At 71.7% G+C, this 56046-nt stretch carries 53 protein-coding genes and 2 pseudogenes (1 of these 55 only partly in view); 30 read left to right on the top strand and 25 right to left on the bottom strand.

The features are described from left to right. Together ACIHCX_RS26025 and ACIHCX_RS26020 are read right to left on the bottom strand one after the other, a co-directional pair. On the bottom strand, positions 1–695 hold the 5' portion of the coding sequence (locus ACIHCX_RS26025; protein ID WP_400033422.1) for an FAD-dependent oxidoreductase. The gene continues 472 nt to the left of window position 1, outside the view; 695 of the gene's 1167 nt are visible here — the first part of the coding sequence; it begins with the start codon at positions 693–695; the stop codon falls past the left edge of the window. A 1-nt stretch (position 696) separates the two neighbouring features. Beyond that, positions 697–1167, bottom strand: coding sequence for a hypothetical protein (locus ACIHCX_RS26020; RefSeq protein WP_400033420.1), 471 nt, complete (start codon positions 1165–1167; stop codon positions 697–699). 72 nt (positions 1168–1239) lie between these two features. On the opposite strand from ACIHCX_RS26020, the gene ACIHCX_RS26015 reads away from it, so the two are divergent. Continuing rightward, the gene (locus ACIHCX_RS26015) at positions 1240–1833 is read left to right on the top strand and encodes a PadR family transcriptional regulator (protein WP_400033418.1); all 594 of its coding nucleotides are present in this window, start codon (positions 1240–1242) and stop codon (positions 1831–1833) included. Between the two features lie 280 nt (positions 1834–2113). Here ACIHCX_RS26015 and ACIHCX_RS26010 read toward each other — a convergent pair whose 3' ends face one another. After that, positions 2114–2488, bottom strand: a complete 375-nt coding sequence (locus ACIHCX_RS26010) for a cupin domain-containing protein (protein ID WP_400033416.1) — start codon at positions 2486–2488, stop codon at positions 2114–2116. Between the two features lie 73 nt (positions 2489–2561). Here ACIHCX_RS26010 and ACIHCX_RS26005 point away from each other — a divergent pair, with 73 nt between their 5' ends. The 4 genes from ACIHCX_RS26005 (at position 2562) to ACIHCX_RS25990 (ending at position 6542) form a co-directional block, all read left to right on the top strand. After that, on the top strand, positions 2562–3035 hold the full coding sequence (locus tag ACIHCX_RS26005) for a MarR family winged helix-turn-helix transcriptional regulator (RefSeq protein ID WP_400033414.1): 474 nt from the start codon (positions 2562–2564) through the stop codon (positions 3033–3035). Between the two features lie 201 nt (positions 3036–3236). Next, on the top strand, positions 3237–3662 hold the full coding sequence (locus ACIHCX_RS26000) for a hypothetical protein (protein WP_400033412.1): 426 nt from the start codon (positions 3237–3239) through the stop codon (positions 3660–3662). Next, positions 3659–5242, top strand: a complete 1584-nt coding sequence (locus tag ACIHCX_RS25995) for a multicopper oxidase family protein (RefSeq protein ID WP_400033410.1) — start codon at positions 3659–3661, stop codon at positions 5240–5242. Before ACIHCX_RS26000 ends, ACIHCX_RS25995 begins: the two co-directional genes overlap by 4 nt. A gap of 157 nt (positions 5243–5399) precedes the next feature. Continuing rightward, complete coding sequence (locus ACIHCX_RS25990) at positions 5400–6542, top strand: site-2 protease family protein (RefSeq protein WP_400033408.1); 1143 nt, start codon at positions 5400–5402, stop codon at positions 6540–6542. A gap of 57 nt (positions 6543–6599) precedes the next feature. On the opposite strand, the gene ACIHCX_RS25985 is transcribed toward ACIHCX_RS25990, so the two are convergent. The 3 genes from ACIHCX_RS25985 to mptB all read right to left on the bottom strand — a co-directional run bounded on the left by ACIHCX_RS25985 (position 6600) and on the right by mptB (position 10387). Next, the gene (locus tag ACIHCX_RS25985) at positions 6600–7622 is read right to left on the bottom strand and encodes a hypothetical protein (RefSeq protein ID WP_400033406.1); all 1023 of its coding nucleotides are present in this window, start codon (positions 7620–7622) and stop codon (positions 6600–6602) included. 129 nt (positions 7623–7751) lie between these two features. After that, positions 7752–9002, bottom strand: coding sequence for a glycosyltransferase family 87 protein (locus ACIHCX_RS25980; protein WP_400033404.1), 1251 nt, complete (start codon positions 9000–9002; stop codon positions 7752–7754). After that, positions 8999–10387, bottom strand: coding sequence for a polyprenol phosphomannose-dependent alpha 1,6 mannosyltransferase MptB (gene mptB, locus ACIHCX_RS25975; RefSeq protein WP_400033402.1), 1389 nt, complete (start codon positions 10385–10387; stop codon positions 8999–9001). Before mptB ends, ACIHCX_RS25980 begins: the two co-directional genes overlap by 4 nt. Before the next feature lie 275 nt (positions 10388–10662). On the opposite strand from mptB, the gene ACIHCX_RS25970 reads away from it, so the two are divergent. After that, positions 10663–11100, top strand: coding sequence for a glutaredoxin domain-containing protein (locus ACIHCX_RS25970; RefSeq protein ID WP_400033400.1), 438 nt, complete (start codon positions 10663–10665; stop codon positions 11098–11100). A 57-nt stretch (positions 11101–11157) separates the two neighbouring features. Here the strand turns inward: ACIHCX_RS25970 and aspA are convergent, their stop codons facing one another. From aspA to ACIHCX_RS25945, 5 genes are all read right to left on the bottom strand, one after another. Beyond that, the gene (gene aspA / locus ACIHCX_RS25965; protein WP_400033398.1) at positions 11158–12570 is read right to left on the bottom strand and encodes an aspartate ammonia-lyase; all 1413 of its coding nucleotides are present in this window, start codon (positions 12568–12570) and stop codon (positions 11158–11160) included. A 115-nt stretch (positions 12571–12685) separates the two neighbouring features. After that, positions 12686–13702 (bottom strand): asparaginase, encoded by a 1017-nt coding sequence (locus ACIHCX_RS25960; protein ID WP_400033918.1) that lies wholly within the window; start codon positions 13700–13702, stop codon positions 12686–12688. A gap of 11 nt (positions 13703–13713) precedes the next feature. After that, positions 13714–14445, bottom strand: coding sequence for a FadR/GntR family transcriptional regulator (locus ACIHCX_RS25955; protein ID WP_400033396.1), 732 nt, complete (start codon positions 14443–14445; stop codon positions 13714–13716). A 55-nt stretch (positions 14446–14500) separates the two neighbouring features. Continuing rightward, positions 14501–14848, bottom strand: a complete 348-nt coding sequence (locus ACIHCX_RS25950; protein WP_400033916.1) for a DUF1330 domain-containing protein — start codon at positions 14846–14848, stop codon at positions 14501–14503. Between the two features lie 101 nt (positions 14849–14949). Further along, positions 14950–16197, bottom strand: coding sequence for an RNA-guided endonuclease InsQ/TnpB family protein (locus ACIHCX_RS25945; RefSeq protein WP_400033394.1), 1248 nt, complete (start codon positions 16195–16197; stop codon positions 14950–14952). A gap of 75 nt (positions 16198–16272) precedes the next feature. Here ACIHCX_RS25945 and tnpA point away from each other — a divergent pair. Both tnpA and ACIHCX_RS25935 read left to right on the top strand, forming a co-directional pair. After that, positions 16273–16499, top strand: a pseudogene (gene tnpA, locus ACIHCX_RS25940) (IS200/IS605 family transposase); the annotation flags it as partial. Between the two features lie 355 nt (positions 16500–16854). Next, a complete protein-coding gene (locus tag ACIHCX_RS25935; protein WP_400033392.1) occupies positions 16855–17994 on the top strand; it encodes a glycoside hydrolase family 19 protein in 1140 nt (379 codons plus the stop codon). Between the two features lie 68 nt (positions 17995–18062). On the opposite strand, the gene ACIHCX_RS25930 is transcribed toward ACIHCX_RS25935, so the two are convergent. Further along, the gene (locus tag ACIHCX_RS25930) at positions 18063–19043 is read right to left on the bottom strand and encodes an ROK family protein (RefSeq protein WP_400033390.1); all 981 of its coding nucleotides are present in this window, start codon (positions 19041–19043) and stop codon (positions 18063–18065) included. Between the two features lie 32 nt (positions 19044–19075). Beyond that, on the bottom strand, positions 19076–19870 hold the full coding sequence (locus ACIHCX_RS25925; RefSeq protein WP_400033388.1) for a GntR family transcriptional regulator: 795 nt from the start codon (positions 19868–19870) through the stop codon (positions 19076–19078). Between the two features lie 292 nt (positions 19871–20162). Here ACIHCX_RS25925 and ACIHCX_RS25920 point away from each other — a divergent pair, with 292 nt between their 5' ends. From ACIHCX_RS25920 to iolD, 10 genes are all read left to right on the top strand, one after another. Then, positions 20163–21317 (top strand): Gfo/Idh/MocA family oxidoreductase, encoded by a 1155-nt coding sequence (locus ACIHCX_RS25920; protein WP_400033386.1) that lies wholly within the window; start codon positions 20163–20165, stop codon positions 21315–21317. Then, positions 21314–22291, top strand: coding sequence for a sugar phosphate isomerase/epimerase family protein (locus ACIHCX_RS25915; protein WP_400033384.1), 978 nt, complete (start codon positions 21314–21316; stop codon positions 22289–22291). The genes ACIHCX_RS25920 and ACIHCX_RS25915 overlap by 4 nt, the downstream gene beginning before the upstream one ends. Before the next feature lie 91 nt (positions 22292–22382). Continuing rightward, the gene (locus ACIHCX_RS25910; protein WP_400033382.1) at positions 22383–23777 is read left to right on the top strand and encodes an ABC transporter substrate-binding protein; all 1395 of its coding nucleotides are present in this window, start codon (positions 22383–22385) and stop codon (positions 23775–23777) included. Further along, positions 23774–24757: a carbohydrate ABC transporter permease gene (locus tag ACIHCX_RS25905; protein ID WP_400033379.1), complete on the top strand. Its 984-nt coding sequence runs from the start codon at positions 23774–23776 to the stop codon at positions 24755–24757. Before ACIHCX_RS25910 ends, ACIHCX_RS25905 begins: the two co-directional genes overlap by 4 nt. A gap of 3 nt (positions 24758–24760) precedes the next feature. Continuing rightward, positions 24761–25591 (top strand): carbohydrate ABC transporter permease, encoded by an 831-nt coding sequence (locus tag ACIHCX_RS25900; protein ID WP_400033377.1) that lies wholly within the window; start codon positions 24761–24763, stop codon positions 25589–25591. 5 nt (positions 25592–25596) lie between these two features. Then, positions 25597–26412, top strand: a complete 816-nt coding sequence (locus tag ACIHCX_RS25895) for a 6-phosphogluconolactonase (protein WP_400033375.1) — start codon at positions 25597–25599, stop codon at positions 26410–26412. After that, the gene (gene iolC / locus ACIHCX_RS25890; protein WP_400033373.1) at positions 26409–27386 is read left to right on the top strand and encodes a 5-dehydro-2-deoxygluconokinase; all 978 of its coding nucleotides are present in this window, start codon (positions 26409–26411) and stop codon (positions 27384–27386) included. The genes ACIHCX_RS25895 and iolC overlap by 4 nt, the downstream gene beginning before the upstream one ends. Further along, the gene (locus tag ACIHCX_RS25885; protein ID WP_400033371.1) at positions 27383–28291 is read left to right on the top strand and encodes a deoxyribose-phosphate aldolase; all 909 of its coding nucleotides are present in this window, start codon (positions 27383–27385) and stop codon (positions 28289–28291) included. The genes iolC and ACIHCX_RS25885 overlap by 4 nt, the downstream gene beginning before the upstream one ends. After that, a complete protein-coding gene (gene iolB / locus ACIHCX_RS25880; protein ID WP_400033369.1) occupies positions 28291–29175 on the top strand; it encodes a 5-deoxy-glucuronate isomerase in 885 nt (294 codons plus the stop codon). The genes ACIHCX_RS25885 and iolB overlap by 1 nt, the downstream gene beginning before the upstream one ends. Further along, positions 29172–31070 carry a 3D-(3,5/4)-trihydroxycyclohexane-1,2-dione acylhydrolase (decyclizing) gene (gene iolD / locus ACIHCX_RS25875; protein WP_400033367.1) on the top strand — a complete coding sequence of 633 codons (1899 nt, stop codon included), beginning with the start codon at positions 29172–29174 and terminating at the stop codon, positions 31068–31070. Before iolB ends, iolD begins: the two co-directional genes overlap by 4 nt. 73 nt (positions 31071–31143) lie before the next feature. Here the strand turns inward: iolD and ACIHCX_RS25870 are convergent, their stop codons facing one another. After that, positions 31144–32436, bottom strand: a complete 1293-nt coding sequence (locus tag ACIHCX_RS25870) for a helix-hairpin-helix domain-containing protein (RefSeq protein ID WP_400033365.1) — start codon at positions 32434–32436, stop codon at positions 31144–31146. A gap of 236 nt (positions 32437–32672) precedes the next feature. On the opposite strand from ACIHCX_RS25870, the gene ACIHCX_RS25865 reads away from it, so the two are divergent. The 4 genes from ACIHCX_RS25865 to ACIHCX_RS25850 all read left to right on the top strand — a co-directional run bounded on the left by ACIHCX_RS25865 (position 32673) and on the right by ACIHCX_RS25850 (position 38130). After that, positions 32673–33446 carry an IclR family transcriptional regulator gene (locus ACIHCX_RS25865; protein ID WP_400033363.1) on the top strand — a complete coding sequence of 258 codons (774 nt, stop codon included), beginning with the start codon at positions 32673–32675 and terminating at the stop codon, positions 33444–33446. A 227-nt stretch (positions 33447–33673) separates the two neighbouring features. Further along, positions 33674–34879, top strand: a complete 1206-nt coding sequence (locus ACIHCX_RS25860; protein WP_400033914.1) for a glycosyltransferase — start codon at positions 33674–33676, stop codon at positions 34877–34879. Positions 34880–35033: 154 nt separating this feature from the next. Further along, on the top strand, positions 35034–37205 hold the full coding sequence (helR, locus tag ACIHCX_RS25855; protein WP_400033361.1) for an RNA polymerase recycling motor ATPase HelR: 2172 nt from the start codon (positions 35034–35036) through the stop codon (positions 37203–37205). A 148-nt stretch (positions 37206–37353) separates the two neighbouring features. Further along, positions 37354–38130, top strand: coding sequence for an SAM-dependent methyltransferase (locus ACIHCX_RS25850; protein WP_400033359.1), 777 nt, complete (start codon positions 37354–37356; stop codon positions 38128–38130). Between the two features lie 84 nt (positions 38131–38214). Here ACIHCX_RS25850 and ACIHCX_RS25845 read toward each other — a convergent pair whose 3' ends face one another. Together ACIHCX_RS25845 and ACIHCX_RS25840 are read right to left on the bottom strand one after the other, a co-directional pair. Then, positions 38215–38619: a hypothetical protein gene (locus tag ACIHCX_RS25845; RefSeq protein WP_400033357.1), complete on the bottom strand. Its 405-nt coding sequence runs from the start codon at positions 38617–38619 to the stop codon at positions 38215–38217. A gap of 850 nt (positions 38620–39469) precedes the next feature. Beyond that, on the bottom strand, positions 39470–41122 hold the full coding sequence (locus ACIHCX_RS25840) for a cellulose binding domain-containing protein (protein WP_400033355.1): 1653 nt from the start codon (positions 41120–41122) through the stop codon (positions 39470–39472). A gap of 483 nt (positions 41123–41605) precedes the next feature. Between ACIHCX_RS25840 and ACIHCX_RS25835 the strand changes: the two genes are divergently transcribed. From ACIHCX_RS25835 to ACIHCX_RS25825, 3 genes are all read left to right on the top strand, one after another. After that, positions 41606–42901 (top strand): PP2C family protein-serine/threonine phosphatase, encoded by a 1296-nt coding sequence (locus tag ACIHCX_RS25835; protein WP_400033353.1) that lies wholly within the window; start codon positions 41606–41608, stop codon positions 42899–42901. 191 nt (positions 42902–43092) lie between these two features. Further along, positions 43093–43467 (top strand): hypothetical protein, encoded by a 375-nt coding sequence (locus ACIHCX_RS25830; protein WP_400033351.1) that lies wholly within the window; start codon positions 43093–43095, stop codon positions 43465–43467. 196 nt (positions 43468–43663) lie between these two features. Further along, entirely contained in the window at positions 43664–44104 is a 441-nt protein-coding gene (locus ACIHCX_RS25825) for an ArsR/SmtB family transcription factor (protein WP_400033349.1), read from the top strand. A 63-nt stretch (positions 44105–44167) separates the two neighbouring features. On the opposite strand, the gene ACIHCX_RS25820 is transcribed toward ACIHCX_RS25825, so the two are convergent. Then, entirely contained in the window at positions 44168–45376 is a 1209-nt protein-coding gene (locus ACIHCX_RS25820; protein ID WP_400033347.1) for an acyltransferase family protein, read from the bottom strand. 240 nt (positions 45377–45616) lie between these two features. On the opposite strand from ACIHCX_RS25820, the gene ACIHCX_RS25815 reads away from it, so the two are divergent. Together ACIHCX_RS25815 and ACIHCX_RS25810 are read left to right on the top strand one after the other, a co-directional pair. Continuing rightward, positions 45617–46318: an alpha/beta fold hydrolase gene (locus ACIHCX_RS25815; RefSeq protein ID WP_400033345.1), complete on the top strand. Its 702-nt coding sequence runs from the start codon at positions 45617–45619 to the stop codon at positions 46316–46318. A gap of 41 nt (positions 46319–46359) precedes the next feature. Further along, the gene (locus ACIHCX_RS25810) at positions 46360–47148 is read left to right on the top strand and encodes an inositol monophosphatase family protein (protein WP_400033343.1); all 789 of its coding nucleotides are present in this window, start codon (positions 46360–46362) and stop codon (positions 47146–47148) included. A 38-nt stretch (positions 47149–47186) separates the two neighbouring features. On the opposite strand, the gene ACIHCX_RS25805 is transcribed toward ACIHCX_RS25810, so the two are convergent. The 3 genes from ACIHCX_RS25805 to ACIHCX_RS25795 all read right to left on the bottom strand — a co-directional run bounded on the left by ACIHCX_RS25805 (position 47187) and on the right by ACIHCX_RS25795 (position 49564). After that, positions 47187–47507 (bottom strand): hypothetical protein, encoded by a 321-nt coding sequence (locus ACIHCX_RS25805; RefSeq protein ID WP_400033912.1) that lies wholly within the window; start codon positions 47505–47507, stop codon positions 47187–47189. A gap of 138 nt (positions 47508–47645) precedes the next feature. Beyond that, positions 47646–48539 (bottom strand): ribokinase, encoded by an 894-nt coding sequence (rbsK, locus tag ACIHCX_RS25800; RefSeq protein ID WP_400033341.1) that lies wholly within the window; start codon positions 48537–48539, stop codon positions 47646–47648. Next, the gene (locus ACIHCX_RS25795; protein ID WP_400033339.1) at positions 48536–49564 is read right to left on the bottom strand and encodes a LacI family DNA-binding transcriptional regulator; all 1029 of its coding nucleotides are present in this window, start codon (positions 49562–49564) and stop codon (positions 48536–48538) included. The genes rbsK and ACIHCX_RS25795 overlap by 4 nt, the downstream gene beginning before the upstream one ends. 332 nt (positions 49565–49896) lie before the next feature. On the opposite strand from ACIHCX_RS25795, the gene ACIHCX_RS25790 reads away from it, so the two are divergent. Together ACIHCX_RS25790 and ACIHCX_RS25785 are read left to right on the top strand one after the other, a co-directional pair. Beyond that, a complete protein-coding gene (locus tag ACIHCX_RS25790) occupies positions 49897–50844 on the top strand; it encodes a nucleoside hydrolase (protein ID WP_400033337.1) in 948 nt (315 codons plus the stop codon). Further along, the gene (locus ACIHCX_RS25785; RefSeq protein ID WP_400033335.1) at positions 50841–52283 is read left to right on the top strand and encodes an MFS transporter; all 1443 of its coding nucleotides are present in this window, start codon (positions 50841–50843) and stop codon (positions 52281–52283) included. The genes ACIHCX_RS25790 and ACIHCX_RS25785 overlap by 4 nt, the downstream gene beginning before the upstream one ends. 430 nt (positions 52284–52713) lie before the next feature. Here the strand turns inward: ACIHCX_RS25785 and istB are convergent, their stop codons facing one another. The 5 genes from istB to ACIHCX_RS25760 all read right to left on the bottom strand — a co-directional run bounded on the left by istB (position 52714) and on the right by ACIHCX_RS25760 (position 55590). Further along, positions 52714–53526, bottom strand: coding sequence for an IS21-like element helper ATPase IstB (istB, locus tag ACIHCX_RS25780; RefSeq protein WP_400033333.1), 813 nt, complete (start codon positions 53524–53526; stop codon positions 52714–52716). Beyond that, the gene (locus tag ACIHCX_RS25775) at positions 53526–53777 is read right to left on the bottom strand and encodes a hypothetical protein (RefSeq protein ID WP_400033331.1); all 252 of its coding nucleotides are present in this window, start codon (positions 53775–53777) and stop codon (positions 53526–53528) included. The genes istB and ACIHCX_RS25775 overlap by 1 nt, the downstream gene beginning before the upstream one ends. 78 nt (positions 53778–53855) lie before the next feature. Beyond that, positions 53856–54383 (bottom strand): hypothetical protein, encoded by a 528-nt coding sequence (locus ACIHCX_RS25770; RefSeq protein ID WP_400033329.1) that lies wholly within the window; start codon positions 54381–54383, stop codon positions 53856–53858. Between the two features lie 199 nt (positions 54384–54582). Continuing rightward, positions 54583–54921, bottom strand: coding sequence for a hypothetical protein (locus ACIHCX_RS25765; protein ID WP_400033327.1), 339 nt, complete (start codon positions 54919–54921; stop codon positions 54583–54585). A 138-nt stretch (positions 54922–55059) separates the two neighbouring features. Beyond that, positions 55060–55590: an HAD domain-containing protein gene (locus ACIHCX_RS25760; protein WP_400033325.1), complete on the bottom strand. Its 531-nt coding sequence runs from the start codon at positions 55588–55590 to the stop codon at positions 55060–55062. 67 nt (positions 55591–55657) lie between these two features. On the opposite strand from ACIHCX_RS25760, the pseudogene ACIHCX_RS25755 reads away from it, so the two are divergent. Further along, positions 55658–55924 (top strand): annotated as a pseudogene (locus ACIHCX_RS25755) (transposase); the annotation flags it as partial. Between the last annotated feature and the right edge of the window lie 122 nt (positions 55925–56046).

The following is a 56046-nucleotide window of genomic DNA, read 5'->3' as shown; positions in this document are numbered from 1 at the left end:
TCCTCGTTCGGGGTCTTCCGCACCTGCTGCCACGTCGCGTACGGGTGAGGGAGGTTGGCGAACCAGACGCCGGTGCCGTCGTCGAACGTCTGGTACCCGAAGAAGGCCCGGCGCCCGAAGGCCATGTACATCCGGTCGCCGGTGGGCGGCAGTCCGGCGCCGTCGACGCGGGCGCCGAAGCCGAGCAGTCCGGAGTAGCGCGGCCGGGGAGCCCGGGGGTCGATCAGCCGGCGGACGGTGGAGCGCAGCCCGTCCGCACCGATCAGGACGTCGGCCTCCTCGCTGGTGGTGCCGTCGGCGAAGACCGCCCTGATGCCGGTGCCGCTGTCGCGGACGTCGACGAGTTCGTGGCCGTGGTGGACCGGGACGCCCTGACGCAGGGCCAGGTCGTAGAGCCGCCGGTAGAGGTCGGCGCGCCAGGTGAACTGCATGGGCTGGCGGATCTCGGTGATGACCCGGCCCCTGTGGTTCTGGAGCACGACGGCGTTCATCGGGACGCCGACCCGGTCGAGTCCGACCAGGCCGAGAGCGGCCCGGCCGTTGGGGGCGACGCTCAGGGCGCCACCGATGCCGTCGGCGGTCGTGGGGTGGGACTCGTGCACGGTGGCCTCGATCCCGGCCCGGCGCAGCGCGAGGGCTGCCACCGGGCCGGCGATGCCGCCCCCCACGACGATGGCGGTGCGGGTGCGGGTCATGTCAGCGGGTCCTCTCCCGGGTGGGGTCGTCGACGGTGGGCAGGCCGCCTTCGCGGTGGGCGCGGCGCAGGTCGTCCAGGTAGCCGCGGGAGCACATGGCGGTGAGCTGGGCGCTCCCGCCGCGGCGGATCCGGATCTCGCCGTCGCAGACCGTTCCGACCAGCCGCAGCCGGGCCGGCCCGGCGCCGGGCTGCGCGTCCTTCACCCGGCCGCGGCGGGCGAACGCGAGGTCGCGGCGGTCCACGGCGACCTCGTCGGACAGCAGCAGGGTGATCGCGCCACGGACGAGTTCCAGATCCATGGTCAGCGGCTCGTCCCAGGCGATGTACGGGGAGCGCAGGTCCAGCACGACCGTGGCGTGACGGGCGTGCACGTCGAACTCGGTGGCCTCGGTCCAGTGGCCCAGGTGCTTCACGGTGGTGTGGTCCGCGTGGATGCGCTCGGCGGACGCGAGTCGGGTCGGCGTCGTCATGCCTTGATAGTTGCAGTGAAACTAGTATCGCGTCAACTAGTTTCCCTGAGATCATTCCGCTAGGCTCGGAACATGCGCAGTTCCCCCCTCGGCCTCACCGTCCTCTCGCTGCTGCACATGCAGCCGCTGCACCCGTACGGCATCCAGCGGCTGATCAAGCAGTGGGGAAAGGACCAGGTCGTCAACGTCAGCCAGCGGGCGAGCCTGTACCGGACCATCGACCGGCTGCTCGGCGCCGGACTGATCGCGGTGCGCGAGACCAGCCGGGACCAGCAGTACCCCGAACGCACCGTCTACGAGGTGACCGAGGCGGGCCGCGCGGCGACGCGTGCGTGGCTGCGGGAGATGCTGGCCGCTCCTCGGGCGGAGTACCCGGAGTTCCCCGCCGCGCTCTCGTTCACGATGATGCTGCTGCCGCAGGAGGTGCAGGCCGACCTGACCGCCCGCGCCGCACAGGTGCGGGCCCGGCTCGCCGAACTGGACACCGCCGCCGAGGCGGCACGGCGGATGGCGCTGCCGCGGATCACCATGCTGGAGGACGAGTACTGCCGCGCCGTACTGACCGCGGAGCTCGACTGGCTCGACACGGTCACGTCCGACCTCCGCTCCGGCACCCTCACCTGGGACCACGAGACCCTGGCCGCCCTGGCCCGGGACTCGTCCTGACCCCGGCCCGTACCTGTGTGAGCGGCGGCACACTGGTACGGGTCTTCCGATCCGGCCGGTGGAGGCGTACGTTCCGCTTACCCCGCGTAGGTGCCTTCGAGGCACCGGCCCGCCGAACCTGGGCGGCGGGCCACGCGGGGGCCAACCGAACCCGCCCACGGCGAGCCCGAGTCGGCCTACGGCCGGCCCGCGCGGCATCCGCCCCCAGCGCCCGCAGCACCGCCCCCGAAGGGAGCCGGGGCCTCGACGACCACTGGTCCTCGGCTTGTGTTCGGGGAGGTCACTCGGCCCACGGAAGCGGGACCTTCTCCTCACTGCCCGGCATCATCGCCTTGCCGCCGACGCCCATGGCGACCAGCGCCTGAGCGGGGCCGCCCACGGCCTTGAGCTGCCGCACCACGCCGGCGGGAAGGATGATCGCCTGGCCGGCCTTGGCCTGCTCGGTCACGCCGTCCACCTCGACCAGGAACTCCCCCGACAGCGGCATCCACACCTGTTCGCGATCGATCACGTGAACAGGTGTGGCCGAGTCGGCGCCGAGCTCCACCCGCCAGGTGCTGACCTCACTGCTGCCCTGACTGGGGCCCGCCAGGCCGAACACCGAGCCCGCGGGCGTCCGGGTCGTCCGCTGCTCGCTCTCACTGATCACCTGCATGACGCCTCCTAGGTAAAGTTGCTTTACTCGCATTGAGTAAAGGGGCTTTACACAGGTGTGTCAAGATGAACCGATGGAGACCCACGACCCCCTCGAGCGGACCGAGCTCACCTTCCTGCTCGGTATGGCCTTCCAGCTGGTCCTCTCGGAGTTCGTCAGCCGTCTGGAAGCCGCCGACCCCACCGACCTGCGCCCCGTCCACGGCATGGTCTTCCAGGTGCTCCAGGGGGCCGGTGCGACAAGCAGCGAACTGGCCGAGCAACTCGGCGTCACCAAGCAGGCCGCCGGCCAGATCGTCGACGACCTCGAGGCACGGGGGTATGTCCGGCGTCAACCGCACCCAGCCGGCGGACGGCGCAAACTCGTCGTGCTGACCGGCAGGGCACAGGAGCACCTGGCCGTGGCCGGGCGGGTGCTGCACGAGCTGGAGGCGCAGCTGGCCAAGCGGCTCCAGGAAACCGGGCTCCAGGTGCCCCGAGCCGAACTCGTAGCCGTCATCCGGGCGTTGGCCGGCGACTCGATCCCGCCGCTGCGCCCCGTGTGGTGACCGCGGGTGCGGGCAGGATGCGGCTCGCCCACATCGACGGACCGCAGGACGGATCGCAAAGGCGCCACTCAGGACTCGGCATTGGGGTTGCGCCCCGCAGTCCCCAGACGGTTCGATGACCCGGGTTCTACGCCTGTGTACGCCTGTGTGCCCTTCCGGTGCCGCACATCCCATAAGTCGAGACCGAGCTGAGGTATCCGTATGCTCTTACGTCGCTCCCTGCTCGCCGTCCGTACCCTCGCCCTGCTCCAGTGTGTGCTGCTCCTCGTCCAAGTCGCCCTGGCCGGAGGCTTTCTGGGTGGGCACTTCGACATGCTGGCGATGCACGGCATGCTGGCTCGCGGAATCGTGGGCGTGGCCATGGTGATGGCCGTGGCCGCCTTCCTGGTGCGCCGGGCGGGCGGGCCGTCCTCCTTCCTCCTCCCCTCGGTCCTGCTGCTGATCGCGCTCCTCGGACAGGTGGTGCTCGGCGTGAAGCACAGCGTGCCCGCGCACGTCGTGCTCGGCGTGGCCGTCGTCGTGGCCGCGGCCATGCTCACCCAGCGCGTGATGCTCACCCCGCTGCCACCTGGTGACTCCCCCGGTACGCCGGATACGCCGAACCATGATCCGGAGCTGGTCGCGTGAGACGGCGTACCTTCCTGAGCGCGGGTGGCGCCGCCCTGGGCGTGGGAGCCGTGACCCTGGCGGGCTGGCCCCTGCTGCGCTCCTACTTCAGCGAGGGCAAGCCCGGCGAACTGCTCGCCAGCACGGCGAAACTGCCCCGGCCCTACCAGGTGCCCCTGCCCGTGCCGCCGGTGCTGGAGCCCGCCTCCAGCAGCGGCACCACGGACACCTACGACATCACCCAGCGCGTGGCCGAGCTGGAGATCCTGCCCGGTCTGAGGACGAAGGCCTGGACGTACGGCGGAACGTTCCCGGGGCCCACCCTCGTCTCCCGTTCCGGGCGGCGCACCGTGGTCCGGCACCGCAACGAGCTGGACCAGCCCGTCGTCGTGCACCTGCACGGCGGGCACACCCCGGCGGCGAGCGACGGCTACCCGACCTCGCTCATCCTGCCCGCCGACGGCTCCTACGACGCCCACCGCGCCGCCCAGGACATGGCGGGCGGCAAGCACGGCATGCCCATGGACCACGGGGCGATGGACCTGGCCGAGGGGGCGCGGAGCTACACCTACCCGTTCGAGCAGCGCGCGGCGACGCTCTGGTACCACGATCACCGCATGGGCTACACCGGCGCGAGCGTGTGGAGGGGGCTGGCCGGCTTCCATCTCGTCCACGACGACGAGGAGGAGCGGCTGCCGCTGCCGAGCGGCGAGCGTGACGTTCCGCTGATGATCACGGACCGGTCCTTCGCGGAGGACGGATCGTTCCGTTACCCCATGCTGGATCCGGGATTTCACGCGCCGGGCGTCACCGACGCCTATATGAACGGCGTGCTGGGTGATGTGGTGCTGGTCAACGGAGCACCCTGGCCGGTGCACCAGGTGGAGCGGCTGCGCTATCGGCTGCGGTTCCTCAACGCCTCCAACGCCCGGGTGTACAAGCTGGAGTTGGACCCCCAGCCCGAGGGCGGGGGCGCCTTCGTACAGATCGGCGGCGACGGCGGGCTGCTGCCCGGACCCCGTCGCCACGACGCGTTGGAGATCGCACCCGCCGAACGCTTCGACGTCGTCACCGACTTCTCCCGGTACCGCGCGGGCACCGAGGTGCGCCTGCTGAACCGCTTCGGAGACGGCAGGACCGCCGAGGTCATGCGCTTCGACGTGGGGTCCGGCTCACCCAAGGACGACACCAGGCTGCCGGAGAAGCTCAGCGAAGTGGTCGCGCTGAACCCCGCCCGGGCCGCGGTCACCCGGGACTTCCACTTCCGCGGCTCGGTCGAGGGGTGGACCATCAACGGCCTGGAGTACCGGCCGGGCCGGGCCCTGGCCAGGCCCAAGCTGGGACAGACCGAGGTGTGGCGGTTCACCACCAACTTCCACCACCCGGTCCACCTCCACCTCAACCACTTCCAGGTGGTCTCACGGAACAACCACGACCTCGGGGCCTACGACCACGGCTGGAAGGACACCGTGGCCCTCCGCCCGGCCGAGGCCGTCGAGGTGGTCGTCCGCTTCACCGACTACACCGGCCCCTTCATGCTCCACTGCCACAACCTGGAGCACGAGGACATGGCCATGATGGGCGACTTCGTGACCGAGTAGTCCCGTGCGCGCAGCGGCCGGCCGCCGGCGTCCGGGTCGCCGGCGCGCGTTCTCCTCCGGCCGGGAATCGGATGTTTCCTTTCGTCGGTCCGGGGCGGACCCTGGAGAGAGGGCGGCGGATACGGCCGGAGGGCGTGACCTGTCGGCGGTGATGGGAATGAAGGGTTCGATCCGGATCGGAAGCATCCGAGGGCTGGCGATTCAGGCTCACTGGAGCGTGCCGCTGGTCATGCTCTTCTTCGCGTACGGTCTGGCCAGCTGGACGCTGCCCAGCTACGAGGCGGGCCGGGCGCCTGTGGTATACGCGGCGGGCGGGGTCGTCGGTGCCTCGCTGTTGCTGGTGAGTCTGGTGGTGCACGAGGTGGCGCACGCGCTGACGGCCCGCCGGGCGGGGATAACCGTGCGGGACGTGACGCTGTGGGCGCTCGGTGGGCTGACCCGGATGGACCGGCCGACGACTGCCCGCACGGCGTTCTCGGTCGCCGTCAGCGGGCCGGTCGCCAGCCTGCTGCTCGGCGGTGTCTGGCTGGGCGCGGCGGCCGGGGTGGACGCGACGTTGAGATGGCGGATCCCGGTCGCCGTGCTGGGCTGGCTGGGTGGCACGAACCTGCTGTTGGGTGTCTTCAACCTGCTGCCCGCCGCGCCTCTGGACGGAGGCCGGCTGGTCCAGGCGGCGGTGTGGTGGCGCACGGGGGACCGCGAGCGGGCCCAGCGGGCCGCCGGCCGCAGCGGACAGGTCGTGGGCATGGCGCTGGCCGCCGCCGGTTGGGTGGTGCTCCTTCGGGGCATGACGGGCGGCTTGTGGCTGATGGCCATCGGTCTGTTCGTGGCCGGTACCGCCGCGGCCGAGCGGCGGTGGGCGGAGCTGGTCACCGCCCTGCGCGGCGTACGGGTGGGTCAGACGATGTCCTCTCCGGTGGTCACCGGACCCGACTGGCTGACCGTGGGCCGCTTCCTGTCCGAGGTGGCCACCCACACAGGACACTCGGTGGTGCCCCTGCTGGACTTCAACGGTCATCCCAGTGGCCTCCTCCAGCTGCGCCGGCTGGCCTCCGTACCGCCCGGCCGGCGGGAGGTGCTGCGGGCACGGGACCTCGCGACCCCGTTGTCCCGGTGCACCCTCGCCGCGCCGGACGAGCTGCTGAACTCCGTCCTGGAGCGCCTGGGCAACGCGGGCGGCGGACTGCCCATCCTGGTCATGGACGACGGCCGGCTCGACGGGATCATCACCGCGCACGACATCGACCGGTCCCGCCGGCGCTACCGGGATCCGTCGGCCCGCAGGGAGCACCCGGTGTGAGAGGCCGGATGCTCCCCGCGTGGTGTCTCCCGAAGGGAGGTCACTTCCGGAGGGAGGTCACTTCGCGTGGGTGAAGGGCACCCGGGTCCAGCTGAGGACCTGCTTGCTGCCCGGATCGATCGTCACCTTCAGCCAGTTGCCGACGTTGGTCGAGCCGTCGATGGTGACCCGGCTGAGGTTGGGGACGACGGTGTCGACGCCGTAGAAGGAGCGCCACTTGGAACCGGCGTCCAGCGGCTTGTCACTGTGGTAGACGTGGCTGTCGCCGTTGAAGAGGTACACCGGGCCACGGAACTTGGCCGACTCCTCGGCGATCGCCCTGACGATCGGCTGGAAGGCGTAGTAGTCCGCGAAGGTCGCGTCGGTGACCGTCGGGTCGAACATGTCGGCCTGGGTGAGCAGCACCACGGCCTTGTTGTTGGTGCGCCGGGCGTCCGCGAAGGTGTCGCGGATCTCCTGCACCACGGCGGCCGTACGGCCGAGCACCTCGGCCGCCTGCTCCGGTGTGGCCGAGGTGTTGCCGGTCCACGGGGCCATGCTGTTGTTGCTGCCGACGATGTGCAGGGCGGCGAAGGCGACGTTCGCCCGGGTGTACCGGACGTTCTCGGGGTAGCCCTGGTCGGCCTGCGAGGTCACTTTGACGCTGTTGCGGCCGAGCGTGTGGTCCGCCTTGGGGAAGAAGACCTTGCGGATGGCGGCCAGGCGCTCCAGCGGGTCGTAGCCTCCGTTGTTGGCGCGGTGGCAGTCGGTCCACTCGTTGTCGCCCACCGTGTAGACCAGCGGGTCCTCGAACATGTCGAAGTCCGACTTGACCATCTGGAAGTAGTCGTCGCTGCAGACGGTGGAGCCGTCCTTGATGTCGCCGATGTGGGCGACGACCTGTACGTCACGGTCGGCGTTGATCTGGCCGACGACGTGGGGGAAGTCGGCGATCTGGGAGTCGCCGTAGGGAATGTCGCCGATCACCGCGAAGCTGAAGCGGTTGTGTCCGGGGTCGGCCGTCGCCGACTGGTTCGTCAGCGCGAGGGCGAGGGCGCTCAGGGCCAATACGACGGATGCTGCGCGACGCCACGATCTCATCGAAACCTCCTGGTGGGATGCGGCAGCACTGTTCTGCCCAGCCCTTAACTCCGCCTCGAACCGGCATGAGGGAGGGATGAACAGGAGCCGTACACCAAGATCGTCCGGGATCCGCGCCGCGGTCCGCGGTCATGGCCCGGGGGCTGTCGTCACCTTCCCGTCCACCCCGGCGGGCGCAGGGGGCGGTCCCGAGGTGCCGGAGCCGGGGACGGTCGCCGGCGCGGGTGCTCCGGTGCCGCCGCTGAGGGGCGGGCTCGTGACCTGGGGCCGGCCGCTCGGCAGGGTCACCAGCAGGACCAGGGTGATCCACACGTAGGTGTTGCTGCCGAGGAAGCCGTCGAGTCCGGAGGCGTCGTCGAACCACAGCCAGACCACGCTGGTGCACAGCAGCCCGTACAGGACGGCCGCGGTCCGCAGGCGGCGTGCGCGCACCAGGACCGCGAACGACGGCAGCAGCCAGACGAGATGGTGCACCCAGGTGATCGGGCTGATCAGGCAGGGGACCAGTCCCGTGAGGGCGAAGGCGGCCCGCCAGTCGTCGGCGCGCAGCGCCCGGCGGGTGCGCCACGCCCACACCGCCAGGACGAGCACGACGGTCAGGGCCCAGGCGGCGCGGCTGGGTTCGCCGGGCGCCGCGAGCCGGGCGAGGACGCCCTGGAGGGACTGGTTGGAGACGTAGTCGAGGCGGCCGACGCGGGTGGTGTCCCAGACGGCGTGCGTCCAGTAGAAGCGGGACGCGTCCGGTGCCACCCAGGCCGCGAGGGCGGTGGCGGCGGCGGTGACGGCGGTCGCGACGGCGGCGGCCCGCCGGCGCCCGGCGAGCAGCAGCAGGCCGATGAAGACCGCGGGAGTGAGCTTGACGGCCGCCGCGAGCCCGATGCCCACCCCCGCCCAGCGGCCGCGCCCGCTGGACAGCAGCCAGCCGTCGGCGAGCACGAGCGCCAGCAGCAGGAGGTTGACCTGCCCGAAACTGACGGTGTCCCGCACGGGTTCGAGCAGCGCCAGCGCGCAGGCCGCCAGGGCCCAGCCGAACCAGCCGTGGCGGCGCAGTTCCTGGCCGGCGAGCATCCACAGCACGGCGGCGACGGCGGCGAGGTTGAGCAGCAGCGCGCCCGCGATCGCCGTGTTCGGGCCGACGAGTGCCATCGGCAGCATGGTCAGGGCGGCGAACGGCGGGTAGGTGAACCCGTAGGCGGTCCCCGGCACCTGGTAGTCGTAGACGCGGCCGCCGTGGTGCACCCAGTCGTTCACGGCACCGTAGTAGACCCGCAGGTCGAACCAGCCGCGCAGCAGCGGCACCGTGGCAGTGAAGACCGTCACGGCCACGGCGAGGCACAGGACGAGGACGAGCCGTCCCCGCTCGGTACGCGGCAGTCTCACGCGGTCCCTCCCAGCACCGGCGCCTGGGCCGTCTGGTGCGCCTGCCACAGGACGACCAGGGCGAGCGCGCCTCCGCAGCCCGCCAGGACCACCTGGGCGAGGTCGGGCGGGCCGCCGCTCGGCAGTACGGCGAGCGCGAGGACGGCGGTCGCGGCGGCCACCCGGTGGCGGACGGAGGAGCTGGGCGCGGCGGCGGCGATGAGGAACAGTCCCCACAGGGCGTACCAGGGCCGGATCGCCGGTCCGAGCACGGCCACGGCGGCCAGGCTCAGGCCGAGCGCGTAGATCGGGCCGGGGCGCAGCCGGAGCCAGATGAACAGCACCGCGGCCGTGGTCGCGAGCAGGCCCGCCGCGTGCCAGAGCGGGGTGGCGAGCGGCGCGAGGCCGCTGCCCAGCTGTGCGAGGACGTCGCCCGTGACCCGGCCGAGGACGCTGGTGGGCGACCAGTTGTGCGGCGAGACGGGTGTCCGCAGGGCCGCGACCCAGCCGTATCCCGTGCCCGCGAGGGCGGTTGCCACGACCGTGGTGGCGAGCGCGACCGCGGTGGTCGTCACGACCGCACGCACCACTCCGGTGTGCCGGCGCAGCGCGATCACGGCCAGCAGGCCGAGCGCGGCCGGCGCCTTCACCAGCGCGGCGAGCGTGATCAGGACGATCCCGAGGACGTACAGGCGGCCGCGGGCGGCGAGCAGACCGATGCCGAGCAGCCCCAGCATGATGGCGTCGTTGTGGGCGCCGGCGACCAGGTGCAGCAGCACCAGCGGGTTGAGGGCGCCGAGCCACAGCGCGGCGGCGGGATCGGCTCCGCACTGGCGGGCGAGCCGCGGCAGCGCGACGGCCATGAGGGCCACGCCGAGCAGGGCGACCAGCCGCATGCCGAGCAGGCCGGCCGGGAGTTCCCCGCGGGTCAGGCCGGACAGGGCGGAGGCCACGACGAGGAAGACCGGACCGTACGGGGCCGCGGTGTCCCGCCACACCGGCGCGACCTCGGCCGCGAGCGGTCCGCCGAGTTGCGCCGGCCCGTGCGCGTACACGTCGAGGTGGGCGTCGACCATGGCGCCCTGCGCGAGATAGCTGTACACGTCCCGGCTGAACAGCGGCGGCGCCAGCAGCAGCGGTGCCGCCCACATGGCCAGGACGAGCAGCAGGGCGCGGGGCGTGGGCGGCTCGGGGCCGCGGATCAACCGGCCGAGCAGCGCCCACGCGGCGATCAGCAGAACGACCCCGAAGTACACCCCCACCAGTCCGAGGGCGGCGCGTCCGGACTCGGGAGAGACCAGATCCGCGACCGGCAGGGCCCCGGCGGTCTGACCGCCCAACGCGAGGAAGGCGGTACCGGCCAGTCCGAGGGCCTGGCAGCGGCGGAGATCGACGGGGAAAGCCATGGCCAACACTCGGGAAGCGTGTCAACGCCTGGTGGCCGGAAGGCGACGCACGCCCCTCGACCGGGCGGCGTGCGCATGACCGCCGTGTGCGCTGCGTGCACATGACAGATGACGTGCAGGGAAATCCCTGCGCGGCACGGCGCCGGTGGCACTCAAGGCGGCCAAGAGCGCGGAGGCGGCGGCTGCCCGCGAGGCGGCGAGCGCGTACCCACCGCCGGTCCAGGCCGCAGGGGTCCCTGGCCAGGGACTGTCGGCAGCGGCTAGCCTGCGTCACCATGACACGCGCCTGGATCTTGCCGTTGACCTTCGCGCTCAGTGGCTCAGCCGCTGCCACCACGCTGGCCTTCACGGGAAGTCTCGGCGCAGCCACAGCACTCGTGCTGGTGTTCGTCCTGCTCGCGGGCCTGAACTCGCCTCTGGTGTTCCCGCGGTCGATCGGTGCGCTGGAGGCGCGACGCCGCAGCGCGGTCGACGGGCGCCCGGTCGTCTTCTGGCGTCCGGGCTGCACGTACTGTCTGCGACTGCGTCTCCGGTTGGGCCGCAGCGCCCGCCGGGCGCACTGGGTCAACATCTGGCGTGACCCGGCCGGAGCCGCTGCGGTGAGGGCGGTCAACGACGGCAACGAGACCGTGCCGACCGTCTTCGTGGCGGACCGGCCGCACACCAACCCCGATCCTGAATGGGTGCGCGAACAGCTTTCCCCTTCCGTGTGATCAGGAGCAGTGCCCGCCCGGAGAGGACGACTGCCGGCTCCCCGGGCGGCTGACGGCTCAGACCTTCGGCGAACCGCTGCCCGCGAGTACCTCGGGCCGCAGCAGCGCCTCGAGGCGCTCGGCCGGCAGCAGCCCCTTCTCCAGGACGAGTTCGGCGACGCCACGGCCGGTGGCCAGGGCCTCCTTGGCGATGCCGGTGGCCGCCTCGTACCCGATGTGCGGGTTGAGGGCGGTGACCAGACCGATGGAGTTCTCCACCGCGGCACGCAGCTGCGCCGTGTTGGCCGTGATGCCGGACACGCACCGCTCGGCGAGGGTCAGGCAGGCGCGCTCCAGGTGCGTGATGCTCTCGGAGAGGGAGTGCAGGATGACCGGTTCGAAGGCGTTCAGCTGGAGCTGACCGGCCTCGGCGGCCATGGTGATGGTCACGTCGTTGCCTATCACCTCGAAGGCGACCTGGTTGACGACCTCGGGGATCACCGGGTTGACCTTGCCGGGCATGATGCTCGAACCGGCCTGCACCGGCGGCAGGTTGATCTCGTTGAGTCCCGCGCGCGGACCGGAGGACAGCAGACGCAGGTCGTTGCAGCTCTTGGAGAGCTTGACGGCGATCCGCTTGAGCACGCCGGACATCTGCACGAAGGCACCGCAGTCCTGGGTGGCCTCCACCAGGTTGGCGGCCGTCACCAGCGGCAGACCGGTGATCCGGGCGAGGTGGCGGCGGGCCGACTCGGCGTATCCGGCGGGGGCGTTGAGGCCGGTGCCGATCGCCGTGGCGCCGAGGTTGATCTCGTGGATCAGTTCGACGGCCTCCGCGAGCCGGAGGCGGTCCTCGTCGAGCATGACCGCGAACGTGGAGAACTCCTGCCCCAGCGTCATCGGCACCGCGTCCTGGAGCTGGGTGCGCCCCATCTTGAGCACATCGCGGAACTCGACGGCCTTGCCGGCGAAGGCGTCCTGGAGTACGGCCATCGCCTTGAGCAGGCCGCGCACGGCGAACACCGTGGCGATCTTGACGGCGGTCGGGTAGACGTCGTTGGTGGACTGGCCGAGGTTGACGTCCTCGTTGGGGTGCAGATGCTGGTACTCGCCCTTGGCGTGGCCGAGCAGTTCCAGCGCGCGGTTGGCGACGACCTCGTTGGCGTTCATGTTGGTGGAGGTGCCGGCGCCGCCCTGGATGACGTCGACGACGAACTCGTCGTGCAGCTTGCCGTCGCGGATCTCACGGCAGGCCTCGACGATCGCGGCGGCCTTCCGCGGCTCCAGCAGGCCGAGTTCCTCGTTGGCGAGGGCGGCGGCCTCCTTGACGGCGGCGAGGGCGTCGATCAGGTGCGGGTAGGCGGAGATCGGCGTCCCCGTGATGGGGAAGTTCTCCCGGGCGCGCAGGGAGTGGATGCCCCAGTAGGCCTCGGCGGGTACGTCGCGGTGGCCGAGCAGGTCGTGCTCACTGCGGTGGGCGGCGGCGGTCATGGCGGTGCGGGTCCTCTTTCGGAGGTGGACGGTTGAGTCGGGCAGGCGTCCGGGCGTGGAGCTCGATACAGCCCTAGGGCCTGTCGCGGGGCAGGCGGTACTTTCGCAACAGGCCCTAGCGGGGCCCGGAGCCCGGTGCGGGGTCGAGCGCGCGGGTGGGCCGGACGCTGCCGACCGGTTCGCCGCCGCCGAGCAGGGGCTCCCCCGCGAACCCGGCGAGCGCGGCCGGGTCGACCCCGGCCCGGGCGAGGGCCGCGGCGGCGACCGGGACGCGTGCCCGGTTCGCTCCGTCGGCGATCTTCACGGCGACGGCCCGGCCGTCCGGCAGCGCGGCGACCTGGACACCCTCGAAGCCGTCCTTGGCGAGCAGCCCGGGCACGGCGCGCATCAGCGCGGCGACGTCCCGCCCGGAGCCGGAGGCCGTCTCGGCGTGCTCGCGCATGGCGTCCGCCACCCGCGCCTCGGGGGTGCCGGCCGGCGCGGTGGTGATCCGGGCCGCGGCGCGCGCGAGCCCGTGCAGCGAGACGGCGAACAGGGGCGCTCCGCAGCCGTCGACGGTCACCCGGGCGATCGCCTGCCCGGTGAGGTCCTCGACGGTCTCGGCGACGGCCCGCTGCAACGGGTGGCCCGGTGCGAGGTAGTCCGCAAGCGGCCAGCCGTTGAGCTTGCAGGTGTAGAGCATGGCCGCGTGCTTGCCGGAACAGTTCTGCGCGAGCCGGGACGGCAGGCGGCCCTCGCGCACCCAGGCGTCGCGGACGACCGGGTCGTACGGCAGGTCGGGGACGTTGCGCAGGTCGTCCTCGGTGACGTCGGCCAGCTCCAGGATGCGCCGGGTGCCGGCCAGGTGCCGCTCCTCCCCGGAGTGGCTGGCCGCGGTCAGCGAGAGCAGTTCCCCGTCGAGCGGCAGCCCGGCCCGGAGCATCGCCACCGCCTGCACCGGCTTGATCGCCGAACGCGGGTAGAAGGCGGCCTCGATGTCGCCGAGTCGCAGCTCCACGGCTCCGTCGGCGCCGAGGACCACGACCGAGCCGTAGTGGACGCCTTCGACGACCCCGCCGCGGACGAGGTGCGCGACGGGGACGTGCCGGGGCTCCCGGACCGCGGGGGCCCCGGCCACCGCGCTTGTGTCCATCACTGCCTGGTTCACGCCTCGGGTCCGTTCTCCGTGAGGGCGTCCGCGCGCGGCGGCCGCATGATGTCGGTCAGGGTCATCTCGACGCGGTCGAGGTGGTGGGTCATGGCCCGCACCGCGTCGCGCTCGGCACCGTCGGCCAGCGCCTCGACGATCGCCCGGTGCTCGCGGTTGGACTGCTCGCGCCGGCCGCCGAGTTCGTTGAGGAAGGCGGACTGGCGGGCCAGCGCGTCCCGGATCTCCTCGATCACCCGGCGGAAGACCGGGTTCTGGGCGGCCTCGGCCACAGCCAGGTGGAAGACGGTGTCCATCGCGACCCAGGCGGTGGTGTCCGTCTCCTGCTCCATCCGCTCCAGGAGGTGGGCCAGGTGGTCGAGGTCCTCCGCGGTGCGGCGCTGCGCCGCGTACCCGGCGACCGGGATCTCGACGTGGCGGCGCACCTCCAGCAGGTCGCTGGCCGCGTAGTCGCCGAAGGTGGGGTCCTCGACGGCGTTGGCCACGACGAAGGTGCCCTTGCCGGTCCTGGAGACCGTGAGTCCCATCGTCTGCAGGGCCCGCAGGGCCTCCCGCAGCACGGGCCGGCTGATCTCCAGGGTGCGGCACAGCTCGGCTTCCGACGGGAGCTTGTCGCCGATGGCGTAGTCGCCGCGCTCGATGGCACCGCGAAGGTGGCTGAGTACCGCTTCCATGGCGCTGACGCGGCGCGGTCCCAGGCCACCTGTCTGGCTGTCTGACAGGTTCACTAGGCGATCCTGCGCGTGACGAGGCCCGACTGTCAAGTGGCGCCGGATCCGAGCACTACCCGGCGGGCAGCGCCTCCCGCATCGCCTTCGCGGCGGCGGTCGGGTCGTAGCCCTCGGCAACGCCCGGGACCAGAACGATGTCGCCCTCGATGTGCCGCGAGCGCAGGGGCGCGATCTCCTGGTACGCGGGCGAGTCCCACCAGGCCCGCGCCTCGGCCATGCCGGGGAAGGAGATCACCACGACGTGCCCGGGCCAGCTGCCCTCCTTCACCTCGTGCCGCGCGGCGTGCACGAGGAAACGGCCGCCGTAGGGCTCGAAGGTGGCGCTGATGCGCTCGATGTACTCGGCGATCTCCGGGTGCGGAGCGGCCTCCTGCAGGTGGGCTATGGCGTAGGCGGGCATGTCGTCCTTCCGGCCGGTCGGGCTTGTGTACACCGGCGATCCTGGCAGGGGGGTGCGGCGGGGCGGGGCGCGATGACCTGACAGTTGACGTGCTCCCTGGCCTAAAGTCCAGGGATCCCGGCCTGGGCCGGCTGGCCCTTCCGGGGGCTTCCTGCTTCAACGCGCTGTGCCGGGACTTTCGTCCTGGTCTTACCGGCGCTCCACGAGGCGTTTGGCGTCTCCACCCGTCCGGCGGCGACGATACGGCGTCCTTCGATGAGGACATTGCGTGCTGCGTTGTGGTCGCGGTCATGCGCGGTGCCACACTGGCCGCACGTCCACTGCCGGACGTGCAGGGGCTTGGGGCCGTCCCGGAATCCGCAGGCCGAGCAGACCTGGGAGGACGGGAAGGCCCGGCCCACCTTGGCGAAGGTGCGGCCGTGCCTGACCGCCTTGTACTCCAACATGCCGACGAACGCGGACCATCCCGCGTCGTGCACGGACTTGGCGAGCCGGGTACGGCCGAGGCCGGACACCGCGAGGTCTTCCACGTACACCGCTTGGTTATCGCGAATGACCTGCGTGGAAACCTTGTGGTGCCAGTCCCGGCGCCGGTCCGCCACCCTGGCATGCTGGCGAGCGACCTTGACACGGGCCTTCGCCCGGTTCTTCGACCCCTTGACCTTGCGGGACAACTCCCGCTGGAGACTCTTGAGTTTCTTCTCCGCCCGGCGCAGGAAGCGGGGGCTGGCGATCTTCCGGCCGTCGGACAGGACCGCGAAGACGGACAGGCCCAGGTCGATACCGGACTCCGTCTCCAGCTCGGGGAGGATGTCCGGCTCGGCGTCCACGACGAAGCTGAGGAAGTACCGGCCACAGCCGTCCTCGGTGACGGTCAGGGACGTGGGTGCGGCCGGAAGCCGGCGGGACCACTTGACCTTGAGATGGCCGACCTTGGCCACGTACACCGTGCCGTCGTCCTGGAGGGAGAAGGCGTTGGTGTTGAGGCGGATCGACTGCCGGGTGTCCTTCTTCGACTTGTACCGGGGAGCGCCGACCTTGCGTCCCTGCCGCTTGCCCTTGACCGAGTCGAAGAAGTTCTTGTAGGCGGTGTCCAGGTCCCGTAAAGACTGCTGCAGGACGACCGCCGACACGTCGGCGAGCCAGGCTCGTTCCTCGGTGTGCTTGGCCTGGGTGATGCGCAGTCGGGACAGATCCGCTGATTTCACGTACGGCAGCCCGGCCGCGTGTGCTTCCTTGCGGTCGCGAAGGCAGTCGTTCCACACGACGCGGGCGCACCCGAACGCCCTGGCCAGCGCACGGCGCTGGGCGGCATCCGGGTAGGCCCGGTAGTTGTAGCGGAGCTGCATGACCAGGACCCTACTGCGATTGATCTCGTAAATCAGGAGAACGACTACAGGCGTGGCAGACAAGTTGTCTCGGCGATGCATGTGCACTTGGTCTTTGTGACGAAGTACCGGCGCGGAGTCTTCAACGACGAGATGCTGACGCGCTGCGAAGAGATCACGCGCAAGGTGTGCGAGGACTTCGAGGCGGAGCTGAAGAATTCAACGGCGAACGCGATCACGTCCACCTCCTGGTGCACTATCCGCCCAAGGTCGCCGTCTCCAAGCTGGTCAACAGCCTCAAGGGCGTTTCCGCCCGCCGGATAGCATAAACGCCCGCTCCAAGGCGCAGGTCAGAGCAGTCCTGAGATGCATTCATCCCCGGCGTGAACGCCGGGGCTTTCTGCAAGAGTCCCGGTAAGCGCCCGCGCACAGGCGACGAGGCCGTCGGCCCCCGATTGTCGGCCAAATGTCATGTCCACCTCTTGACCGCATTGGTTTAGACCTTTAGATTCCAGGCCGTCAGGCTCCCCCGTGCCGGGTCGAGTCGGATCCCCGTGTCGCAACGACGCCCGGCGCCGGCTCACCCTCCCCCACCCTCGCGGCCTGCCCCCGCGCCCCCACCGGAGCCCGGAGGTCACGCCGTGACCCCACCGCCTCTCCCTCAGGAGCACACCCCAGATGCCGACCCCCCACCTCGGTACGAACCTCCACAGACGCGCCCCCCTGGCCAAGCTCACCGTCAGCGCCGTGCTCGCTCTCGCCCTCTCCGCCCTGTTCGCCGTCTCGCCCGCCTGGGCGGCGGACGGGCAGATCACCGGCCTCGCCGGCAAGTGCGTCGACGTCGCCGCGGCGAGCGACGCCAACGGCACGCCCGTCCAGCTCTACGAGTGCAACGGCACGAGCGCCCAGAAGTGGTCCGTCTCAGGCGACGGAACGCTGCGGGCGCTCGGCAAGTGCCTCGACGTCGTCGACCGCAGCACGGCCGACGGAGCCGCCGTCCAGCTGTGGGACTGCTCCGGCGGAGCGAACCAGCAGTGGGTCGTTACAGCCGCCCACGACATCGTCAACCCGGCCGCGGACAAGTGCCTCGACGTCCGGGACAACAACAGCGCCAACGGCACCCGCCTGCAGATCTGGACCTGCACCGGAGGCGCCAACCAGAAGTGGGACGCCCCCGCGAGCGGCGGCGGCACCCCGTCCGGATTCGTCGTCTCCGAAGCCCAGTTCAACCAGATGTTCCCGAACCGGAACCCCTTCTACACCTACAGCGGGCTCACCGCCGCCCTCGGCGCCTACCCCGGCTTCGCCGGCACGGGCAGTGACACGACGCGCAAGCAGGAGGCGGCCGCGTTCCTGGCCAACGTCAGTCACGAGACCGGCGGCCTGGTCTACGTCGTGGAGCAGAACACCGCCAACTACCCCCACTACTGCGACGGGAACCAGCCGTACGGCTGCCCCGCCGGACAGGCGGCCTACTACGGCCGCGGGCCCATCCAGCTGAGCTGGAACTTCAACTACAAGGCCGCGGGCGACGCACTCGGCATCGACCTGCTCAACAACCCCTGGCTGGTGGAGAACGACGCGTCCGTGGCCTGGAAGACCGGCCTGTGGTACTGGAACACCCAGTCGGGTCCCGGCACCATGACCCCGCACGCCGCCATGGTCAACGGCGCCGGCTTCGGGCAGACCATCCGCTCGATCAACGGCTCCCTGGAATGCGACGGCAGGAATCCCGCCCAGGTGCAGAGCCGCGTGGACGCCTACCAGCGCTTCGCCTCCGTCCTCGGCGTGAGCCCCGGTGCCAACCTGTACTGCTGAGCAGCGCATCCCCCCGGCGGGCGGGGCGTGGACCGGGGTTGCGGTCCACGCCCCGCCCGCTGTCGAGGTCAGGAGAGCAACGCGCCGAGCCCGCTCGGTGCCGGAAGGGCCGCGGCACCGATCAGGCCGGCGTCGGGGCCGAGGGCGGCGCGGCGGATGGGCGGGGGCGCCGGCCGGGTGCGGGTGGTGTGGGCGTAGGCCTCGCGCAGTGCGGCGTGCAGCGGCCCGTCACCGGTGCCGAGTCCGCCGCCGAGGACGATCGCCGAGGGGTCGAGGACCCGGACGAGGTGGCCGAGCACGGTGCCCAGCGCCCGTCCGGCGGTGTCCAGGACGCGGGCCGCGTCCGGATCACCGGACAGGGCAAGGGCGGTGACCTCCCGGGCGCCCGGCACGGGGGAGCCGCCGCAGGCGGTGCGGCGTTCGCCGATGCCGCGACCGGAGCAGTACTGCTCCAGGTTTCCCCGCCAGTCCCGGTCCACGGAGGCCGGGACCTCCCACTCCCCCAGCGCGATGGCCTCCCCGCGCCGTCCGGCGACGGGCCGCCCGTCGAGAACGACGGTGGAGGACAGTCCCGTGCCCAGGGACACGTAGAGGAAGTCGGGCAGGCCGCGGCCGACGCCGTGCCGCGCTTCGCCGAGGGCCCCGCAGCGCACGTCGGAGCCGACGGCCACCGGCAGGCCGGGCGCGGCCAGGGCGGCCAGTACGGCGGCCGGCTGCACGTCCCAGGCCAGTACCTCACGGCTGGTCAACTCGCCGTCGACGTCGACGTATTCGGGGAATCCGGCGCCCAGTGCGGTCACCGTGACGCCCAGCCGGGCGGCGTCGTCGAGGAGGGCACGGGCCGCCCGGGCGGTGCCGGTCAGGCCGGGATCGCGCAGTCCTCCCCCGGCGGCGGTGGCGGTGGCGGTGGGCAGTTCACGGCGGTGCAGCAGGGTGCCGTCGGCGGTGACGAGACCGGCGGCGATCTTGGTGCCGCCGACGTCCAGGGCCGCGACGGCGGTCCGGCCGGACGGTTCCCCGGTGGGCGCCGGGATCGAGCTCGTGTTCACGGGAGTTGGCCTTCGCCTGGGATGCGGTGGGTTCAGTCGGAGCTGCGGTGCAGGGTGGCTTCGAGGCGGTACGCGTCGCCGCGGTACACGGCCCGGCCGAGCAGTACCGGGGTGTCGGTCTGGTCGTAGGTGACCTCCTCGCCGACCAGGACCGGGGTGCCCGGCGGCACCCGCAGCAGCTCCGCCTCCAAGGGCTGGGCACCGTCGGCGCGCGCGGTGTACGTGCTGTGCATGACGCGCACCCCGGCCCTGGCCTCCAGTTCGGCGAAGAGCGAACGGTCCGTCAGGTCGACGTCCTCCAGCGCCTGGGCACGGGAGCGCACCAGCACCGTGGTGTCCAGGCACACCGGTACGTCGTCCAGGCCGCGCACCCGGACGACCTCCAGCACCTCGGCGGCGGGTGCGATGCGCAGCCGGGCCGACTCCTCGTAGCCGGCCGGGCGGACCTCGCGGCGCAGCACCCGTGCGGTGGCGGTCAGGCCGCGGTCGCGGGCGATGTCGGTGAAGCTCTTCAGCACGCTGGGCGGTTCGCTGACCACGTCGGTCGCGACGAACCAGCCGCGCTGCGGTGAGGAGTGCACCCGGCCCTCGGTCTCCAGCAGGGCCAGGGCCTGGCGCAGGCTGCTGCGGCTGACGCCGACGCGCTGGGCCAGGGCGCGTTCCCCGGGCAGTTGACTGCCCGGGGCCCATACCCGGCGGTCCAGCAGCTGTCCGAGTGCGCGGCGGGCGAGCTGGACGGCCGGGCCCGCGGTCGTGGTCGCGGTTGCGGCGAGTGCGGGGGCAGGGGCGGGGACGGAGGGTGAGGCCGGTGCGTCATGCGTGGTCACGGTCATGGACCGTACCAGAGCAACCAGTTCATGGACCAGATGAAAATCTGGTCCAAACACTGGACTGACTGGACTGAAGTGCGCCATGATCCCACCACGCCGACATTCGGAAGTTCCTCTTCCGTTCACCGACGTGTGCCCGCCTGGCGTTGTACGGGGCCACGGCCGACCCCTGCCTCCAACAGGCCGCAGGGCCCAGCCCGATGGCACGCCTCGACACCACCATGCGTGACACCACTCACCCGCGACCCGCGACAGCACACCGCGCCGCACCCGAGCCGAGGGAGCCTCGATGCCGTCACATCCACCGGTCCGTCTCGCCGTCATAGGCGCAGGAACGATTTCTCAGTCGGTCCACCTCCCCGCCGTCCAGCGCCTGGGCGCGCTGTTCCAGACCGCCGTCGTGTGCGATCTGTCCCCCTCCCGTGCGGCGGCGGTGGCCGCCCGCTGCGGCGTCGGCGTACGGGCCACGCACCGCTATGAGAGCGTGCTGGCCGACGACACCGTCGACGCCGTGCTGCTGGCCACCCCAGGCACCCACGCGCAGGCCGCACGCGCCGCGCTGGAGGCCGGAAAGCACGTCCTCGCCGAGAAGCCGCTGTGCCTGACCGTGGCCGAGGCCGAGGAGCTGGGCGCGCTCGCCGAGGCCAAGGGCCTGGTGCTCCAGGTCGGCTACATGAAGATGTACGACCCGCTCACCGAGGTCGCCGCGGCCGAGCTGGCCGAGCTGGACACCCCGCGCACCGTCCGGGTCACCGTGCTGCATCCCGCCGACGAACCCCAGGTGGAGCATCTGCGGCTGGACCCGCCGGCCGACGACGCGGACACCTCGGTGATCGCCGAGTCGCTCGCCTACGAGGACGCGCGCACCCTCGACGCCCTCGGCGAGGTGCCCGCCGAACTGGGCCGCTACTACCGCGACGTGCTCAACGGCTCGGTGATCCACGAGCTCTCTGTCCTGCGCGCGCTCGGCTTCACCCTGCCCACCGCCTTCGACACCGCCGAGCTGTGGCCGTGGCCGGTCGAGGGCGAACCGCCGTGCCTGCTGGCCACCGCGCCGCTCGGTGACGGCGCCCGGCTGGTGCTCAACTGGAACTGGCTTCCGGACCACCCCGAGTACGGCGAGGAGATCGCCGTGCTCGCCCGCGACGGCCGGCTCCGCCTGGACATGGCCGCGCCCTACCTGGTGGACGTGCGTTCCACGCTGCGCGTGGAACGCGCGGAGGGCGCGGTGCGCCGCGACACCACCGCACGCCACGGCTACGACACCGGGTTCGTCCGCCAGCTGGAGGAGTTCGCCGCGGCGGTCCACGGCGAGGCGAAGGTCCGCTCGGGTGCAGCCGGGGCGGCCGAGGACGTGCGCTGTCTCCAGGCCCTGGTCGCCACGCTCGCCGAGCGGGTGGGCGTCGAGATCGGCGGCGAGGCCGCGCACGGGGGTGCCGCATGACCGGCCGCACCACGAACCCCGGCGCCGGTGACGCGCTGCCCGACGGGATCCTGATCGGCAACGCGCCGGTGAGCTACGGCGTGTACGGCGAGGGCGCCGGCGGGCCCGGTTCCTCCCCGAGCGCCCTGCTGGCCTCCATGTCCGAGGCCGGCTACCAGGGCAGCGAACTCGGCCCGCCCGGCTTCTTCGGCACGCCCGAGCAGGCCGCCGCGCTCTTCACCGAGCACCGGCTGGCCGCCGTCGGCGCCTACATCCCCGTGCACTACGCGCTCGGCGACGACGTCGTGGAGCACGACCTGGCCCGGATGGAACAGACCTGCCGTGAACTGGCGGCGTGCGCCGAGGCGGCGGGCACCCCCGCCGACCAGGCGCCGCTGGCCATCCTCGCCGACGAGGGCAGCGAGACCCTGCTGCACCACCCCGCCAGGTCCTGGGACGACCGCTCGCTGGCCCTTGACGAGGCCGGCTGGGAACGCCTGGCCCGGCTGTCCGAGCGGGCGGTGGCGATGGCCCGCTCCTACGGACTGCGCCCCTCCTTCCACCCGCACATCAGCACCTTTGTGGAGTCGCCCTGGGAGGTCGAGCGGCTGCTGGAGCTGACCGAGGTCGGCCTCACCCTCGACATCGCGCACATCCAGCTGGCGGGTGGCGACCCCGTGGCGTGCCTGCGGGCCTGGCGCGAGCGGATCAACCACGTGCACGTCAAGGACGTACGCATGGCGGTGCTCGCCGAAGCCAAGGCCTCGGGCCGCACCGACTTCGACGAGTGGTGGGCCGACGTCTGTGTGCCGTTCGGCGCGGGCGACGTCGACATCGACGCCTTCCTGTCCGAGCTGCTGCGCGGCGGCTACCGGGGCTGGCTGCTCGTCGAGCAGGACCGGGCGCCGACCCCGGCCGAGGAATATCCGCAGGTCGCCGCCGAGCAGGCGGCCAACCATGCCTGGCTGGCCGCGAAGGTGGCCGCCCACTCCTGATCACCCCGGTGCCTGGGACGCACGGCCCGCCGGCCGTGCCTCCCGGCGCCGTTCCCGGTCCGCCCGTGCGCGGACCCGAAGTGGAGCAAGGATGAAGAAGCTGCGATGGACCGGGGCCGCGGGGGTCGCCCTGGCCGGGCTGCTGGTCTCCGGGTGCGGTGTCCCAGGGGCCGGTGGCACCACCGCCTCGTCCGGCGTCACCGGACCCCGGATCACCCAGCCGGTGACCGTCCAGGAGGTGGCCAAGTCCGGCCCCACCACCCTGCGGGTGCTCGCCGACTCGGGCGAGGACGCCACGCTCAAGGCGCTCGTGCCGATGTACGAGAAGAGGTACCCCAACGTCAAGGTCGACGTCGTCACCAAGGGCTTCGACGACCTGATGAAGACCGTCGTCAACTCGATGTCCGGCACCGACGCGCCCGACCTCGTGCAGGGCAACCAGGGCTACGGAACCGACGGCCCGCTGGTCAAGGCCGGACTGATCCGCCCGCTGGACGACGTGATGCGCGCCTACGGCTGGGAGAACACCTTCACCGACGGCGCCCTCAAGCAGTACCGCTGGACCCCGGACGGCGCCGTCTTCGGCTCCGGCAGCCTCTACGGCATCTCGCCGGCCACCGAGTACGTCGGGGTGTTCTACAACACCGACAAGCTGGCCAGGCTCGGCATCAAGCCGCCCACGACCTACGCCGAGTTCACCGCCGCGCTGGCCCGCGCCAAGGCCGCCGGAGAGCAGCCCATCATGCTGGGCAACGCCGAGAAGTACCCCGCCAGCCAGGTCATCGGCCTGGTCCAGGCGCAGAACGTGGCCAGCCGCGACATCCGCTCCTGGATCAGCGGAGTCCCCGGTGCCACCATCGCCGACCCGGGCACCGAGGCCGCGGCCGGCACCGTGCAGGACTGGGCGAAGCGCGGCTGGTTCGGCAAGGGCTACGACGGCATCAGCTCCGACGACGCGGTCGCCAAGTTCAGCCACGGCCAGGGCGTCTTCCTGGTCGCCGGCTCCTGGAACGCGCCCGCCCTCCAGCAGAGCATGAACGGCCATGTCGGCTTCACCCTGCCCACCCGGCCCGACGGCACCCGCGCCACGGTCGGTTCGCTCGGCCTGGGCTGGCACATCAGCTCCAAGACCCAGCACCTGCCCGCCGCGGTCGCCTTCCTCGACATGCTGATGAGCGACCGGTTCGCGCAGACCCTCGCCGACGTCGGCCGCACCCCGGTCACCGGCCAGGGCAAAGTCAAGGCCGACAGCAAGGTCGTCGACCAGGTCAACGGCATCGGGCTCAAACTGCTCGCCGACGACGGGCAGAACTTCTACCTCGACTGGGCCTCCACCACGATGCTCGACACCATCGGCTCCAAGACCCAGGACCTCCTGGCCGGCCGTATCTCGCCCCACGGCTTCACCGAGGGCCTGCAGAACAACTGGCAGGCGTTCCAGGACCAGCAGCGCCAGGACGCGGCAGCCGCCGGGGGCACCCCGTGACCGCGGCCCCGCTCTCCGGACGGGCCACCGCCACCGAGCCCGCACCCTCCCACGAGGACCGCACCGGCCAGGAACCCCGGGACCAGCGGCGACGGCACGGCCTGCGCGCCTGGGCCGGACGCCAGTACTGGCCCGCCGTCTGGTACCTGCTGCCCGCCGCCGTCTTCTACACGCTGTTCGTGCTGCGGCCGCTCGGCCAGACCGTCTGGATATCGCTGTTCCGCTGGGACGGCCTCACCGAGGGCCGCTGGGTGGGCCTCGGCAACTACCGCGCCCTGTTGTCCGACACCCGCATCCCCGCGGCGATCGGTCACTCGCTGGAGTTCGTGGTCTTCTACGCGCTGTTGCCGGTCGCCCTCGGCCTGTTCCTCGCCGCCCTGATGTCCCGCATCCGGATCCACGGGCTGAGCTTCTTCCGCGCGGTGCTGTTCCTGCCGCAGATCCTGGCCACCGTCGTGGTCGCCGTCTCCTGGCGCTGGATCTACGACATCGACGGGCCGCTCAACGCCGCCCTGCGCGCCGTCGGCCTCGGTTCCCTGGCCCGCGCCTGGCTGGGCGACTACCACACCGCCCTGCCCTCGGTCGGCCTGGTCGGCACCTGGGTGATGTACGGGCTGTGCATGGTGCTCTTCCTGGCCGGCACCCAGAAGATCCCCACCGAGCTGTACGAGTCCGCCCGCATCGACGGCTGCGGCGCGATCCGTGAGTTCTTCACCGTCACCCTGCCCGCGCTGCGCGGCGAGATGTCCATCGCCCTGGTCCTCACCATCACCTACGCCCTGCGCAACTTCGACCTGGTGTGGAACACCACCACCGGCGGCCCCGGCACCTCCACCACCGTGCCCAGCGTCTTCATCTACCAGGGCGCCTTCCTCACCCACGAGGTCGGCGGCGCCGCCGCGATCAGCGTCTGTCTGACCGCCGTGGTGCTGGTGGTGACCGGGGTCGTCATGCGCCTGGTGCGCGGAAAGGAGGGCTGACGGATGCTCACCAGCCGCCGCCAGACCGTCATCGGACACGCCGTCCTGGTGGTCGCCGCCATCGCCGCCCTGTACCCCTTCCTGTCCGTGGTGCTGCTTGCGCTCAGCAAGCCCGGCACCCGGCAGAGCGGCTTCACCCTGCCCACCTCGATCAGCTTCGCCAACTTCTCCCAGGCCTGGACCCGGGGACTGTTCTCCCAGGCCCTGCTCTCCAGCCTGATCGTGGCCGCCGCCGTGGTGGTGGGCACCATCGTCCTTGCGGTGCTGGCCGGTTACGCCTTCGCGGCCTTCCCCTTCCCGCTCAAGGGAGTTCTCCTCGGACTGCTCCTCGTCGGTCTGGTGATGCCCTACGAGGCCACCGTGATCCCGCTCTACTACCAGCTACGCGCCTGGCACCTCACCAACACCTACTGGGCGCTGATCCTGCCGCAGATCGGCCTGTCCCTGCCCTTCGCGGTCTTCTGGATGCGCACCTTCTTCGTCTCCACCCCGCCGGCACTGCGCGAGGCGGCCTCCGTCGACGGCGCCTCCAGGTTCCGCACCCTGCGGTCCATCCTGCTGCCGATGGCCGTACCCGCCATCGGCACCCTCGCCACCCTGCTCTTCCTCTTCGCGTGGAACGAGTTCCTGCTGGCGCTGGTCCTCGTCCCGGACGACCGCAGCGTGCAGACCGCACCGCTGGCCCTGTCGTTCTTCGCGGGCAACCGGCGCAACAGCGACCCGGGCGTCACGGCGGCCGCCGCCGTCATCGTCGCCCTGCCCGTACTCATCAGCTACATCGCCCTCCAGCGCCGCATGATCAGCGGCATGCTGGCGGGCGCCGTAAAGGAGTGACCCCCATGTCGGCCCCCCTTCCCCCGCGCGTCTTCGACAGCCCCGCCCTGCTCGGCGCGGAGCTGGCCCGCGAGATCGCGGACGGAATCGCGGAAGCAGCAGGCGCCGGCCGGCGCTATGTGCTGGGCTGCCCCGGCGGCCGCAGCCCCAAGCCGGTCTACGAGGCGCTCGCCGAACTGACCGCCGAGCGCCGGCTCGACCTGCGGCATGTCGTCATCGCCATGATGGACGAGTACGTCCTGCCCGACCCCGACGCGCCGGGCGGCTTCCACGACGTCGACCACGGCGCGCACAACAGCTGCCACCGCTTCGCCGCCGAGGAGATCGTCGCCCCCCTCGACGCCGCCGCAGGACCCGGCCGGGGCATCCCCGCCGACGCGATCTGGTTCCCCGACCCGGCCGACCCGGAGGCCCACGAACGGCGCCTCGTCGACTGCGGAGGCGTCGACCTGTTCCTCCTGGCCTGCGGCGCCTCGGACGGGCACATCGCCTTCAACCCGCCCGGCACCGACCGCCACAGCACCTGCCGGATCGTCGAACTCGCCGACACCACCCGCGTCGACAACATGGGCACCTTCCCCGGCTTCACCTCCCTGGACGAGGTGCCCCGGCACGGCGTCACCGTCGGCGTGGAGACCATCGTGGCCCACTCCCGGCGCGCGGTGATGATCGTGCACGGCGCCCACAAGCGCGAGGCCGTGCGCCGCCTGACCGCCGCCCACGGCTACGACCCGGCCTGGCCCGCCACCCTGGTCACCGAGTGCGCCGACGCCGCGCTGTACGTCGACCGGGCCTCGTCGGCCCTGGAGGACGCCGCATGACGTACGACCTGATCACCCTCGGCCGGGTCGGCGTCGACCTCTACCCGCAGCAGACCGGGGTCGGCCTGGCCGAGGTGAGCACCTTCGCCAAGTACCTCGGCGGCAGCGCCACCAATGTCGCCGTCGCCGCCGCCCGGCACGGACTGCGCAGCGCGGTCGTCACCGGCGTCGGCGACGACCCGCTGGGCGGCTTCGTCCGCGCCGCGCTGCGCGGCTTCGGCGTGGACGAACGGCATGTGGTGACCGTGCCCGGGGCCCAGACCCCGGTGGTGCTGTGCGAGATCTTCCCGCCGGACGACTTCCCGCTCTACTTCTACCGGCCCGACGCCCCCGACCTGCGGCTGCTGCCCGCACACCTGGACCTGCCCGCGCTGCGCGCCGCCCGGGTCGTGTGGGCCACCGGCAGCGGCCTGTGCGCCGAACCCTCGTACGGCACCACCCTGCGGGCGCTCGCCGAACGCGACGCCGGCACCGACACCGTGCTCGACCTGGACTGGCGCCCGATGTTCTGGGACCGGCCCGAGGACGCGCCCGCCCGCTACGCCCGCGCCCTGGAACACGCCACCGTCGCGGTCGGCAACCGCGACGAGGTCGAGGTCGCGGTGGGCACCCGTGACCCCGACCGGGCCGCGGACCTGCTGCTCGCCCGAGGAGTACGGCTGGCCGTGGTCAAACAGGGCCCGGACGGGGTCCTGGCCCGCACCGCGACCGAGGACGTACGGGTGCCGCCGATCCCCGTCGAGGTGGTCAACGGCCTCGGCGCGGGCGACGCCTTCGGCGGCGCCCTGGTCGCGGGCCTGCTGGCCGGACGTCCGCTGACCGACACCCTGGCCGCCGCCAACGCCGCCGGAGCGCTGGTCGCCTCCCGGCACTCCTGCGCCGACGCGATGCCCACCCCCGAAGAGATCGCCGAGCTGACCGGCCGCACCGCTCCGCGCGCCGCCACCACCCTCACCACCGGAGAACCCCGTTGAGCACCACCCTCGCCACCAGCCGCGCCGCCCGTGACCTCGCCGAGGTCACCCGGATCCGGCTCACCGACCCCGACGCGATCCGCCGGGCCGCCCTCGCCCGCCCGAAGTTCGACGCCGCGGGCCTCGCCCGGCCGCTGTTCATCCTGGCCGCCGACCACCCGGCGCGCGGCGCGGTGGCCGCCGGGGGCAACGCCACCGCCATGGGCGACCGCCACGAACTGCTGGCCCGCTGTGTCGAGGCGCTCTCCCGCCCCGGCGTGGACGGCTTCCTCGGCACCCCCGACCTGGTCGAGGACCTGACCCTGCTCGGCGCGCTCGACGGCAAGCTGGTGCTGGGCTCGATGAACCGGGGCGGCATCCCCGGCTCCTCCTTCGAACTCGACGACCGCTTCACCTGTTACGACGCCCGCGGCATCGAGGAGGGCGGGCTGGACGGCGGCAAGGTGCTGCTGCGCGTCGACCCCGCCGACCCGGGCACCGCCGAGACCCTCAGAGGGACCGCCGCCGCCGTCAACGAACTGGCGGAGCGCCGGCTGCTCGCCCTGATAGAACCCTTCAAGTCCGTGCGCGAGGGCGGCAGGGTGCGCAACATCCTGGAGCCCGACGCACAGATCTGGGTGAACAACATCGCCTCCGCGCTCGGCCGCACCTCCGCCTACACCTGGCTCAAGGTCCCGGTCGTCCCCGAGATGGAGCGCATGATGGCCTCCACCACCATGCCCACCCTGCTGCTCGGCGGCGAGGGCGGCGGCGACCCCGACGCCATGTACGCCTCCTGGCAGCGGGCGCTGCGCATCGAGCACGTCCGCGGGCTGATCATCGGCCGCACCATGCTCTTCCCCGCCGACGGCGATGTGGCCGGCGCCGTGGACACCGCCGTCTCGCTGCTCGGCCGGGAGTCCTGATGACCCGTCGGCTGCATCTGCCCGACGGCACCGCGGGGGCGGACGGCTTCCGGCTGGCGGTCACCCCGCAGGACGCCGGGTGGACCTACAGCTCCGTGCGCGTGCTCGACCTCGCACCGGGCGCCTCCCGGACCCTGGACACCGGGGACAGCGAGCTGATCGTGCTGCCGCTGTCCGGAAACTGCCGGGTGGAGATCGACGGCACCTCCTTCGACCTCGACGGCCGCGCCGACGTCTTCAGCCGGGTCACCGACTTCGCCTACGCCCCGCGCGACGCCCGGGTCACCGTCCACTCCACGGGCGGCGGCCGGTTCGCGCTGCCCGCGGCCCGCTGCGAGCGCCGGCTGGCACCCGCCTACGGGCCCGCCGAGGCGGTGCCGGTCGAGATCCGCGGCGCCGGCCCCGCCACCCGGCAGGTGAACAACTTCGCCTCCCCCGAGGGCTTCCCCTGCGACCGCCTGGTCGCCGTGGAAGTGCTCACCCCCGGCGGGAACTGGTCGTCCTATCCGCCGCACAAGCACGACGAGCGGCGCCCCGGAGAGGCCGTGCTGGAGGAGATCTACTACTTCGAGATCGGCGGCCCCGGCCCGCACGGCCTCGGCTACCAGCGGGTGTACGAGCCCGTGGCGGCCGGAGGCGACGGGGTGGACGTGCTGGCGGAGGTCCGGCAGGGCGATGTGGTGCTCGTCCCCCGGGGCTACCACGGCCCCTCGATGGCCGCGCCGGGACACCCCCTGTACTACCTCAATGTGCTCGCCGGGCCGCACCCGCAGCGCACCATGGCGTGCTGCGACGACCCGGCCCACCACTGGGTGCGCGCCTCATGGGACGGCCAGGCCGCCGACCCCCGGGTGCCGATCTGCGACGCCGGAGGGCCACGATGACCACGACCGGATCCCGTCCCACTCGCCGACTGACCACCGCCCAGGCGCTGGTGGCGTTCCTCGCGCAGCAGTACACCGAGCGGGACGGCGTCGAACAGCGGCTGGTCGAGGGCTGCTTCGGCATCTTCGGCCACGGCAACATCGCGGGGCTCGGCCAGGCCCTGCTGGAACGCCCGGACGACCTGACCTACCACCAGGCCCGCAACGAGCAGGCCATGGTGCACGCCGCGGTGGCCTACGCCCGCACCCGGCGCAGGCTGTCCACCCTGGCCTGCACCGCCTCGGTGGGGCCCGGTGCCACCAATATGGTCACCGGGGCGGCCCTGGCCACCGTCAACCGGCTGCCGGTGCTGCTGCTGCCCGGCGACACCTTCGCCTCCCGCGCCGCCTCGCCGCTGCTCCAGGAACTGGAGCAGCCGTACGCCGCCGACCTCACCGTCAATGACGTCTTCCGGCCCGTCTCCCGGTTCTTCGACCGGATCTGGCGGCCCGAGCAACTGCTCTCCTCGGCCGTGCAGGCGATGCGGGTGCTCACCGACCAGGCCGAGACCGGCGCCGTCACCCTGTGCCTGCCGCAGGACGTCCAGGCGGAGGCCTGGGACTTCCCCGAGGAGTTCTTCGCTCACCGGGTGTGGCACATCCGCCGCCCGGCCCCCGACGAGGCGTCACTGGCTGCCGCCGTACGGCTGCTGCGGGGCGCCCGGCGCCCGCTGATCGTGGCCGGCGGCGGGGTGATCCACTCCGACGCCACGACCGCACTCGCGGAGTTCGCCGCCGCCACCGGGGTGCCGGTCGCGGTCACCCAGGCCGGCAAGGCCGCGCTGCCGCACGGCCACCCGGCGGCCGTCGGCGCCATCGGTCACACCGGCAGCGCCGCGGCCAACGCCCTGGCCCGCGAGGCCGATGTGGTGATCGGCATCGGCACCCGCTGGCAGGACTTCACCACCGCCTCACGCACCCTGTTCGCCGACCCCGAGGTGGCCTTCGTCAACCTCAACATCGCCGCGTTCGACGCCGCCAAGCAGGCCGGGGTGTCCCTGGTCGCGGACTCCCGCGCGGGCCTCCAGGCGCTGGGCACCGCGCTGTCCGGCTGGTCGGCCGCCCCGGACTGGCGCGAGCGCGCGGCCCGGCTGGTGCGCGGCTGGGACGCGGTGGCGGACGCCGCCTTCACCGCGGGACACCAACCGCTGCCCGCCCAGAGCGAGATCATCGGCGCGCTGCGGGACGCCATGGGAGAGCGGGACGTGGTGGTGTGCGCCGCCGGTTCGATACCGGGCGATCTGCACAAGCTGTGGCGTCCCAGTGACCCGCTGGGCTACCACGTCGAGTACGGGTTCTCCTGCATGGGCTACGAGATCGCCGGAGGGCTCGGCGTGAAGATGGCCGCGCCCGACCGCGAGGTCGTGGTGCTGGTCGGCGACGGCTCCTATCTGATGATGGCTCAGGAGATCGCCACGGCCGTCGCCGAGGGGCTCAAGCTGGTCGTGGTACTGGTGCAGAACCACGGCTTCGCCTCGATCGGCGCGCTGTCGGAACAGGTCGGCGCCGACCGGTTCGGCACCCGCTACCGCTACCGCGACCCGGCCACCGGTCACCTGGACGGTGACATCCTGCCGGTCGACCTGGCCGCGAACGCCGCGAGCCTGGGCGCGGACGTGCTCCGCGCCCAGGGCCTGGACGGCTTCCGCGAGGCGCTCGCCACCGCCCTGGCGGCCGAGCGCACCACCGTCGTCCATGTGGAGACCGACCCCCTGGTACCGGCACCCGGCTCCGACGCCTGGTGGGACGTCCCGGTCGCCGAGGTCTCCGCACTGCCGTCGGCCACCGCGGCCCGCGCCGCCTACGAGCAGCACAAGAAGGCCCAGCGCCCGCTGCTCACCCCGCCCCCGGCCTGAACCGGCCGCCGGCCCGCGTCCACCGGGACTCCCGGAGCGGACGCGGGCCGGCGCACCGGTGCTGGGACAGTCGTCACCACCGACGGAGGCGGCCCAGGCCCACTGAGCCGTTCCTCGTCGTGGAGCGAGCGGGTCGGCCGGTCCGGCGAGGAGCGACCGCGGGGCGGCCTCGACCGACGGACCGAGCAAGCGCGCTGTAGTACTCCTTGGGCCGGGTCTCGAAGTCCACCCACGCGGACAGCCCCGCAGGACCGCTGTCCGGTCCCCGCAGCAGGTCGACGGAGGCCTGGGCGAACTGCTGCTGGACACCTTCCCGTTGGGCCTCGGCCAGCAGCGGGCGCAGCTCGGCCACGGCCTCCCGGGCGTCCTGGCGCTGCTCCTTTCCCGCGCCCAGCATCTGCTTCCAGCCGGCCGCCGGGGCCGCGTCGGCCAGCACCGGGTCCAGACGCGCGGTCAGTTCCCTGCCCGTCGCCGCGGCCTGCTCCATCCCCGGACCGGCCTCCACCAGCACCCGAAGAGCGACGACGAGTGCCGTGGTCCGCGGCTCGGGTCGCGCCGCGTCGATCCGGACCGCCAGGGCCTCGTCCGCCTCGTCGGCGATCCGCCGGGCGGCGGCCACCACCTGCCCGGCCGCGGTCCGTCCCACTCCGGGGATCTGCCCCAGACGCCACTCCCCCGCTTCGAGCACGTCCCGCACGGTTCGGACCCCAGCCTTCTCCAACTGCTTCGCGGTCGACCGGATTCCGGCCGTCTTCCAGAGCCGTGTGACCGGAATCCGGCTCAGCTCAGCGTCCACCAGTTCCCGATGGAGCGGGGCCCAGGCCGCCCGTACCGCTTCCACCGCCCGTCCATGGTCCTGGACCACCAGTGCTGCGGCCTCCCGCAGGCGCGTCGCCGCACGGACGACCTTGGGCTGCGCGCCGCGCCCGCGGTTCAGTGCGCTGATGTTCCCGCCGACGAGGGCGACGACCGTCAGCAGCAGCCCGACCGTCACCAGCACGTCGGAGACCCCGATCTGCTCACTGATCTCGTCGTCCTGCGCCAGTACGTACAGGTCGCCCCGGCCCGGGCCTTCGGCGATCACAAACCCGGTGTCCCAGCCGAGGTTCGAACCCGGTTCGTAGTTCGGTGCCTTCAGGATCTCGTCCCGGTCGGCATCGCATTGGTAGGGCGCTTCGCGTTCACGGTGTGCGAAGGGATCCGTCCAGCGGACCCTGCACTTCCCGTCGGGCTGCTCGTCCAGCACGGTCAGGTCGGTCCGCCGGAGTTCGGGGTAGTCCGGCGCGGCCCAGTACACGCCGATCGAGCACAGGATCAGCATCAGGCCGCACACCAGCATCCACCGGAAGAAACCCACGTGCCGCATCCGGAAACCTCCCCCCTGGGTCCGCCCCGCCGAACGAGCCGAACGCGCCGACCACGACCAGCCTGTACCGCGCGCGTCAGGTCGGCAAGGACCGGCGCAGGCAGCCGGGCGGCCCGATTTCCTGCCTGCTCCCGGCAATTCGGCGACCGGCGCAGCCGGGGTGCTGGAGGAGGGGCCTCGCTGGTGCGGCGGATACGCTGGACCTGCGAGGACGGGAGTGGAACAGGGAGACCGCGTTGGACAAGCCGCTGAAGAACCCCCCGCCGTACGCCATCGCCAGCGTCGATCACGCGCTGCGGGCGGCCACCATGCTTCAGCTGGAGGGCGGGCTGACCGTGTCGCAGGTCGCCGAGCGCCTCGGCGTGGCCCGGTCGACCGCGCACCGGCTGCTGGCGATGCTCGTGTACCGGGACTTCGCCGTGCAGGACGAGAACCGTGTGTACCGCGCGGGCCCGGTCCTGGAGCTGGCCGCCCACTCGCAGTCGCAGGTGTCCCGCCTGCGTACCGTCGCGCTGCCCCATCTGCACCGGTTGGTCGACCTGCTGGAGGAGACGGCCAACCTGACAATCCGCACCGGGGACACGGCCCGGTTCATCGCGAGCGTCGAGTGCGCGCAGGCGCTGCGCGTGGGTTCACGGGAGGGCATGGTCTTCCCGGCGCACCGCACGACGGCGGGGCTGCTGCTCCTCGCCGAGCTGGGCGGGGAGCAGCTCGAGGAGGTGTACGCCCTGGAGCGCTACCGCGACCGGCCCGGGGACCGGCCCGATCTGGCGGCGCTGCGGCAGGAGCTGGCGCGGGTGCGCCGGGGCGGATTCGCGGTGAACCAGGACCGCTCCGAGCGGGGGCTCGTCGCCGTCGGGGTGCCGGTGCGCGGCGCGGACGGGGTAGCGCTGGCGGGCGTGTCGGTGTCGCTGCCCGGGGTGCGCTACGCACCGGGTCGGTTGCAGTCGCTGGTGGCGACGCTGAACGCGGCCGCGCGGGCCATCGAGGCGGATCTGACCACACGCTGAGGAAGGCGGCCGCGGCCGCCTCGCGAGGCACTTCACGGGGGAATCGTCCGTCGGCGTCGGACGGCAAAAAGATCGGCGTCGGACGGCAAAAAGAAAGGGAAAGGAGGTCACCCGCTCCTTTCCACTCTCAACGTATAGCGCACTGGGGGGCTTGCGGCAAGGCCCCCGTCGTGCCGCAGAATCGCCGGCCGAAGCCGGAAATCGAGGGTGGGTGTCGCGAAGTGCGTGTGCTGTTGTCGACGTATGGATCGCGTGGGGACGTCGAACCGCTGGTGGCACTCGCGCTGCGGCTGCGGGAACTCGGCGCGCAGGTGCGGATGTGCGCGCCGCCGGACGAGGACTTCGCTCAGCGGTTGGCCGGTGTCGGCGTGCCTCTGGTGCCGGTCGGCCGGTCGGCGCGCGCGCTGACGACCGCGGCACCGTCGCCGTCGTCCCTGCCGCAGCGCGCGGCCGAGTTGATCGCCGGACAGCTCGACGCGGTCACCGCGGCGGCCGAGGGGTGCGACGCGCTGGTGGCGACCGGCATGATGCCGGCCGCGGCCGGCGCCCTGTCGGTGGCCGAGAGACTGGGCATCCGCTCCGTGTCGGTGACCTTCCAGCAGCTCGTCCTGCCGGCGCCGCACCGCGCGCCGCTGGCGTATCCAGGCCGGTCGTTCCCACCGGAGGTGACCGACAACGGGACGCTGTGGGACCTGGACGCCCAGAGCATCAACGCGCTGTTCGGTGAGGCGCTCGACACGAACCGCGCGTCGATCGGGCTGCCCCCGGTGGACGACGTCCGCGAGTACGTCATCGGCGGCCGGCCGTGGCTGGCGACGGACCCCGTCCTGGACCCGTGGCAGGGGACCCCGGACCTCGACGTCGTCCAGACCGGCGCGTGGATCGTCCCCGACGTGCGCGCACTCCCCGCGGAGCTGACGGCATTCCTGGACGCCGGTACGCCACCGGTGTACGTGGGCTTCGGCAGCATGCCCCTGCACACCTCGAAGGACGTCGCCCGGACGGCCGTCGCGGCGGTCCGGGCACAGGGCCGCCGCACGGTCGTGGCCCGCGGCTGGGCCGACCTGTCCCTCGTCGACGACCGTGCCGACTGCTTCGTCGTCGGCGAGGTCAACCAGCAGGCGCTGTTCGGCCGGGTGGCCGCCGTCGTGCACCACGGTGGCGCGGGCACCACGACGACAGCCGCCCGCGCCGGCGCGCCCCAGGTGGTGGTGCCCCAGGCGGCGGACCAGCCGTACTGGGCCGCCCGGGTGGCAGACCTCGGCATCGGCGCGGCGCACGACGGTCCGACCCCGACCTTCGCGTCCCTGTCGGCCGCCCTCGGGGCGGCCCTCGCCCCCCGCACCCGCGCACGGGCGACCGCCGTGGCCGCCACGATCCGCACCGACGGCGCGGCGGTCGCCGCGAAGCTGCTGCTCGACGCGATGAGCTGAGAAGTACGCCAGTCCGCCCAGTCCGCCCGTGCCCGCGTGAGCCACGCGCGCTCGTCGAGCCGGGCCCCGCAGAACGACCACCCGAACTCCACGCCGGACCGGCACCCTGCCGCACGCAACGGTCGCAAGCGACTCCAGATCGGAACCGAAGACCATGAAACCCCTCACCGCCAGTGCTTTCGACCTTCCCGACCGGCTGTCCCCCAAGGCCGACCCGACACTGATCGCCGACGACGAGCAGCACTTCGCGGCCCTCGCGGAGTGCCTCGAGCAGTCGATCGCCGAGGTGTCCGACCGCCTCGCCGCCGCACGCAGGGCGCCCGGCGGCATGGGCCGGCAGGCGCTCGACCGGGACCTGGAGATCCACCGGCTGACCGCTCGCCTGCGCACGCTGCGCCGCTTCGGTCTGGACCTGTGCCTCGGCCGCATGGTCGGCGCGGAGCATCCCGAACCCCTGTACATCGGGCGGCTCGGCCTCACGGACAGCACGGGTCGCCGACTGCTGCTCGACTGGCGCTCCCCCGCGGCCGAGCCGTTCTTCGGAGCCACCCACGCCAACCCGATGGGCCTGACGAGCCGCCGCAGGTATCGCTGGACGCGCGGCCGGATCAGCGACTACTGGGACGAGGTCTTCACCGCGGACGAGTTCGCCGGGCACGCCGCGGCACTCGACGACCAGTCCGCCTTCATCGCCAGCCTGGGCAGCAGCCGCTCGCCCCGGATGCGCGACGTGCTCGGCACCATCCAGGCCGACCAGGACGCCATCATCCGCGCGGGTTCCCGCGGTGCTCTCGTCGTCGACGGCGGTCCGGGTACGGGGAAGACCGTCGTCGCCCTGCACCGCGCCGCCTACCTCCTCCACTCCGACCCCCGCCTCGGTCACCGCCGCGGCGGCCTGCTGTTCGTGGGCCCGCACCAGCCCTACCTCGGCTACGTCGCCGACGTCCTCCCCAGTCTCGGAGAGGAGGGCGTGCAGACCTGCACCCTGCGCGACCTCGTCGCCGAGGGAGCCGCCGCGGCGGTCGAGCGCGACCCGGGCGTGGCCCTCCTGAAGTCCTCCGCGGACATGGTGAAGGCGATCGAGACGGCCGTCAGGTTCTACGAGGAGCCGCCCGCCGAGGGGATGACGGTCACGACCCCCTGGTCCGACATCCGGCTCAGCGCCGGCGACTGGGCCGCGGCGTTCGAGGCGGCGGAACCCGGCACCCCGCACAACGAGGCGCGTGAGCAGATCCTGGACGAACTGCTCACGATCCTGGTGGACAAGCACGACGGCGGCGTCTCGGCCGACCTGCTCCGCACCTCGCTGACGCGGAACAGGGAACTGCTCACGGCGCTCCACCGCGCGTGGCCGCTGCTCGAGGCGGCCGACCTCGTCTCGGACCTGTGGTCGGTACCCGCCTACCTGCGGATGTGCGCTCCCTGGCTCAGCCGCGACGAGGTTCGGCTGCTGCAACGTACGGACGCACAGGCGTGGACGGTGTCCGACCTGCCGCTGCTGGACGCGGCGCGGCAGCGGCTCGGCGATCCGGAGGCGTCGCGGCGCAAGGCCCGGCACGAGGCCGTGCTCGCCGCCCAGCGCGCGCGGATGGAGCAGGTCGTCGACAACCTGATCGCCGCCGCGACGGACTCCGGGGCCGACGGTGACGACGGCGAGGGCCTGGTGAGGATGTTGCGCGGTGAGGACGCCGAGGTCAGCCTGGTCGACGAGTCCGAAGTGCCCACCGCCGACCCGGACCTGCTCGCGGGACCGTTCGCGCACATCGTCGTCGACGAGGCCCAGGAGCTGACCGACGCGGAGTGGCAGATGCTGCTGCTGCGGTGCCCGTCCCGGAGCTTCACCATCGTCGGGGACCGCGCCCAGGCCAGGCACGGGTTCACGGAGTCGTGGCGGGAACGGCTCGAACGGATCGGCCTCGACCGGATCGACCTGGCCTCCCTGAGCATCAACTACCGCACGCCGGAAGAGATCATGGCGGAGGCCGAGCCGGTCGTCCGGGCCGTGCTCCCGGACGCCAACGTGCCGACGTCGGTCCGCAGCGGCGGCGTCCCCGTCGTGCACGGATCCACCGCGGACCTGCACACGGTCCTCGACACCTGGCTCGCGGCGCACGCCGACGGGATCGCCTGCGTCATCGGCGATCCCACGTTCCCGACCACGTCCCGCGTCCGGTCACTCACCCCGGAGCTGTCGAAGGGACTCGAATTCGACCTGGTCGTCCTCGTCGACCCGGAGAGGTTCGGCGAGGGCGTCGAAGGGGCGATCGACCGCTATGTGGCCATGACAAGAGCGACCCAGCAGCTGGTCATCCTCACGAGCCCCTGACGTTGGCCGGGCCGCGACGTCCGTGCCGTCTGCCGGGGCGGGTGCCGGGCCGTCTGCCGGTGTGGCATCCGGTGACCGCCCGCCTCGGCACCACCACACGGAAAAACAGGTGTCGCCGGCCCCCGTGCCGTCCCTACCGTTCAGGATCATGGATGACATCACTGCCCCGCCACGGCTGACCCGCCTCGCCTTCCACGGCCCGCTCTCCGAGGACCGGGCCGCCGGGATGGTCCGGCGGCTCGCCTCCGCGGCCGGTCCGACGGCCCCGACCACCGTGCTCGACCTCGGCTGCGGCTGGGGCGAGCTCATGCTCCGCCTCCTCGAGGCGATGCCCGGCGCGAGCGGAGTCGGCGTCGACCTCAACGAGGAGGACCTGGCCCGCGGGCGCGCCAACGCCGAGGGCCGCGGGCTGGCCGAACGCGTCCACTTCGTCCAGGAGTCCGCCGCCGGCACCTCCCGAGACCCCGCCGATCTCGTACTCTGCCTCGGCGCCAGCCACGCCCTCAGCGAGGCCCGACCCCCCGAGCACACCGCGGCCGCCCTGCACTCCCTCCGGAGTCTGGTCACCCCGGGCGGCCGGGTCCTGCTCGGTGAGGGTTTCTGGCAACGCCCGCCCGCCCCGGGCGAGTTGGCGGCCATGTGGCCTGACGCGTCCGCCTCCGAGTTCCACCACCTCGGCGACCTCGCCGACCTCGCCGTCGCCGCGGGGTTCCGTCCGGCGTGGATCGAGACCGCGAGCAACGACGAATGGGAGGAGTTCGAGTCCGCCTACCGGTCCGACGTCGAGGAATGGCTCGCCACCCACCCCGGTCATCCGCTGGCCGAGGAGACCCGCGACCGCGTCGACCGCCACCGCGACAGGTGGCTGCGGGGTTGGCGCGGCGTCCTGGGCATGGCCTACCTGACCCTCGTCCCCGTGGCCTGAGGGTCGGCGGGATCAGTCATCGGTGTCACGGAACGCCCGACAGCCTGCGCTGTCGGGCACCGCTCCCCTCCGGCTCCGCTGCGCTCAGCCCTGTTCCTTTCGCCTGCTGCGCACGAGCCAGGTGGCTCCCCCGACGGCCAGAGCGACCGGCCACTCGAGGACCCCGGCGACGGCGAGGGCTCCCAGTCCCCCGTAGAAGACCAGGTCCCGGGTGGTCACCTTCTCCAGGCTGACGTGCGGCATCGGAACCGGGGCGTGGAACATGCGCGTGGGCCAGTGGGCGCCCCCGTCAGGATGGGCCTCCCCGGTCCCGTTCTGCCGGGAGTGCGCACGCTCCGTGAACGCCTGCGTGCTCCGGGCCCCGTACTGCCCCTTCTGGGCCCGCACGCGCGCCGCGGGTTCGAGCGTGGTCAGTCCAGCCTCTGACATCTTCTTCTGGGCCCGAACACGCTCGGTGGGCTCGAGCACCGTCTCGGCTGCCGTAACCATCCCCGCTCCTCCTTTCCTGTGAGCCGGTATGGATGTGCCTCTGCTTCCATCCTCGCGCGCCGTCGGCCGTAGAGCCGCCTCGCGGGGGACCCGGACGGCTCGACCGGGCCCCGCATCCGCTCACTTCCCGGCCGCGGGGCAGGCCGTCACGGCTCGCAGTAGGCGAGGGGAGTGACGTCGTAACTCTGGGTGGTGGACGTGTTGTGGAAGTTCACGGTCCAGCTGTCGCCGGGGTTCGTGCTCGTGCTCTGGTAGCTGTTCACGGGGATGACTTCGTCGCCCCCGACCCAACCCCCGCCGACCGCCGTCTGACCGGCCGGACACACAGTGACCAAGGCCAGCGTCTGCCCTGGCGTCAGCGTCGCGTCACCTCCGACGACCTGAGTGATGTCAGCGGCGCCCGTCGCACCCTGCGGACCGCTCGCACCCTGCGGACCGGTGTCACCCGTGTCGCCCTGGGGACCGGTCGCGCCAGTGTCACCCTGAGGACCGGCCACACCCTGCGAGCCCGTAGCACCCGTGTCGCCCTGAGGACCCGTAGCACCGGCGTCACCCTGAGCGCCGGTCGCACCGATGTCACCCTGCGGACCGGTAGCACCGCTGTCGCCCTGAGGGCCCGTAGCACCAGTGTCGCCCTGAGGGCCGGTCACACCCTTCCTCTCCGGGGGATGTGGCAGTCACTGCGCGTGCGGCTTCTCTCCGGAGACAGTGCGTGGGTGCGTGCTTGCCACCATGGGCACCCCCGCAGAGGGAATTGGATCGGGTCAGCCGGTGCCGTCCAGGTACCGGCTGACCCGGTGGTACACGCTAGGGCCCGTTGCGGATGCGTGAACCGGATGTGCGGGAGGGATCAGGGGCTCTTGCAGGTGATGTTTCCGGGTGCGGGAGTGGAGTTGCCCGTGGCGGTGAAGCCGAAGGTGGCGGTGCCGTTGGCCGCGAGGGTGCCGTTGTACGCACTGTTGCGCACCGTGACGGATCCGCTGGTCCCGGTGTTCACTCCGTCCCAGAGGCTGCTGATGGACTGACCGGTGGCCAGGGTCAGGCCGACGGTCCAGCCGTTGAGCGTACTGGTGCCGTTGTTGCGGATCGTCACTTCGCCCTGGAAGCCGCCGGGCCAGCTGTTGACGTCGCGGTAGGCGGCGGTGCAGGTGCCGTTCGTGCCACCGCCGCCGGGGTCACCACCCGGGTCACCGCCCGTGCCACCCCCCGGGTTGCCTCCGTCGCCGCCTCCGCCGTCGGTCAGAGTCGGGGTCTGCCAGTCCCGCCACGTGGACAGGTTGCCGGACTTGCTGGGGGCGATCCTGAACACGCCGGGGCTGCTTCCCGTGCCCAGCAGGAACTTCTGGATGTTCTGCTGCAACGGCGTCTTCCACTCGGACCTGACGGCGCAGTGGGTCCCGTCCTGGACGTCCGACCAGTAGCTGATGTTGCTCCCCGCGCCGAGCGCCTTGTAGATCTCGGCCCCGCCCAGCGCCGCCACGCTCCCCGACCTGGCGGCCAGCCAGTCGACGTACGGGTTGTCCATGACGAACAGCCCCCGGGGCGCGACCATGCCCAGGATCTCGTGGGTGTCCACCGGAAGGGAGTTCGGGTTGCCCGTGTAGGAGCTGAACGCGTCGCCCAGCCAGGGCTGTTCCGAGTAGGCGCTGCTCAGCGGCTGGGCGCCGCTCTCGCCCTGAATGCCGCGGAGGACGGGCACCCCGCCGCTGCCCGACTCGATCGGCATGGTCAGGGCGATGCGCTGGTCGAACGCGCCGGCCACGATGGCACCCTTGCCGAACCGCGAGCATCCCGTGACGCCGGTCGCGCTCGCCTTGAGCACGTTGCCGCCCGACTGCTCGATGACGTCGACGATGCGGCTCACGCCCCAGGACCAGGCCATCAGCAGGCCCGTGCTGCTGGACGAGCCGTACACGCTGTAGAAGGCGCCCTGCTTGTTGTTCCGCGCGGTGCCCTCCTTCCCCACCGTGTAGGGGTCGTAGTTGATGACGGCGACACCGGAGGCCTTGATGGTGGCCGTGTCCGCGCCGAGCCCGCCCAGCACGATGACGGCCGGGAAGGGACCCGAACCACTCGGCAGACTCACACTCGCCGAGAAGCTCGCGCTCTTCCCCTGGTCCGACACGTTCACGGTGATGCTGCTCGCCGACACCGTGCCGGTGACACTGGCGGGCTTCGCGGGCTTCTGGCCGTAGACGGACCGCTGCGCCAGCTGACTGATCTCCGCCCGGCGGCACCGCCAGTCGGAGGTGGACGAGATGCGCGTACCGTCCAGCCTCCTGAAGGGATCCGGAAGCAGGGAGCCGGCTGTCGGGGAGCCCGGGTTGGGCACCGCGCAGTCCGCGCCGTCGTCCTCGCCGCCGGCTTGCACCTGCGCGGCGACGACGTGTCCGTCGGCGGCGCCCGCCTGCGCGGTGAGCGAGGGGGTGATCAGGCTCGCCGTGGCCAGCAGGGCCGCGGCGGCCCACACTCTGGGCCGATATCGATACCGGGGGATGCGCATGGGGACCTCCAGGGGAAGGTGCGCGATCGACGGGGACGGACCCTGCCCGGCCGGCCTCACGGGGACGCCGCCGCGAGAGCGGCGACCGGCAGAAAGTCGGGGTTTCCCGGTTCGAATGTTGCGTGGACCTCGGGACGGCGCGGCCAGGGTTGGGAGCGCTCCCAAGCGTAGGAACAGGGTCGAGGCATGACAACACCCCGGGGGTGGGCCGCCCCAGTTTGGCCATTCCACCACCACCGGCGGCGCGCGATGACCCCAGCAAAGCGGGGCGGACGAGCGAAAGCCGACAGAACCGTCCGCCACCCGAGGCCTGCACAACGGAAGTACCAGCCGATTCGCACCCGCACCGAATGTTTCGAAAGTTTCGGTCCCGGCACCGCACATCTGCGGCGCACCACTCACGCGCCTTGACCGCACCGAACGGCGGGGAAACCTGACGAAGAATGACAGAGTGTTACAACAGTCGCAGAGGGAAGGAAGACGATGAAGCGGAAACCCCTGGCGTCGACGGAACCGAGGGCGGGATCCACGCCGGAGGTCGCCGCGGCCCGTCTGCGTCTGCTCTCCGAGGCGAGCCGCGCACTGGCCTCGGGCCTCGACGCGGAGGAGGCGCTGCGCCGCCTGGCCCGGGTGGTCGTTCCGCATCTGGCCGACGCCTGCGTCGTGGACCTGGTCGAGGGGAACGGGCTGCGCCGCCTCACCGTCACGGACCGGGACGCGGAGCGGGCGCTGCGGGTACTGCCCGGAGGGTTCCTGCCCGGCCCCGACGACTCGGCCGCCGCACTGGCGAAGGTGTTGCGCGGCACGGGCCCCCTGGTGGTCACCGACTTCGACCCGCCCGATCCGAACGACCCCCTGCGCTCGGCCCAGTGGGCCCTCTACCGCATGCTGGGCGCCGAGACCGCGTTGATCGTGCCCATGAGCGTACGGCGAGAGGCCCTCGGGGCGCTCACCTTCGTCCGGCGGGGCCCGGCCGCCCCCTTCGACGAACAGGAGCAGGCGCTCGCCGCCGACCTGGGGCACCGCGCGGGCCTCGCCCTGGACAACGCGCGCCTGTACGCGCTGCAACAGCACACCGCCGAGCAGCTCCAGCGCTCCCTCCTGCCCGATCTGACCGGGCTCGGGCACCTCCAACTCGCCACCTGCTACGTGGCCGCCCGCGAGCGGGCCGAGGTCGGCGGCGACTGGTACGACGCCTTCCCGCTCCCCGACGGCTCGGTGGTCCTCGCGATCGGGGACGTGGTCGGCCACGACCTGGCGGCCGCGGTCCGCATGGGGCAGCTGCGCAACATGCTGCGCGCGCTCGCCTACGACAGCGGGGACGACCCGGCCGGGGTGATGAACCGCCTGGACCGGGTCATGCAGGGCCTGACCAGCATCGAACTCGTCACGGCCGTCGTCGCCCGGATCGAGACCCCCGCCGACGCACCCTGGCGGCTGCTGATGACCAACGCCGGCCACCTTCCGCCGCTGCTCGCCCAGCCCGACGGCCGCACGCTCCTGCTGGAGGAGGGACACGCCCCCGTCCTGGGAGTCGACCCCGAGCTCGCGCGGGAGACCGCGGCGGTCACCCTGCCCTCCGGGGGCACCCTGCTCTTCTACACCGACGGCCTCATCGAACGCCCCGGCGAGGACATCGGCCGCGGCCTCACCCGGCTGCGCCAGCACGCGGCCGCGCTGGCCCGTGAACCCCTGTCGGTCTTCCGCGACGAACTGCTCACCCGGTTGAGTGACGATCAGCACGACGACATCGCCGTCCTGGCGCTGCGCATCCCCTGACCTCGGGGACGCATACGCACAGAGAAGCGAAAGGTCAGTTGCAGTCGTCGAAGTGTTCGCATACGACGCTCTTCGATCAATGGACGCCAGTGTGGAAGACCTCCACTCGAACGCCCGGGACGCGCGCCTACGGTGCGATCACCGGACGGCCGGCGCCGTCCTGACGCAGCCGACGATCAAGGGGAGGCACCGTGGCGAGTGTGGAAGTGTCGCTGAAGGAAATGATGACCGCGGTCGAGGGGGCGCTGGGCGCGGCGGTCGTCGACTACACCAGCGGAATGGCCCTGGGCACCCTGGGCGGAGGCAAGGATCTGGATCTGACCGTCGCCGCGGCGGGGAACACGGACGTCATCCGTGCCAAGGTGCGCACCATGGAGCAGCTGGGCCTGAACAGTCAGATCCAGGACGTGCTGATCACGCTCGGCGACCAGTACCACCTGATCCGCCTGGTCACCGGACGCAACGGCAACGGACTGTTCCTCTACCTGGTGCTGGACAAGGCCCGTTCGAATCTGGCGATGGCCCGCCACCAGCTCAAGCGCATCGAGGAGCAGCTCGAGATCTAGGCCCTTCCGCACCCCCGGGCCGACGTGCGCCCATGATGTGAAGACTTCTTCAAGTCACCACATCAGCATGATTCCAAGTCGTGGTCGCACGTGGCCCGGGGCGAGAAGGATCCGCTCTGCGAGGCACATTCCGTGTGGCGCCCTCCGGGGCGCCACCTCGTCCTGGACCAACCCCGATGCCAGGGAGCAGGCACCCATGCAGGTCCCCCTCTACCAGGCCAAGGCGGAGTTCTTCCGCATGCTCGGACACCCCGTGCGCATCCGGGTCCTGGAGTTGCTCCAGCACGGTCCCGTGCCCGTACGGGACCTGCTCGCCGACATCGAGATCGAGCCGTCCAGCCTCTCGCAGCAACTGGCCGTGCTGCGCCGCTCCGGCATCGTCGTGTCCATCCGGGAGGGCTCCACGGTCCGCTACGCCCTCGCCGGCGGCGATGTCGCCGAACTGCTGCGCGCGGCCCGCCGCATCCTCACCGAACTCCTGGCCGGCCAGAACGAACTGCTCGCCGAGCTCCGGCAGACCGACGGTGCCGCGCCCACCGCACCCGCCGCGACCGCGGGATCCGGGCGGATGCCCGTAGGGCACCGGTCGGCACACACCGTCACACCGTCGGACGCGCGGGGCCGCGGCGCGCAGTGAACGGCGCGACCGCGGGCGCCCCAGGCGGACGGCGGATGCCGCCGGGTCCTGCCCCGGCGCCGCTCAACGGCGCCGCGCGGGCGTCGGCGGGCCGAACGCGGCGCTTTTCAGCGAACGCCGCATGGTCAGCACCATCGGGCGCTCCACGAACCGGTGCACGAGATAGGACAGCACGACCAGGGCGGCGACGGTGACCCCGACCAGGAGCAGGGGATCGACCCGGTCGCCGAAGTGGTGCGCGACGGTCAGACCGAGCGTGTCGTGTAACAGGTACAGGGGGAAGGTCATCGTGCCCATGACGGTCAGCCCGCGCCAGCGGAGCCGCCGGGTCCAGCCGAGCGCGATGGCGCCGACCGCCAGGAAGAAGACCGTGGCCACCAGGACCAGCCAGCCGCGCCCCGGCGACCAGGTCTCCCAGTTGTTGCGGCCACCGGTGGGCGCCAGCAGGAAGTGCAGCGCCAGCAGCCACGACATGACGACGATGCCCCACAGCAGGGGTGTGGGCCGGTACCGGTACATGAGGTGGAAGGCCATGCCCGCGATGAAGTACGGGGCCGACGCCGGGTTCACCACGAGCGTGAGCAGCGGGAGGTGGGCGGAGGGCGCGAGCACGGCGGCGAGGGTCCACACCCCGCAGAAGATCACCACGCGCTGGTAGCTGACGCCCTTCCACACCACGACCGCGAACGTGAGGTAGAAGCAGAGCTCCGGCCAGAGGGTCCAGTAGACCGGGTCCAGGCTGGGCACTCCGAGCGGGGTCTGCAGCATCGTGAAGTTCGCGAGCAGGATGCGCGGGTGGGGGTTCCCGAAGGGGGTGTCGGCGACGTAGACGACGCATGCCGACACCGCGATGGCGATCCAGTACATCGGGTACAGACGGGTGACGCGGGAGATGAAGAAGTCCCGTGGTGTGCGCCCCCACGCGCTCATGCAGATGACGAAGCCGCTGATCAGGAAGAACAGGTCGACGCCGAGCCGCCCGAAGGCGAAGTAGCCGTGCAGTTCCGGGAAGACGCTCTGGTACGGGCGCCCCCAGATGCCCCGCATCGCCTCCGGGGTCTGGCCGACGAAGTGGAAGAGCACCACCGAAAGCGCCGCCAGGAACCGCAGCCCGTCCAGCGCGGCGAGCCGGTCTCTTCCGGTGCCCTTCCCGGCGACGATCACCCGTGCCTCAGGGGGCGCCTGCGGCACCAGCACTTCCTCGGTGACCGCCCCCTCGTTCCGCGGTCGCGTGGCTGCACCGGCCGATGCCCTGCGATCCGTCTGGGTCATATCTCCCGTTCCAGAGTCGTCCTGTTCCGAAAGGGCCCTGGAATCCGAATCACCTGCCCGACGGGCGGATGACGGTTTCGCCGAGTTTCGCCGAGTTCGTACGTATTCCGCTGCGGGGCGAGTGCCGACACCGCCTGGCCCACAGAGGGGGCCTACCCGATGTCCCCGACGAGATACGGGGCCGCCGGGGTGACACAAACCGCACTCGGGAACGAGGTCGCCGTCGTCTACCCTTCGGGCATGGTTGATCACTACGTCGTGGACGTGGGCGGGATCCGGCTGGCCTATCAGGTGTCGGGGGAACCGGGCAGCCGACCGCTTGTCCTGTTGCACGCGCTGGGTGAGACCGCCGCCACCTGGGACGGCGTGGCTCGTGCCTTCGCCCGCAGCCGGCGGGTGTACGCCCTCGACCTTCGCGGTCACGGCCGGAGCGACTGGCCGGGGGACTACTCGCTCGAGCTCATGAAGGCCGACGTGGTCCGGTTTCTCGACGCATTGGGGCTCGGCCCGGTGGATCTGATCGGGCACTCCATGGGCGGGGTCGTGGCCTACCTGCTCGCGGAGGACCATCCGGAGCGGGTCAAGCGGCTCGTACTGGAGGACGTCCCGGTCCCCCGCCCCCGGGAGCCGACCCTCCCGGCCCGGCCGGACGGCGAACTCACCTTCGACTGGCAGATGGTGCTGGCCGTCAGAGCGCAGATCGACCACCCGGACCCCGGGTGGCTGGAGCGACTCGGCCGGATCACCGCCGAAACCCTCGTGCTGGCCGGCGGTCCGCACAGCCATGTCCCCCAGGACGGCATCGCCGAGCTCGCCCGCCGCGTCCCCGGCGGGAGCGTGCGCACCATCCCGGTCGGACACCTGATCCACGAGGCGGCGCCGGAGGCGTTCCAGGAGGCGGTTGCGGCCTTCCTGCCCGCGGTGAGCGACCGGCAGCGGTGAATCGGAGGGGACCGCACTCGCACTCAACTAGTCTGCACGGCGTGATCAACTCGTACACGGGACTCGATGATGCCGGGGTTGCCACAGCGGCGGCATGTGCTGGCGCGGACGTGGTGCGCACCCTGTACGGACGCCCCCTCGCCCGCATCGACAAGGGTGCCGGCGACTTCGCGACGGCCGCCGACGTGGAGGCCGAGGAGGCGATCCTCGCCGTCCTCCGGGCCGCTCGGCCCAAGGACGCGGTACTCGGCGAGGAGAGCGGACGGCAGGGTGCTCGCGACGCCGCGCGCCAGTGGTTGGTGGATCCGTTGTGCGGCACGCTGAACTACGCCGTCGGCAGCATGCTGGTCGCCGTCAACGTCGCGCTGCGCGACGGGGCGGCGGCGGTGGCCGATCCGTTCGGCGGCGAGGTGTTCTTCACCGACGGTGAGTCCGCCCGGGTGCGGCGGGACGGGGCCGACGCGCCGCTGACGCCCACGTCCGCGACCCGGCTGGTGGACGTCAACCTGGACCCGCCGTTCCCGAGCGCGCCGGGGTTCCGGGCCGTGGATCTGCTGGCCCGCCCCGAGTTCGCCGAGCGGTTCCGGCCGAGGGTCGTGTCCACGACGCTCGCGCTGGCCTGGGTCGCGGCCGGCAGGCGTGCCGCGTACGTCACCGACGGCGGGAACCTGTCCGCAAGCGTGCACTTCGCCGCCGGGATCGCCCTGTGCCGGGCCGCCGGCTGCGTGGTCACCGGGATCGACGGCGCTCCGCTCGGGCAGACGGGCCGCGGGCTCGTCGCGGCCGCCGACGCCGAGACCCACCGAGCGCTGAGGACGATGATGACGTAGCGCGTGATGAGCCCGTGCTCCGACGGGTCCGCCGTCTGCTACGCGGTGCCGTCGCCGTCCAGGAAGCGGAGCAGCACGGAGGCCTCCGCGCGGAGCCGGGCGGCTCGGTCGGCGTGTGCGGGGGTGGTCAACTGCGCTGCGGCTTCGAGTCGTTCGGTGGCCTCAGCGCGCACGATGTCCGCCACACAGCTCTCGCTCAGCTCACGCCGCAAGGCCTCGGTGGCCCCGGCGCCGACCGGTGACTGCTCCAGGGCCAGGCCGCGGGTACCGGCTTCGCCCACGGGCACCGCCTCCGCGTTGTCCAGCGCGGCGAGTGTCGCGCGCAGGGCGCTCACCGCGGCCTTGTCGCGGGCGCGCATCGCGTCCGGGAGGGCTTGACGCATACGTACACGTAGGGACATGCCGGGACCCTACGGGGCTGTCCGTGGTCCCACAACGCAATATCCCCGTCCCAGGTCATCGAGGGTCCTGTCCCCGTCCTCGGTCACCGACGGCCGTCAGCGCTGGAGGAATGCCTCCACCTCGTCGCGGTGGGGCAGCGACGGCTGGGCGCCGGGGCGGGTGGTGCTGAGTGCCGCCGCGGCACAGGCCCAGCGGGCGGCCTGTTCCAGGGTGCGGCCCTCGGCCAGCGCGACCGCCAACGCGCCGCAGAAGCAGTCACCGGCCGCGGTCGTGTCCACCGGCCGGACCGTGAAGGCCGGGATGTGCAGCCGCGCGGTGCCCTCCAGGAGCAGCACGCCGTCGCCGCCGAGGGTGACGACGACCGCGCCCGCTCCGCTCAGTTTGCCGGCGGCGGTGGCGACCTCGTCGATCGTGTCCGGGACCGGGGTGCCGGTGAGGGCGGCCAGTTCGGTGCGGTTGGGGACCAGCACGTCGACGTGGCGGGGCGGGACCGCGCCCTCGACGGCGGGGGCGGGGTTGTGCACGACGATGCCGCCGGCCAGCTCGGCGGCCGCGTGGTTGGCCTCGTCGGGGACCTCCTGCTGGAGGACGGTGACCTCGGCCCGGCTGAGCACGTCGGCTGCGGCCCGGCAATCGGCCGCGGTCAGACGGGAGTTGGCGCCGGGGCTGACGATGATGGAGTTCTCGCCCGACGGGTTGACGGCGATCAGCGCGCGCCCGGTGGGCACCTCGGGGGTGCGGGCCAGGTGCGCGGTGTCCACGCCCTCGGCGCGCACCGCGGCGGCCACCACGTCGGCCGCGTCGTCCTCGCCGACCCGGCCGATCAGGGCGACCTGTCCGCCGAGCCGGGCCGCGGCGACCGCCTGGTTGGCCCCCTTGCCGCCGGGGTGCTCGACGATGTCCCCGCCGAGCACGGTCTCCCCCGGCACCGGGTGCCGCGGAACGGGTGTGACGAGATCGAGGTTGAGGCTTCCGACGACTGCGATCACTGGTGTTCCTCCGGGGTTCTGCTGCCGGGGACGGTCGCGGGCGCGGCGGCGTGGGGCGCGCTGGAGGCGCGGACGACGAGTTCGGGTGAGAGGCGCACGGACCGGTAGGCCTCGGCTCCCCCGCCGGCGAGCCGCTGGTCGAGGAGCCGGAGTGCCTCGGCCGCGACTTGGGCGGCCGGCTGGCGGACCGTGGTCAGGTTCGGTTCGGCGAGGCTCGCCATGGGGATGTCGTCGAAGCCGGTGACGGCGACCTCGCCGGGCACGTCGACGCCGAGTTGTCCGAGGCGCTGCACCGCTCCGACCGCGATGAGGTCGTTGGCGCAGACGACGGCGTCCGGGCGGGCCGGCCAGATCCGCTCGACCGCGGCCCGCCCCCACTGCACGGAGAAGTCGCCGAGTTCGGTGCGGTCGGGTGCCGTCGGGTCCAGGGCGGCGACGCCCGCCTGGTAGGCCATGCGCCGTTCGACGGCCGTCGAGGCGGTTCCGGCGGCGCCGAGGAAGCTGAAGCGGCGGCGTCCGGTGCGGGCCAGGTGGTCCAGGACGAGGGCCATGCCGGCGGCGTTGTCGACGGCCACCGAATCGGCGACCCCGGGGCCGCAGGAGCGGTCGAGGAGGACCAACGGCACTCGGGACGCAGCGAGTTCGACGGCCTCGCGGCTGTGGGTCTCGTCGACGGGGATGACCAGCAGCGCGTCCACCTGCCGGTCCAGCAGGGCGGTGATCCGGGCCGCTTCGGTCGCCGGGTCGTCGTCGCAGTCGGCGAGCAGCAGGCCGCGGCCCCCGGCGTGCAGGGCGTGCTCGACCTCGCGTACGAGGGAGGGGAAGAAGGGGTTGGTGATCTGCGGCAGCACCAGGCCGATGGTGCCGGTGGAGCGGCTGCGCAGGGCGCGGGCGACCTGGTTGGGGCGGTAGCCGAGGCTTTCGGCCGCGGCCCGCACACGTCTCGCCGTCTCCGCTCCCACCGGGCGGGTGCCGGCCAGCACGCGGGACACCGTGGCGACGGAGCAGCCCGATGCGCGAGCCACGTCACGCAATGTCACTTCGGTCACCGCACTCCGCCCCCTTCTGTCGGTCGGCTTCCTGGTCGGCACAGCTATCCCCCAGCGCCGACCAGCACCGATGCCGGAGAACGTTATCACCCGCCTCGCCTGGCGCAGGCCGCCGCCGAACACGGGAAGGCGGAAGAAAGATGTAACGGCCATTGACACATCGGCGAGGAATGGGCGAATGTTCGGGAGAACGTTTTCCCTAACGTCTCCCGAGACGCCGGGCCACTCGGCGCCCTCCGGACGCGTCCGCCCCTGGGCGTCCCCGGAGATCGGTTTCACCAAAGGTAAGCGAGCAAAGGGGCTCTCCGTTGGCCAGAAAGATCATCCTCGACTGCGACCCGGGGCACGACGACGCCATCGCCATGCTTCTCGCGCACGGAAATCCCGAGATCGAGCTCGTCGCCGTCACGACCGTGGTCGGGAACCAGACGCTGGAGAAGGTGACGCGCAACGCCCTGTCCGTGGCCCGCATCGCCGGGATCACCGGAGTGCCCTTCGCCGCGGGCTGCCCCAGGCCCCTGGTGCGCGAGATCGAGACGGCGCCGGACATCCACGGCGAGTCGGGACTCGACGGACCCGTGCTGCCCGAGCCGACCCTGGAGCTGGACCGCCGCCACGCGGTCGACCTGATCATCGACACGGTCATGTCGCACGAGCCGGGCGAGATCACCATCGTGCCGACCGCCGGTCTGACCAACATCGCCATGGCCGTCCGCAAGGAGCCGCGCATCGCCTCCCGCGTCCGCGAGGTCGTCCTGATGGGCGGCGGCTACCACGAGGGCAACTGGAGCGCGGTCGCCGAGTTCAACATCAAGATCGACCCCGAGGCCGCGCACATCGTCTTCAACGAGAGCTGGCCGGTCACCATGGTCGGTCTCGACCTCACGCACCAGGCGCTCGCGACGCCCGCCGTCACCGAGAAGATCGCCGCGGTCGGCACCGCCCCCGCCAAGTTCGTCCTGGAACTGCTGGACTTCTTCGGCGCGATGTACGAGCAGGCCCAGGGCTTCGAGTTCCCGCCCGTGCACGACCCCTGCGCGGTCGCCTACGTCATCGACCCGGAGGTCATGACGGTGCGCAAGGCCCCCGTGGACATCGAGCTCACCGGCACCCTGACCCTCGGGATGACCGTGGCGGACTTCCGGGCGCCCGCCCCGGACGACTGCCACACCCAGGTCGCGGTGAAGCTCGACCACGAGCGGTTCTGGAACCTCGTGGTGGACGCCCTCGAGCGGATCGGCGACGTCCAGGCATGACCGTTCCCAGCGTTTCCACCACCGACAGCCCACCCGGCTCGGGGCAGGGCTCCCCGGTCCGGATCGGTGTGCTGATGACCGCGCTGCTCGCCGCCTGCGTGGCCTTCCAGCTCAACGCCAGCATGATCAGCCCGGCGCTGAAGAGCATGGAGGGGGCCCTTCATGCCACCTCTGCGGAGATCGGGCTCACCCAGACCGCGTTCTTCACCTCCGCGGCCCTGTTCTCGCTGTTCCTGCCGCGGCTGGGCGACGTGATCGGCCGCCGCAAGGTCCTCACCGGCATGCTGGCCCTCATGGCCGTCGGATGTGTCGTCGCCGCGTTCGCGCACAACGTCCCGGTCCTGTTCGCCGGGCGCGTCATCCAGGGCGTGTGCGGTCCGGTCGTCCCGCTGTGCCTGATCATGCTGCGGATGGAGGTGCCCGAGCCCAAGCGCTACGGCACCCTGCTCGGCGTGATCACCGCGTTCAACGGCGGGGTCGCCGGCATCGACTCCCTCGCGGGCGGCTACCTCTCCGACCACCACGGGTTCCAGTCGGTCTTCTGGGCGATGGCCGTCGTCGCGGCGGTCGCCACGGCCATGGTCGCCCTGATGAGCCGCGAGTCCAGGGCGCCGGTCGCCCAGCGCATGGACTGGCCCGGCGTCGTGCTCCTCGTGGTCTCGGTCGGCTCGCTGCTCATCGCGCTGAACGAGGCCGGAAAGCTCGCCGCGGCCAACTGGCCGCTGATCGCCCTGCTCGTCGTCGTCGCCGTGGCCGCCTTCGCGCTGTTCTGGCGCACCGAGGACCGCAGCGGGCATCCGCTGGTCGCCACGCACCATCTGCGCCAGCGCTCCACCTGGGCGCTGTTGCTGACCACCGTGCTCACCATGACCGGTGTGTTCGCCGTCATGAACGGGCTGATCCCGGCGTTCGCCGAGGACGCGCAGGCCGGACTGGGCATGTCCGCACAGCAGTCGGCGTGGTGGACCCTCACGCCGTACGCGCTGGCCGGACTGGCCATGGGCCCGATCGCGGGCCGGCTGGCCGCCACCTTCGGCTACGGGCGGATCCTGCGCATCGGCCTCATCGGGGCCGCGGCGACCGTCGTCCTGATGATCCTCACGTTGCACGGTCATTCGCGGGCCCTGCTGCTGACGGCATCCATCCTGGTCGGCATCACCTACGCCGGGATCGGGAACATCGTGCTCAACGGGCTCGGCATCGTGCTGTCCCCGCGTGACAACCCCGGGTTCCTGCCCGGTCTGAACGCGGGCGCGTTCAACCTCGGCGCCGGTCTGAGCTTCGCGGTGCTGTACGCGGTCAAGACCGCGGCGGCCCCCGCGGACCCGGCGTCGACCGGCGACTACACCACCGCCATGATCACGGGCGCGGTCATCATGGCCGTCGCCGTCGTAACGTCCTTCCTCATCCCCAAGCCGGTGGCTGCGGAAGCGCGTTGAGCACACGGGCCCCGCCGGGAGTTCCCTCCCGACGGGGCCCGTACGCCTGGAGACTCGGGGAGACTCGCCGGTACCGGGATTGCGGGCGCCGTGATGATTACGCCGCCTTCCTTGACTCCGCCGGCTGAAGTGGCGGCATCAGCCGACAAGGTCATGCGCTCCCTCGCGGACCGGCAAGCCTCGTTTGTTGTCTCTGCACTACGCACTACGCACTACGCACTACGCGTGGTGCGTGGTGCGTAGTGCGTGGTGCGTGGTGCCCCGCCTCGGGACGACGCCCCCGAACCGCAGAGGTGCGCGGCCGGCGCTGACAGATCTCGCCTTGGCCATCAACTAAGCCCGACCGCCGGTTGGTGTCGGCGACGGCTGAATGTGAGGCCAGTTGCGGCGGCTCAGTTGTGGGCCATCCGTAGTCTCGTTGGATGGTGTGTCAGTCGTTGCTGGTGGTGGTGCGGCCGAGTTCGCGGCCGCGCATGCGGTAGGACTCGCCCTTGAGGGAGTGGACCTCGGCGTGGTGGACGAGCCGGTCGATCATCGCGGCGGCGACGGTCTCGTCACCGAAGGTCTCTCCCCAGCGTCCGAAGGGCTTGTTGCTGGTCACGATCACGGACGCGCGTTCGTATCTGTTCGAGATCAGCTGGAAGAACAGGTTCGCCGCCTCGGCCTCGAAGGGGATATACCCCACCTCGTCGATCACGATCAGCGGGTAACGGCCGAGTCTGACCAATTCGTCCTGCAGTCGGCCGGTGTGGTGGGCCGCCGCCAGGCGGTCGACCCACTGGGCCGCGGTGGCGAATGCGACCCGGTGCCCGGCCTGGCAGGCCCGGATCGCCAGCCCAGTCGCGATGTGCGTCTTGCCGGTGCCCGGCGGCCCGAGAAAGACCGCGTTCTCCTTCGCCGCGATGAAGTCCAGGGTTCCCAGGTGGGCGAGCTGTTGGCGCGTCATGCCCCGCAGATGGGCGAGATCGAGTTCCTCGATGGTCTTGATCGCGGGGAAGTGGGCCTGCCGGATGCGTTGCTCGCCGCCGTGGCTGTCGCGGGCCGAGACCTCGCGCTGCAGGCAGGCGACGAGGTATTCGAGGTGGCTCCAGGACTCGGCCTGGGCGCGTTCGGCGAGCCGCTCGACGACGTCGAACAGGGCAGGGGCCTTCATTGCGCGGGCGAGGAATGCCAGGTCAGCTGTGGTCTGCCGGGTGGTGCGGGTCGTCGCCGGGCCGCTGGCGGCGGTCGTGGTGGCGGGCATCAGGTGTCCTCCTTCGCGGCGCCACCCTCGATGAGGGTGAAGATGCGGTCGTAGGAGCCGAGCCAGCGCTGTTCGACCTCGACGCCCAGGTCGTCGGGGGCAAGGCCGGCCAGGCCTCGGGCCCGGGCATGTGACGTGCGCTGACGGATCGCCTGGCCGCGCAGGATCTCGGCCGCGGCGGCGTGCTCGGGGTCGGTGGTGACGGCCCGGCAGGGAGTCCGGGCCGTTGAAGGGCGCTCGTTGGTGACCAACGTCAACAACTCCCGACAGCTCAGCAGCAGGTCAGGGCGTTGATCGAGATGGCGACCGCAGGTCACCGCCCCTGGTGATCAGTTGTGGCTGAACTGGAAGCGTCCTGAATGGCCGGGCGGCAACGCAACATCCCGCCTGGCTGTCGCGTAGTACTTCTCGCGAGCGACGCGCTGATTCTCGAGCAAGGTCGACCAGCCGTCTGGGTCACCCATCTGATCTCGGACGAAGTGTTCCATATCGGCGACGACTCTGGCCCATTCATGAGCTGCGTCTGCGACATCAGTGTTACCTAACAGCAGCAGGGCTTCCCACGCCAGGTCTCGGGTTTCAGAGGCGCTGCCCAGCTGTGTAGCTGCTTCCTCTGGCGCCAGCGGGTGCGGATGAGGGTCGTTGCCGAGGTGAGCCGAGACCCTGAACAAGAGGCTGACGATCGTCTTCTGCGATCGGGCGTAGTCCGAGTAGGCAGTTAGCCGCCGGTCTTCCCATCGAACAGTTTGCTCACGGCGGAACCGTGAGCGATCGCCGAGCATGACAGCCAGGTAGGACCCCAGGGAGCCGATGACTACTCCGACCAGAGCGGGGAGTTGCTGTATGAATGCAGACACCAGACCACGCTAGCGATCCGAGCTGGAGTGGGGGCACACGGTCACGGTCAGTGAGTGTTTAACTGCGTGACAACGCCGATGTACAGCGGCGAACAAGCGCGCACACCTGCGGACCATGGCAGCGGGTGAGGAACACAACGGCCCGAGGTCGGAGGCCTACCCCAGTTCCTTCGGGACGAAGAGGTCGGCCAGTCATCAGCTATCGAGGCTGCCTAACACCAGTGCAGGCGATGAGCGACTCCGCATCTTCCGAGAGGAAGAGCATGTAGACCCAATGGCCGCCTGGCGAGGTGACTTGCCCAATACGGATCGGCGAACCGTACCCGCTCAGCAGCTCCACAGCTCGCTCGAGCCCGAGTGTCTCCTGGCCCGTTCGCCGCGTGAGCCCAAGACGGCGCCGGTAGACCTTGACGAGCGACTCAGAGGCCGTCGCCCCACCCCAGACGATGCCCACGCCACCACCGAGCAAGGCGGCACGGGCCAAGGCCGTCACCTCGGAGCCGTCCCGGAGGAGGTCGGCTATCTGGTCCTTCTCCATGCCGACACTCCGGGATGAGACTAATAGCTGACATCCAATCCTGACATCAACGGTCGCGCACATCAGCGGTCGTGCCCGCACACCGGAGGCCAGTCCGGCCAATACCAAGCACGTCTGGACAGCGTTCCGACCGAACTCCTAAAGCGGTGCTCGGCTCGGCGCAGCGGCGCGGAGCCAACCGGTGAGCGCGGAGAAGTCGGCGTCGTCGAGGCCTTTGGTCGGGTCGACGCGATGAAGGAGCGACGGTCCAGGGTGTTGAGTAGCGACCCAGAGGCGGTCCATGGCGCTGATCTCGTCGTCGACCCAGATGAACGGCCGGCGGTTGGCCCACTCGACGAGGTGGCGGGTCTTCCAGTGCAGGCCCCGCGGGCTGTCGTCGGCGCAGGCGTCCGGCCACTCCACGCCGGGCAGCCTCGGCAGCCCGAGGCCTGGGGCGACGGCCTCGTTCGCATCCTCCATCCAGGTCGAGGCCCATACGAGCCGACATCCCAGGGCCATGAGGCGCGGTCCAAGGCCGGGGTCAAGCCGTCCGAGCAGGGGGTTCCCCTGGCCGAGGGACGTTTGGGAGTCCGAAGCAGGGGCTTGCAGACGACTGGGGGACGACCCGAACGGGATGAGTGGACCGTCAACGTCGAGGAAGAGGATGGGGTGCTCCGCTGCGCTGGTCACGGCGGCAGGATAGCTCGGCATGGTGGGGAAGTGGCATTCCCTGCCCTGGGCCGTCTGTGGGCCGTCTGTGGGCCGTCCGGAGGCGATCAACGACGGCCGGCGCCGACCACTAGACAGCGTTGCGGCCGATAAGGCCTACAGCAACGGACCTTGCCGCGAATACCTGCGCCGACGGAGCATCCGGCACACCATCCCGGAGAAATCTGACAGCCAGGCCGCCCGCCTACGCAGAGGCTCACGCGGCGGACGGCCACCGGGCTTCGACGAGGAGCGGTACAAGAAGCGCAACACTGTTGAACGCGCGATCAACCGTTTGAAACAGCATCGGACGGTCGGTGAGGCAGGGCGGTTGCAAGTTCCTGGATCGCGTAGATCGTCCGTGTCCAGCGGGAGTTGACGCGGCAGCAGCACAGGCACGAGACCGTTGATCATCAGGGTGTCTACGCCAGCTGATCA

It is taken from the genome of Streptomyces sp. NPDC052043 (assembly GCF_044548235.1).
Classification (GTDB): domain Bacteria; phylum Actinomycetota; class Actinomycetes; order Streptomycetales; family Streptomycetaceae; genus Streptomyces.
Note: the sequence above shows the minus strand (reverse complement) of the source record. Positions and strands in the feature narration are given on the sequence as shown.

Bases quoted from the DNA above. Each gene is read 5' to 3' on its own strand.
- ACIHCX_RS26020 (WP_400033420.1), bottom strand. From the start codon at position 1,167: ATGACGACGCCGACCCGACTCGCGTCCGCCGAGCGCATCCACGCGGAC.
- ACIHCX_RS26015 (WP_400033418.1), top strand. From the start codon at position 1,240: ATGCGCAGTTCCCCCCTCGGCCTCACCGTCCTCTCGCTGCTGCACATG.
- ACIHCX_RS26010 (WP_400033416.1), bottom strand. From the start codon at position 2,488: ATGCAGGTGATCAGTGAGAGCGAGCAGCGGACGACCCGGACGCCCGCG.
- ACIHCX_RS26005 (WP_400033414.1), top strand. From the start codon at position 2,562: ATGGAGACCCACGACCCCCTCGAGCGGACCGAGCTCACCTTCCTGCTC.
- ACIHCX_RS26000 (WP_400033412.1), top strand. From the start codon at position 3,237: ATGCTCTTACGTCGCTCCCTGCTCGCCGTCCGTACCCTCGCCCTGCTC.
- ACIHCX_RS25990 (WP_400033408.1), top strand. From the start codon at position 5,400: ATGAAGGGTTCGATCCGGATCGGAAGCATCCGAGGGCTGGCGATTCAG.
- ACIHCX_RS25985 (WP_400033406.1), bottom strand. From the start codon at position 7,622: ATGAGATCGTGGCGTCGCGCAGCATCCGTCGTATTGGCCCTGAGCGCC.
- mptB (WP_400033402.1), bottom strand. From the start codon at position 10,387: ATGGCTTTCCCCGTCGATCTCCGCCGCTGCCAGGCCCTCGGACTGGCC.
- ACIHCX_RS25970 (WP_400033400.1), top strand. From the start codon at position 10,663: ATGACACGCGCCTGGATCTTGCCGTTGACCTTCGCGCTCAGTGGCTCA.
- aspA (WP_400033398.1), bottom strand. From the start codon at position 12,570: ATGACCGCCGCCGCCCACCGCAGTGAGCACGACCTGCTCGGCCACCGC.
- ACIHCX_RS25960 (WP_400033918.1), bottom strand. From the start codon at position 13,702: ATGGACACAAGCGCGGTGGCCGGGGCCCCCGCGGTCCGGGAGCCCCGG.
- ACIHCX_RS25950 (WP_400033916.1), bottom strand. From the start codon at position 14,848: ATGCCCGCCTACGCCATAGCCCACCTGCAGGAGGCCGCTCCGCACCCG.
- ACIHCX_RS25945 (WP_400033394.1), bottom strand. From the start codon at position 16,197: ATGCAGCTCCGCTACAACTACCGGGCCTACCCGGATGCCGCCCAGCGC.
- ACIHCX_RS25935 (WP_400033392.1), top strand. From the start codon at position 16,855: ATGCCGACCCCCCACCTCGGTACGAACCTCCACAGACGCGCCCCCCTG.
- ACIHCX_RS25920 (WP_400033386.1), top strand. From the start codon at position 20,163: ATGCCGTCACATCCACCGGTCCGTCTCGCCGTCATAGGCGCAGGAACG.
- ACIHCX_RS25915 (WP_400033384.1), top strand. From the start codon at position 21,314: ATGACCGGCCGCACCACGAACCCCGGCGCCGGTGACGCGCTGCCCGAC.
- ACIHCX_RS25910 (WP_400033382.1), top strand. From the start codon at position 22,383: ATGAAGAAGCTGCGATGGACCGGGGCCGCGGGGGTCGCCCTGGCCGGG.
- ACIHCX_RS25900 (WP_400033377.1), top strand. From the start codon at position 24,761: ATGCTCACCAGCCGCCGCCAGACCGTCATCGGACACGCCGTCCTGGTG.
- ACIHCX_RS25895 (WP_400033375.1), top strand. From the start codon at position 25,597: ATGTCGGCCCCCCTTCCCCCGCGCGTCTTCGACAGCCCCGCCCTGCTC.
- iolC (WP_400033373.1), top strand. From the start codon at position 26,409: ATGACGTACGACCTGATCACCCTCGGCCGGGTCGGCGTCGACCTCTAC.
- iolB (WP_400033369.1), top strand. From the start codon at position 28,291: ATGACCCGTCGGCTGCATCTGCCCGACGGCACCGCGGGGGCGGACGGC.
- iolD (WP_400033367.1), top strand. From the start codon at position 29,172: ATGACCACGACCGGATCCCGTCCCACTCGCCGACTGACCACCGCCCAG.
- ACIHCX_RS25870 (WP_400033365.1), bottom strand. From the start codon at position 32,436: ATGCGGCACGTGGGTTTCTTCCGGTGGATGCTGGTGTGCGGCCTGATG.
- helR (WP_400033361.1), top strand. From the start codon at position 35,034: ATGAAACCCCTCACCGCCAGTGCTTTCGACCTTCCCGACCGGCTGTCC.
- ACIHCX_RS25850 (WP_400033359.1), top strand. From the start codon at position 37,354: ATGGATGACATCACTGCCCCGCCACGGCTGACCCGCCTCGCCTTCCAC.
- ACIHCX_RS25845 (WP_400033357.1), bottom strand. From the start codon at position 38,619: ATGGTTACGGCAGCCGAGACGGTGCTCGAGCCCACCGAGCGTGTTCGG.
- ACIHCX_RS25840 (WP_400033355.1), bottom strand. From the start codon at position 41,122: ATGCGCATCCCCCGGTATCGATATCGGCCCAGAGTGTGGGCCGCCGCG.
- ACIHCX_RS25835 (WP_400033353.1), top strand. From the start codon at position 41,606: ATGAAGCGGAAACCCCTGGCGTCGACGGAACCGAGGGCGGGATCCACG.
- ACIHCX_RS25825 (WP_400033349.1), top strand. From the start codon at position 43,664: ATGCAGGTCCCCCTCTACCAGGCCAAGGCGGAGTTCTTCCGCATGCTC.
- ACIHCX_RS25820 (WP_400033347.1), bottom strand. From the start codon at position 45,376: ATGACCCAGACGGATCGCAGGGCATCGGCCGGTGCAGCCACGCGACCG.
- ACIHCX_RS25815 (WP_400033345.1), top strand. From the start codon at position 45,617: ATGGTTGATCACTACGTCGTGGACGTGGGCGGGATCCGGCTGGCCTAT.
- ACIHCX_RS25805 (WP_400033912.1), bottom strand. From the start codon at position 47,507: ATGCGCGCCCGCGACAAGGCCGCGGTGAGCGCCCTGCGCGCGACACTC.
- ACIHCX_RS25785 (WP_400033335.1), top strand. From the start codon at position 50,841: ATGACCGTTCCCAGCGTTTCCACCACCGACAGCCCACCCGGCTCGGGG.
- istB (WP_400033333.1), bottom strand. From the start codon at position 53,526: ATGCCCGCCACCACGACCGCCGCCAGCGGCCCGGCGACGACCCGCACC.
- ACIHCX_RS25765 (WP_400033327.1), bottom strand. From the start codon at position 54,921: ATGGAGAAGGACCAGATAGCCGACCTCCTCCGGGACGGCTCCGAGGTG.